Here is a 57,671-nt window from a genome sequence, read left to right on the forward strand (position 1 = left end):
TCACTCGGGCTTTGGCCCGTCACGGCATCATCGGGTCGATGGGACGAGTCGGCGCAGCGGGCGATAACGCGGCTATGGAATCGTTCTTCGCCCTGTTGCAGAAGAACGTTCTCGACCGTCGCCGGTGGGTCACTCGCGACCAGTTGAGAATCGCGATCGTGACCTGGATCGAGCGGACATATCACCGACGTCGCCGACAAGCCCGGTTGGGTCGATTGACGCCAGTAGAGCACGAAGCAATCATAGAGCCAGCTGCCCTCGCAGCATGACACTCACGCTGTCACCGATCCTTGCATCAGTCCCTACCGCTCGTGAACTCACTGGTGGGAACTGCCAAGTTCCCCATTGCAGCAATTGCTTTCTGAGCGCCTCAAGTCAACAGAGGCAGCGTAAGGACAAGCTATTGCTGCGACGGGGCAGGAAGTTACTACCTCGGCATCACGCGCAAACGCCAGGAACGACAAGTTGAGCGTTGAGATTCGCTCGGCGATCGTCGAAGAGCTGGAGCCCGGCTCGACGAACCATAAGGGGGCACGCGACAATCTCTTGACGCACTACCTGTAGCCCAAGAATAGGCCCAGAACACAGCGTCGTTCCTATCCTACGAGGATGAGAGCCAGCTTGGCGCTCAAACGGGCGTTGCGTGCACTGAAGATGAGAAGATAGAGCTGGGCTCGCCCCTCAACTCCGAGTCACGCTTCTTGCGATAGTGCCTGTGAGATAACGTTTGCTACCTGGTCAATGGCGCTATTCGATATATCGCTGTGTAGGACAAGCCTCAGCTCCTGTCCCGAAGGTCCACCGAGCAGAACCCCCTGTTTGGCGGCCCGAGCTCGAACCCGAAAAGCTGGATCAGAACCGTCTAAGAACCGCGCACGTACGATGTTGGTCTTGATCTCGTCATCGACCTCTACTTCTGGAATATTCCGTAACAATTCTGCCAGCCGCATAGCCCGTGCCTGATCGGCTTCGAGCCGATCGCGATAGCCGCGCAATGCTGTCAGCCCAGCTGCTGCGACAACGCCAACCTGCCTTAGTTGCCCGCCGAGAAGCTGACGTATTCTTCGTGCCTCGGCGATCCATTCGGTGGAACCGGCGAGAATAGAGCCCATTGGTGCACCAAGACCCTTGGACAGGCACACCATGACGCTGTCACCAACGGAAGCCAACTGACTCAGCGGCACACGAAGTGCGACTGACGCATTGAAAAGGCGGGCCCCGTCGAGATGGATACTGGGAAGACGCGCTTGCTGCGTACGCAGTGTTTCGACCCTGTCAGCGTGCCAGGCGACGCCTCCAGCTGCATTGTGCGTATTTTCCAGACAGAGAACCTGAGCTCCGTCGAGGCCCCCTGGCGCAACTTCGGGAAATCCGCAAGAATCCGCGATTTGGCGCGCGCGAAGGCCGAATACTTCTGGATCAAAGGCCCCTCGTTCGAAACGAAGGATATGCGAATTGGTGCCCACAGCGACAGTAGCATCTCGCTTGCACCACGTCCGGAGCGCGATCATATTAGCCAGCACACCAGTTGTAACGAATATTGCAGCTGGCTTGTCCAGCTCGAGCGCGACAGCTTCCTCAAGCCGACGAACTGTGAGATCTCCGTATTGGCCATCGGGCAGCATCCGGCCGTCATCGCCGACCTCGGCTGCGGCCATGGCTGCCCGCATCTCACTAGTCGGCTTGGTGACAGTATCACTGCGCAGGTCGATCCACTCAACCATCGCTATTCCCCCTTACTGGCGTGATGCAGTCGTCGGATGATTGGCATGCAGGCTCTTCCGACTTAGCTACGAAGAACCGTTCGTTGAGGAACCCTGTGACTGCCCTATACCATTCTCGAGTACCGTGAATCGTCGAGATGCGGTGTCCTTCCGTTGGCAAGTAAAGGAAACGGTGCGGCGATTGGCCTTGATCGTCTTCAGAGAGATTCGATGAAGAGAGAAGCTCCGACCACTGTAAGAAGGCCTGTTCGCGTGGCACGCAAGTGTCCCGACCGCCCTGGCTGATGAGCATCGGTATGTCTATTTCGTGTACCCACCAACGCGGCGAGTGAGGTCGTCTCATCGCTGCTGGCATTCGCCTTCGGAAGCGGGCAGGGTCATCGGTTGTGGGGTGAAAGAGCTCGAGGTCCCATATTCCGGCGTGACTGATCGCGGCTTGGAATTCCTTGGTGCGAGCAGCCGCCCATGTCGCCAGGTAGCCACCAAAGGACGTTCCAATGACCGCCTTTCTCGTTACGTCAATATCGGAGCGTTGACCAACTTCGCTAGTGACGTCCAGGAGGTCATTTAGCGGAGTACCTCCCCAATCTCCCCAACCCCGATCTATGAAGTCTTGGCCATATCCGGTAGACATCGCAATGTCCGGCATGAGTACGGCCATGCCCTGAGCGACTAGTGGCCATGGAGACCGGGCCCAGCGCCAACCGGCCCACGACACCGCTGGTCCGCCATGGACCCATACAACGAGTGGAACTGGTGTCTCGCTCCCGGCTGTATGGGGCAAAGTGAGCCAACATTTAATCGGGATCCCGTCGCGATTCAATATTGTGATTGCGTGCTGCTTGCCTTCGAACTGAGGCTGATCTTCAGGTATCCCCAGTGTTGTTGCTATGCGATTCCGAACCCGTGTGAGATGACCCGAGTTTCGCATTGTTGCGTGGACTGAATAGATGTCGAATGTTCGCGGGTGGATCAATGAGGTGCCGTAGGCACCTTCGTCATCCGCAAGTTTCTCAACGCAGTCACGATCGACAGAGGCTTTGAAAAGAGAGGTATTCCCGTCGTCGTCGGCTCTAACTAGAATCGATTTCTCCTTGGGATACCAGGCAAGTGGGGTTGGCCATCGGTCCCAGCCTGATACTAGAGAACTGCGGGAAAATGCAACCAAGTCGACTACCGTGAGCGATCGACGTTCGCTCCGCTCGTTGAGATGCATCTCTTGCACCGCCGCATACTTCCCGTCCATTGAGATCGGACCAGCAAGGAGCCGGCTGTCTGCCTCCTCGTGCACCACTTCGACTGTGCCATTGATGAGGTCGGCAAGTACTAAATCGATCCTGATCTCGCCCCTTGAATGGCGAACGCGGTTGGCCAATACTCTGAGCCCGTCCGGGTGCGGGAAGACCTGATGTTCTATAGACAGTTGGGCGAGGTCCTGGTGGTGGCGACGTAGCTTTCGTGTCACAGTATCGAGTGTGAAGATTTCGAGTATCTCGACTGCGCCAGTGTCATTCGTTCTCACGGGGTAATGCTGGCGCAATCGATGCTGCAAATAGTCGGACGTTCGTCGGTCAACTCGATCTGGTGCGATGCATTGAATGAGAACAGTCCCCGTGTGTTCATTCGAGTCCATCGAGAATACGCGCTCTACGCGCGCAATCTCTCGTCCTTCCCCATTCTCTTCGATTTCAACGACGATGTTGCCGGACTGCCCCGCGAGTTGTTCGCTGAGATAGATTTTTTCAGCTCCAGCGGCACACACAGAGGTTACGCGTTGCTGTCTGCTCGCGAGCAAAATCGGCACCTGTTTCTCTTGATCGATCTGATAGAGCGCCGATGAAACTTGACCAGAGACTTCGACGGTGTCGACCACGGCAAGTATTCGGGTTCCATCTTTGTTCATGGCAACATGAGTGAGTCGGGACGAATTGAGGAAGTCGTCGATTGCTTGAGTAGATTTGGTCATAGTGCATTACCTGTTCGATCAGATTGAAAATTGGTGTTTAGGCCCGCCGGCTGTCACCGATTGGTTCGACATCACTCTGCGGTGAACGATCTGCAGCTCCCTCTACTAGTGATGTAATAGCTGAAATTCGGGTCGCAAGCACCCCGAGTACGACTACCGTGACAACCGTCGCAGCAGTGAGAATGTAGTAGAACACAGAATCGTTGACTCCGGCCAGCAGGCGAATGATTACTGCGGCTAGACCTTGAGCGAGCGCGTTGTTAAGTAGCCATACGGCCATGCCCTGGCCTTTGAACGCCCGGGGCATCAGCAGTGTCGTGGCCGCAGCTCCGACTGGTGAGATGAAGACGATGCCAGTCGTCTGGACTACGAACACCAATGCGAGGTACCACCATGGGGCAAGCGACTCGCCACCAGTCCATGTCGCAAAGCCCACGCCCATGAGGAGCGCAGAAATCCCGAGTAGAACCGTGCCAAAAATGAACTTGTGGATCACTCCTGGAAATTTCCCGGCTCGTCGAGTGAACCAATAGGCAAGGATCGGAGCAGCAATCAGACAAACCCACGGATTAATAGATTGGTACCACTCAGGAGGAATGCCGAAGCTCCCTAAGTTTAGTTGAGTGTTCGACAGTGCGAAGGAAGCCATCTTCACTGCTGCTTGTTCTTCGATCATCCACACAACCATTGCCGCCAGCCACAAGGGCAGATACGCGCGTAGATTGCTGCGTTCATCCGCGTTCACCTTTTTGCTACGGAACATTGTGACAAAGTACGCAACGGCTACAACTGCGGCCACCGTTGCTACTGTGCCTACGATCGCATCGGTGATGTTCGGCAGAAGAGCGATGAATCCGAGAAAGAGGGCCGCCACGGCGACCGCTGAGCCTAGGGTGTAAGAGAACAGTCGGCGTTGTCCACTATTGCTTAGCGGTTGAGATGCTGCCATCACCGATTCGGGCATCCTGGACCGGCCAACGATAAAGATGACCAGCGATAGAGCCATGCCGATTGCCGCCGCTGAGAATCCCGCGTGATAGCCACCCGCTGCTCTCATGCCACCGATTACAAACGGTGCAAGGAAGGCTCCGATGTTGACTGAGAAGTACATGAGTTGAAAACCGCCGTGTCGACGTGGATCGCCCTCTGCATAGACCTCTCCGAACATGGCTTGAAGATTGGGTTTGAGCAGACCGGTTCCGAGCGCGATGCAGCAAATTCCCACCCAAGACATCGGCGATGTCGGCAAGGTAAGTGCGAGATGACCGAACATGATCACAACCCCGCCGTATAGTGTCGCCTTCCACAGCCCAACCACACGATCAGCGAGGATTCCGCCGACAATGGCCAACAGATATGCGCTTGCTCCATAGGCGGCAACCAACGCCTGGCCAATTGGCTCAGAAATGCCGAGGCCGCCGTTGATTCCTTCGTCAATAACGAAGTAGAGAAGGATGGCACGCATTCCGTAATAGGAGAAGCGTTCACACATCTCCATTGAAAACAGCCACCCTAGCCCTGAAGGATGACCGAAGAACCCTCGAGGGGACTTCCCGATCTGATAACTCGACATGGCGTCATTGCCTTTCTCTGACGTGGACTCCGGCCACATGCTCAGTGCAGCACGGGTATGTATCTGTGCTTACATCAAGATAGACGATCAACTGAAAAAACATGCGAGAATTCGGGCCTGCCACCGGCTCAAGTTTCTATACAGGTGTTTAATTCTTCTAATACCCACCGGCCAGAACCCTGCTATTTTGGACAGCATGCTGAACATGGATTGGTTACACTGCCTGATTGAACTCGACCGCACGGGGAGCGTTAGTGGTGCCGCCAGAGCTCTCCATGTGACACCGTCAGCCGTGTCTCAGCGGCTCAAAGCGCTGAGTAAGGCACTTGGTATCGAAGTTGTGACATCGTCTACCTCCGGCAGCTCGTGTACAGAAGCTGGTCGCGTTCTTGTCCAACATGGCCTGCAAGCGTTGTCGCATCTCACGGCCGCGGAAGAGGCAGCCCGCGCCCTTGCTTCCACACAGCAACATGAGATCGCGGTAGCCTGCTTTCCGAGCGGCGTTGGATCGCTACTGCCTCGAATCATGAAGCGGATCAGCAATGAAGATGAACAGTTGCGAGTACGTTTTGACGTAATGACGAGCCATGAGATTGTAAAAGCCTTGCAAGACGGGTCCGTCGACATCGGCCTTCTTGCTCGCTATCCCTTTGATGACCCCGCCGGACAAGGGCTTCACGAGGTCCAACTTGGTCGAGATGAGCTTCAGGTCCTGCTCCCGCGAGAACACAGTCTCGCGTTGACAGATACGGTCGATCTGAGTGATCTCGAGGGGGTGCCGGTTATAGTCGAAGGTAAGAATAGCCAGTCGTGCAGGTCTTTCCTTCAGACTTGTGACACTGAGAGCGTCAACCCAAAAGTGGTAGCGTACAGCCCTGACGCTGGCGTTGCCATCGAAATGGTGGCGCAAGGAACTGGCATCGCAATAGTTCCTGGCCTTGCTATAAGCTGGACGTCCCCAAATATGGTCCTGCGCCGCCTCCGTCCTGAGGTTTCACGATCAATAGTTGTGTCGTGCCGAACGGAGGCTGCCGAAAGACCGCAAACTCTGGCGTTCACCGTTGCGGCGCACACGTCCTGGCGCGCGTACGAACTTATTTCTCGAATGAACAGACATAGTCTGCCTTATCGCTGACTGCAAACTACGCATTTCCGTAACGTTGTCGAGGAAATTATGACGATCATCGAGATCTAGGCGTCACACACCAACATTCTATAAATGACTTCGTGCACAAGCGCTCGTCGGCTTCGGGGATTCTCCGATAGGCAGCCAACCGAGCGCACCCGCTGCGATATTCCTTGTCGTTCTGCGCTGATCCGTCGCTAGGCACCATCTATTAAAACCCCTGCGCATTCAAATGCCGCAGCAGTCGTGCCACACTCGCTCTTATGTGTGGCAGATACACGGTAGACGTGTCCTCAGCAGAGCTCGGCCGGATGCTCGAAGCCGATGTGGCCGCTGAGTGGACTCCCTCATGGAAAATCAAGCCCACACAGCGCGTCCCTGCCTTCTTCAAGACCATCACCGACGATGGCGAGATCACGGGAAAAGGCGAGATCGCCCGGTGGTCGCTTCTGCCGCCGTGGGCCGAGTCCCCAAAGTTGAAGTTCCCCACCTTCAACGCCCGCAGTGAAGGGCTGGCGTCGAAGAACACATGGCGGGGACCGATCAAGCATTCCCGCGCAATACTTCCGGCGACTGGTTACTACGAATGGAAGACTGAGGGGAAGACGAAGACCCCGAACTATATTCACTTGCCCGATGGTCCGCTGCTCTTCGCCGGACTCTATTCATGGTGGCGGCCGAAGGGCTCAGATGACGCTTGGACTCTGACGACGACAATCGTCACCCGCCCCTCCACCGGTGACGTCGCCGAGCTCCACGATCGGGCGCCGGTCATCCTTCCACCCGACTTCGTCGACGAATGGGTTGATGCAGGAACAGAAGGCGACCAGACTCTCGTCGACGCCGCAGTCGCGGCCTCCACCCCACAGCTTGAACAGCTGGAATTCCACGAGGTCGCCAAACTCACCGGTGACGGACCCGAGTTGGTGAAGCCCTCAAGTTGAGATCGCGTTAAGTGCAGCGCCTTTCAAGCTTCCTCACCCTTCCATGCCGCGCGGATGTGCTGCCACAGTGAGCGATGCTTTGGCTCCTTGATCTCCTCCTCATCAACGACAACAGTTGGTACGGTGTCGACGAACTCCGGGTAGACCCGCGCATACGCCTCATTGATGCGCTGGCGCTTGGCATTAGGTTCCAGAGCCCATGTATATGGGAGGTCAATTTTCAGCCGCGGTGAGAACATGTGGCTGTACTTCGGCGGCTCTTCGTCGATCCACCCTAGCTTGGCAATCGCCTCCGCATGGCGACGCTCCTCGTCCGAATCAAGATTGATCACGACCTCATCTCCTGCCGCCAATGGTGAGTACTCAAACTCAACTCGAGCCGGAAACCGGCTCAGCCGCAGAGCTTTGACCGTGTGCACTCGATGGCGAGAATTCCCGGTCTCATAGATCGGGCCTTCTGGACCGTGATGGCGAAACAGGCGCAGTCGACCCATATGCGAGAACCAATCATCGAAATCCGGATCACTAGAGTCGACGAGGCCCTGGACGATCTGACGGTATGAGTCGCCGCGGTTATTCACTCCACCCCATTTGACTGCTTCACCCCCATCGACAATCGAGTCCACGTGAATATCTGTGGATTCATTCACCGTGCGCTGGTTGCCGTAGTTGCCTGTCATCAGCACAACGGGCGGGTTGGCGTTCATCTGAGCCCACCGTGAGTCCAACCATTCTTGGGCCGTGCCGAAGGCGACCACTTCACTCTTCACTTGCGCCAGCTCTTCGATCACTTCAGTCATGATTGGTTCGCCTCCTCTGCTTCGACAGCCTGCGATTTGCAAGCTCTCAAAACCAGTCTGGCATCTGGCAGGGGCAACCTTCGTGTCATCGCGGCGCAGCGACTTTTCAAGACGCCAACGACCGACAGTTGCGGCGGTTACGCTCTCGCGCGTACTAAGCGTCTCGATGAGACAGTATGATCTCCCTCGCGAAGGCCCGAACATCGTCAAAACTGGCGTCTGGTCCAAGCGGACGCAGATCAGCCTTGTTGACACCCTGGGCCCGGAGGATCTTGCTCGGCTGCACGTAGCCATCGGCATCGTAGAGTGCAGTTCCGTCTGTCCACGCCATGTATTTGCGATCGGTCTTGCGTGATGGAGTTTTCGAGGTGATCTCGCTGGCAACCTCGACGATGCGGGCGCGCCGGCATCTCAAAGAGACCCCAGCTGGGTAGTCGTCGTCGTGAGAGGTCGCCCCTTCTGGCCGGACTCGGTACACGGCGGCTGTGCCGAGACCTTGAGCCGAGCGGACCGCAGTGTCATGTGCCAGGTCGTAGTCTGTCGTGATGTACGCGAAGTTGGGGTCGTAGTCGTAATGGTCACCGATTTTCGCCCATTCAGCTTCGACGATCTGGCTCATCGGTATGATGTCATCTCCGACGCGCAGTCCGGTGATGCCGCCATGCCAATAGCTCGTGACAGTATCCGCCATTGCCCTGATCTTCCGAGCACGTGCGCCTTTGCCCATGTTCCCACCTATCCTGAGCTGTGCCTTCTGCAATTTACGCGATAAGGAGTCATCCTGGCCTGCCGGACAGCATGGATACCAGTCTATTGGGTCAGCGCCCGTGAGCGCCGGTAGAACGTGGCCCTCGACATCCCGAGATCGCGTGCGACCGCGGCTGCCGGTTCACCGCTTTCGACCAAGCGAACAGCGTTGCGGATCTGGCTGTCAGTAATTCGGCGAGGCCGGCCTCCAAGGTCGAGGCCTGCTTCTCTTCGTTTCTTGACTGAGTCGGTGACGCGTTCACGTTTGATCTCAAGCTCCATCTGCGCCAAGGCTGCCATGATCGTGAACAGCATCGACCCCATGGGCGATGATGTGTCGACGTCTCCCCCGCCGAGGTTGAGGACTCGCAATCCGGCACCACGAGTCCTGAGGTCTTCGGCAAAGGCGAGCATGTTCTGTGTGGACCTGCCGAGGCGATCGAGCGTCGTAATCACGAGAGTATCGCCTTCGATGAGCGCCTCCAGCGCAAGATCGAACTGTGGCCGTGAGGCCCGTGAACCGGAGACGCCGTGATCAACATAGAGGTCGTCATGGCGAACGCCAGCCTTGAGGAGATCCGCCTGTTGTCTGTCAGTGTCTTGGGCTCGTGTCGATACTCGTGCGTATCCGATCAGCTTCGCCATGGGCCGCTCCTGTGTGTCTCGTAACCAACTACGTGCACGCCTTGTGCAGCATCAGGTTACAAGACATAGTTCTAAGAATCTGAGGGTTCGGACGTAGCCCCGGAAATCCGCGATTGCCACCTCAATCGACAACAGCGAATTTTCAGACCGGTGAGACGCCTCAATTCCCACGGGATATGAGGCGCTTGAAAGGTTGGCGCCCCCGACCGGATCCCTCCGTCGGGCGGGTATTGCCATCCTGCCGGTTCGACCGAACAATGGAAGCATGAACTTCGACGACGACAGCGGCCCGATTACTCCTGCCCAAGAGACGTGGCTGAGGGAATTCAACGAAGCGTTCTCCTCGCTTCCGTCGTCGGCAGACCTTGATCTTGCCGAGGGCGGCATCGACGTCGAACCTTTGCCAATTGACCAGCTGCGCCGCGAGTCTGCGTACTCTCATATGCTCGCGGGCATCGATGTCATGGACTACGAGGTACAGAAAGCGAAAGCTATTCGGGACCTCCAGCAGTGCAGCGTCAGGGACCAGAGACGATCCACTTTCGCAGATCTTCGGGCTGTCGTCGCCCTTTCGCCAGTGTTGACGACAGTGCTGACTGAAGACGCTGCCGATGACCTTCTCGACCGACTGGCCCCTCTTGTCCGGCCCGCGTCGAGTCAGCTCGCCCAAGCCCGGATGATGGTCAAGGTCGCCGCCCGCAGAGCCATTTCCACTGACGACGGGATCGGATCATTCGGACATCGAGGGCGCGGGGAACTCGACCACACAGTCATCGGTGACGACTGTGGAAACAACGTCACGCCCTTGCGTCGGAAATAGTGATTCAGGAGCCTCGCGGAGCCAACCACTCGGACTGCGCCCCCTCAAACGCCACAAATCATTCGTGAGAGAGGAAGGGACTACACACCCGACCCTTTTCCAACATCGCCCTCCATTTGTGGGTAATGGTCCGGTCAGCTGACCGGATATCGCTGCTGAGACTCGAAGCGCAAGGACGCCCTCGCAATGGCATACCTCTTAGAAGTTCCACCGTCCTGCCGCCGGGGTTGGGCCGATCCAGCATCGTCAGGCATTCTCACAGCAGTATCACGATTCCAACGTATGAATCAGCTCAAACGCTGGTCAGGGCAGGCCGAAGGTCAAGTAGCGTTCACAAGTTGAACGAAACGGTCGACATAACCCCTGATAAACGTCTCTGTCCTGTCTTGGGCGATGGTGCCAGTCTCATCCAGAAGCGTTGGTGACTGACCGAGAAACACCTCGGGTTGACCGGGAGTGGGCATATCGAAATAGGACAGAGCCAAGCGAAGGTTCTTCTGCGAGCTGTAGCCTCCCATCCGCCCGACGGAGTGACTGATGATCCCTGCGGGCAGATTCTTCCATACGACGTCGCTGTTAGGTTTGGACCCAATGTCGATGGCGTTCTTCAGGCAGGCAGGAATCGTGCGGTTGTTCTCGGCGGTGACGAAGAGGACACCGTCGGAGGCTTTGATGGTCTCGCGAAACTGCGTGTACTCACCCGGAGTCGGTTTGTCTACAACGTCGGGATCGTCGTAGTCGAAGTCATAGAGTGGTAGATCGCGGATTTCGACGATGTTCGCGTTATACCCTTCGGGGAAGTAGTCGATCACGTTGTGAGCTATTTTCCGTGCAAAGGAGGCGCGCCTGAGGCTGCCAATGAGCACTGAGATGTTCTTCGTCATAGAGTGGATTCCTTCGATAGTTGGGTGCGAATGTCTTGACACGGTCGTCTAGAAGTCCCAATCGTCATCACTTGTGTTTTCGCCTTTGCCGATGACGTAGGAAGATCCCGAGCCGGAGAAGAAGTCATGGTTCTCGTCCGAGCCGGGTGCTAAAGCAGCAAGAATCTCTGGATTGACTTCGGTCTCCTCCGCCGAGAATCGGGCGGGATAGCCGAGGTTCATGAGCGCTTTGTTCGCGTTATAGCGCACGAAGACGGCAACGTCGTCCATGAGACCAAGTGGTTGGTACAACTCACCGGAATACGCCAGTTCCAGTTCGTAGAGTTCCTCGAGAAGTTCGAAGGTGAAGTCGCGCATGTGTTCCTGCTCTGACGTCGAACGAGTCTCTAGCCCGCGTTGATACTTGTACCCGGAGTAGTAACCGTGAACGGCTTTGTCTCGCAGAATCAGCCGAATCATGTCAGCCGTATTGGTCAGAGTTGCATGCACGGAGAAATGAAGCGGCAGATAGAACCCGGCGTAGAGCAACAGTGAAGACAGCAAGGTCGAGGACACCTTGCGTTTGAGCGGGTCGGGCCCGTAATAATGTGCCAACACTTTTTTGCACCGTTGCTGGAGAAATTCATTGTCGACTGCCCAGCGATATGCGTCGTCGATCTCGGCAGTGCTCGTCAAGGTGGAGAACACCGACGAATACGAGCGAGCATGAACGGACTGCATGAACGCAATGTTTGTATACACGGCTTCTTCGTGCTCGGTACGAGCGTCTTGGATCTGGCAGATCTCGCCGACAGTGGCCTGCACCGTGTCGAGCATTGTCAGCCCAGTGAATACCCGCATGGTCAGGGTGCGTTCCTCCTCAGTGAGCCTCTGCCAGGCCTGCAGGTCGTTGGACAACGGCACCTTCTCCGGCAGCCAGAAGTTAGCAGTGAGACGGTTCCATACTTCGAGATCCTTGTCATCACCAATACGATTCCAATTGATCGGTCGCAGCGGTGTAGTCGGATCATGGCGGTACGCTGGCGGAGTCGCGGACATCTCCGTGAGCGGAAGGTTGACATCAATCTGGGTCATTACAAATCCTTTGCAGGGAATAGGTGGGAGGTTAGAGGGCGCAGGAGACACAGTTTTCAATCTCGGTGCCTTCAAGCGCGGGCTGGCGCAGGCGGATGTAGTATAGGGTCTTGATCCCGGCTCGCCAGGCATAGATCTGTGCCTTGTTGATATCGCGAGTCGTGGCGGTGTCATGGAAGAACAGCGTCAGAGACAGACCTTGATCAACATGACGAGTGGCCGCTGCATAAGTATCGATGATCTTCTCGTAACCGACTTCGTAGGCGTCTTCAAAAAACTCACGATTGTCATCACTCATGTGCGGAGCTGGGTAATAAACACGGCCGAGTTTGCCTTCTTTGCGGATCTCGACCTTCGCCGCGATTGGGTGAATGGACGCGGTGGCATTGTTAACATAGGAGATAGACCCAGTCGGCGGAACTGCCTGCAAGTATGCGTTGTAAATCCCATACCTTCTGACAGAATCGCGAAGTAGCATCCAATCATCCCTAGTCGGAATGGCTATGCTGGCCTCGGCGAACAAGTCACGAACGCGCTGAGTGGCAGGCTGCCAGTTGCCCTCGGTGTACTTATCGAAGTAGGAGCCATCAGCATACGTCGAGTTCTCGAACCCAGTGAAGGCCTGGCCTCGTTCGATCGCGAGTCTGTTTGAGGTGCGAAGTGCGTGGTAGCTGACGGTGAGGAAATAGATGTCTGTGAAGTCGATCCCTTCTTCGGAGCCATAGTGGATGCGCTGGGAGGCGAGGTAGCCGTGCAGGTTCATCTGGCCTAGTCCGATCGCGTGGGAGGCGTCGTTGCCGGCAACGACTGAGGGAACAGCGACGATCTCGGTTTGGTCTGACACGCTGGTCAACGCTCGTACTGCGGCTTCAACAGTGGCGCCAAAGTCCGGTGATGCCATCGCCTGTGCGATGTTGATCGATCCGAGATTGCACGAGATGTCCCTTCCAACTTCCTGGTATGCAATAGCAGGGTCGTAGGTTGACGGCGTATTGACCTGGAGGATCTCGCTGCACAAGTTGGACATGTTGATCCATCCCTCGTTCGGGTTCGCACGGTTGACCGTGTCTTCGAACAGAACGTAGGGATAGCCTGATTCAAATTGCAGCTCGGCGAGAGTCTTGAAGAATTCTCGAGCGTTGATCGTTCTCTTCTGAATCCTTGGGTTGGCGACGAGATCGTCGTAGAGATCACCGACCGAAAGATCGGACAGCGATTTGCCATATTCTCGGCTGACGTCGTATGGGCTAAATAGGTGCATTTCCCTGTTTTCCTTCGCTAGTTGGAAGGTGATGTCGGGAATGACGACCCCGAGCGAGAGGGTCTTAATGCGAATCTTTTCGTCGGCATTCTCGCGTTTCGTGTCGAGGAATCCCAAAATGTCGGGGTGGTGGGCGTGGAGGTAGACCGCGCCTGCGCCTTGACGGGCACCGAGCTGGTTGGCGTAGGAGAATGAGTCTTCGAGGATCTTCATCACAGGCACGACTCCGGAGGCCTGGTTCTCGATTTGCTTGATCGGTGAGCCAGTCTCCCGCAAGTTAGTCAGCAACAAGGCGACGCCGCCGCCGCGTTTGGATAGTTGCAACGCGGAGTTGACGTTTCGACCTATGGACTCCAGGTTGTCCTCGACGCGAAGCAAGAAGCAGGAGACGAGTTCACCGCGCTGTGCTTTTCCTGCGTTGAGGAATGTTGGTGTGGCTGGTTGGAACCGGCCGGAAAGCATTTCCTCGACCAGCCAGTCGACCAAAGTCTCATCACCGCGTCCGAGGTAAAGAGCAGTTGCGACAACGCGATCGTCAAAACCTTCCAGATACGTCGTACCGTCAAAGGTCTTCAGTGCGTATGAGGTGAAGAATTTGAAGGCTCCGAGGAATGTGGCGAAGCGATGCCCCGTGGCCTTGGCCTTTTCGTACAGGGTGTCTAGGAAATCGGGTCTATAAACGTCAAGAAAGTCCTTTTCGTAGTAGTCATTGGCCACGAGCCAAGACAAACGCTGCTGCACTGAATCAAAAGCCCGCGTATTCGGGGCGACGTGTTGCTGAATGTACGCGACAACAGCTTCCTGATCCTTGTCGAATTGGATCGACCCGTCCGGGGCAAAGAGGTTGAGCTGTGCGTTGAGCGCATGATAGTCCTTCCTCGAGCCGATGCCGGTCTCTGCAGGGACGCCTGCAACGGTTGCTGTCATTCCATTTTCCTCTCATCGTTGACCTGATCCCAGAACCGGGTCAGACCGGTGTTGACGTTGTCGACGTCGTATTGGGTCCCAAGTAGCTCGAACCGGTAGAGCTCGGGCACCTTGCATTTGCGCGAGATCACCGGCCCGGCCAGGCAGTAATGTTCACCGAAGTTCGTGTTGCCCGCTGTGATCACCCCTTGGAGCAAGTCCCGGTTGGTGGGGTCATTGAGGAATGTGATCACTTGTTTGGGCACCGCGCCGGCATGCTCACCTCCGCCATAGGTCGGCACGACCAGCACGAACGGCCGGCATACACGGATCATGCCTTCCTTCCTGGGCCGCAGAGGGATCCTTATCGCAGGCCGGTTAAGCCGCTGGACGAAACGATGCGTATTCTCTGACACGCTCGAGAAGTACACGAGATCCACTGACTGCTCAGGACTGAGCACCGTTAGCCGAGGCGTAGCCTCATCTGAGCCCGGTACATCTAGCATGAGAGCTCCTCCCCTAAGCGATCCGCGGACCTCTGGCCACGGGCTCCATTTGGCCTTGATACGGCAGCACGAATCATTTGTACCACCGACCCCGTACTGTTGTCTACGTGGTAACGTATCTTCAACTACGTACAGACGTACTCTACCGTGGCGATGTTTAGGAGCTTGTTCATGCAAGAGCGCAGCGAGGGCACCTGGCTGGAGGCGATCGCACTATTTGAAACCGTGCGAAAGGGTCATCAAGCAGCCTCAGCTCAACTTTTGTCGACTGCAACGGAGCCAGACATCGTGATGCTCCATCTACTGCGCATGCTTGGGGTCTATTTGCGCGGTGAGGACAAGGACAAGCTTGAGAGATTCGTTGCAGCCGCCCGCCGTGCAGGCCCACCCCCGCTTCCCGGCCCGGGGGCTCGGGGGCCTCTTCCCGATTGATGGCGGGCGATGCATAAAGCATAGCTACGCCGCGCGCGAGCTTTCCACGCTCGGAAGTCTCAGATGATAGTCACTTGTGCTGGAATGCTGAGCCTCTCAGTTGGCGCCCTCAGCCAAATAGAGACTAACAACAGACACGTACAGTGCGTCGGATGCACTTCTACCTAGCACCACGGCCGGACCGGTACCTCCGACTCGGACGTTCAATGCATCGGAGAACGGAGCACCATTGTCGACTTCGAGTCTGACACCGACTCCGATTCCGTTCTCCGCAAAGAACTTCAGCAGTGCAGGATCCGAATCCGAGGTTCGTTCGACCACGACAATTTTGCCCGCACCTACCTCGGTGAGCTTCTTGGCGTCTGGGATCTCAATAGATCCATCAGCAGCAGGAATTGGATCGCCATGGGGATCGCGAGTGGGGAATTCGAGTAGGGCATCGATCCTGTCGATCATGAAGTCGGAGACAGCGTGTTCGAGAATTTCTGCCTCATTGTGAATCTGGTCCCACGAATAGCGGAGAACATCAACCAGGAATGATTCGATCAAACGATGACGGCGCACCATTTCCAGTGCATAGGACCGCCCGATTTCAGTCAGCTCGACAGCTCCATAAGGAGTATGGGCCAACAGTCCTTGCGCGGTCAGTCTCCGCACTGCGTCGGAGGTAGACGACAGCTTCAAACCCGTTCGTTCCGCAATCAGCGAAGCTGTGACGGGGTTGGACGACCACTCGGTCAGCCCCCAGACCGCCTTGAGATAGTTCTGGGCACTTGTTGACAACTCAGAAACAGACACGTTGATAGAATACATGCCAACTCTCAACAACGCCGGGACGCCACTGCGAAATACGCTGCGCCGTACTCCATCCTTGCCGCTACTTCAGATCGCGGTCGATTTGAGCGGTGCATCTGTTCGTCGGGCTACCGGCCCTCGCTAGCCGCGAGGTCGACCCCCAGCAGGAGCCACGCTTTGGATCTGATTCTCTCAACCACGATACGCGAGCATACCCGGAGCAGTCCTCCGCTCTTCCTCTGCTCGGAGCGTCGAGCCACTGTAACAACCCACGTCAGTAATGAGTATGACGGGACTATCACTTGCAGACATCGGCTTGACGCCCTCGGTGGCGGTCAAGGAATCAACGACCGACGACCAGACCGGCCAGCCGAAGAAGACGGCCAAGAAGCCGCTGATCGGGCCAATGCCCATTGAGCCCGGCTCGGTCTTCGCCCACGCCCTCTACAACGTCTGGAAGGGCACCAGGACCACCATCATCAAGTCACCTCCCGGTGCTGGCAAGTCCACCCTTGTCGCCCGACTGGCCTACTACCTCCATTCGGAGCTGCCGACACTGCCAGTGACAGTGGTGACACCCACCAATGGCTCCGGCCAGGCACTCATCACCCGCATTGCCGAGGCATTCGGTTCCGATTCCGTCGTGGCCGCGTCGTCGAAGATCATGCCCGAAGCCTGGGCTGAGCGCGTCGGGTTCGGCAGCGCATTGGGCACCGGTGCTATTGCCGTTCAGACCATCGCCTCTGCTGGCATGAGTCGGAAGAACACTGAGAAGGGCGACGGTGGCCTCTACATCGTCGACGAGGCCTACCAGTCCTCGTTCTCAGACACCATTGCCGCAATCGACAAGGCTGATCAGGTGCTCTTCGTGGGAGATCCCGGCCAGATCGGTCCAGTCGTGACTGTCGACACCACAGTCTTCGACCGTGCTCACACTCCCCCGCACATTCCGGCACCGATCGCGTTTGAGCGTGATCCCGAAGCTGTTGTCCTGTCGCTGGACCACACCTACCGTCTTGGCCAGACCACAACTGACATCATTCAGCACTTCTACGACTTCCCATTCGACTCCAAGCGCTCAGAGAAGTACGTCGAAGGTCATGCCGAGGTCGAGACCTCCGTTGTCGCCACAGCCCCAGTCGCCCACGATCCAGACCTCCTCGATGAGGTCTGTGACAAGGTCGTCGAGCTGTTGGGCAAGAAGTACGTTCAAGTCGACGACGAAGGCAACGCCGAGGACATGTATCTCGCTGCTCGCCACATGGCCGTTGTGGTCGCTCATAATGCCCAGCGGTCCTATATTGAATCGCGGCTGGCAGGATTGCTCGACCCTTATGACAGTGCCATGATCACTGTCGGTACGGCTGACAGTCTCCAAGGTGGCCAATGGCCAGCTGTGGTCGCCCTTGATCCGTTCGCCGGGGTCAAGGCCGTCACCGATCACCATTCGTCGCCGGGTCGCCTGTGCGTGATGCTTTCGCGTCACACCGCGCACCTGTCGTTCATCACATGTGAGGATTGGAAGCTGTCGATCGCATCGGCCGATGTCTCCAGCTCGGAGCGCAAGGCCCATCGGAAAGTGCGACGGATGCTCATCAACGCCTGAGGGCTATTGAGCAATAGAAAAGGCCGACCAGCGATTGCGCCGGTCGGCCTTTTCGTTGTCGCCATCCTGAGCTGGTGCAGTGAGCATCTCCATGCATTCGAATGATTGGGGTCAACTAGTTCGTTATCGGACCGATGAGATCGTTGACGTGCCAATATTTGATTGCCTGGCGCTCACTGCTCACCACACCGTCTCAGGCTGGTTGTCTTTCATTCTTCAACATCAGCGTCCATCGCCCAAATCTCGTCGTCGCCTGCCTTGGGAACGGTCCACACATCGTCATCGACGGCACCGTCTACGGCGTTGACTGGCGCTGCTTTGATCGCCTCGCTCTCTTCAATGTTGGCCGAGGCCGGCGCCTGTCCTTTCGGCACGAGAGTGGCCTTCTTCGACTTGTGGATCGTCTTCTCGCCGCAATCCATACTCATGCGGCATCTGGAGCCGTAGTCGTTGGCCGAATAGCAGTGTTCGCCACACGTCGAGCAGTAGATGAGGTGGACGAGCGGTGCGGCCGTCAGTGGAGCCAGCATCGCCGAGTGCTTTGTCATGGCTTCCATCTGCCAGTCGGTGAGCAGCGTTTTGCGAATCCCCTGAACTGCGTTGTTATCCCCGCGATCAAGCGCCCGATTGAGGTCAGGCAATGACTTTGCCTTTGTTCGTGACAATAGAGTCAGCACGACCCCGGCAATGCGGATGACCTCCGGGCCCTCGTCTGCCGTGGCGATGTACTGAGCCGATTTCAAGAAGTCCATACCTTGTCCTATGCCTTAACTAGCCATCGCAGTCGCGCGTTCGGCCCGCCATTGGGCGAGCTTGCCCTTCTTCTCCCCGATGATCGCCTGGTCAACGACATCGACGATGATGTCCGTCAGCGACATGGCCGCACCTTTAGTCCCAGTGGTGACCATGTTGTCGCCTCCGACGACTACGTCTTCAAGTATTGACCCCTTGGTCTCCAGGGAGGCGTGGAGCCGCTCGTCAAGTGTGTCGACAGCTGCATAGGCGGTGACGATGACGGGCCGGGTCTGACCGATCCTTGCCGCGCGATCTTCGGCCTGCGAGATCTGGGGCGGGCGCCAGTCAGTTTCAGCGAAAATCATGTCTGATGACCGAGTGAGCGTGATGGCGGTGTTGGCAGCGGTGATCGAGGCGATGAGCACCCCAACTCCCCCGGCTTGGAAGGAGTCAATGATGCCGTCGCGTTCTTCAGGTCCAGTCTTTCCACTGATGAGGCGGACGTCTGGAACCTTCTCGGCAGCCAGCTTATCCATCATGGCCTCGGCGACATCTTTGTGATGAACCCAGGTGATGAGGGGCCGGTCGTAAGTGTCATCGTCGGCTTCGGTGGTTGATTCCAGATGTTCGGTAATGGCCTCGGAGACGATGTCGACCTTGGCCATTCCTGCCGCCCGGCGCAACGGCGATGAAAGGCTGATGAGGTCCGGAAGTTCGGCCATCAGGGCTTCGACGCTGGGCCACCGACCCTTGGTTTCATGGAATTCGGCAGCGACCTCGCCGATCTTCATCAGCAACTCACGGTGGGCCTGTCGGTAGTCACGCATGGGGACATCGATCCACTCGACGCGGCGGGTCTTCTTCGGTAGGAACGGCAGCACATCACCTTTGGTACGCCGCACCCACACGTGTGCATCAAGGATCCGGCCAAGTTTCGGCAGTTTCTTCTTCACCGGCATGAACGCATTGAACCGGTTGCGGGAGCAGTACTCGTTGAGGAAGGCGTCTTTTCCGCCGAAGACCGGAGAGAGGTGGCCGGTGATCTCAAGTTGATTGGCCAACTGGTCTGGTGACCCATCGAGCGGGGTGCCGGAGAGGCCAATCGTGAGATTCTGGGTGGCATAGGAGAGTCTGCGCACCGCCGTCGACTTCCCAGCCTCCCACGTTTTCTGCCTGTGGATCTCATCGACGATGAGCACTTCAGGGGACCACTTCTGCAAGTCAGAGAGCACCTGTGGGCGTGAGCGAAGCATGTCGTCGGAGACGATGACGATTCCAGCCTCGGGGAAGTCTTTGACTTTGCGGCTGGAGACAATCTTGTTGATCGGCAAGGCCTCGAACTCACCGTCGTCACCGTGAATCGGGAAGTGGGCTGCGCTAAATCCCCCGTCGTCCTTGGGCTGACCAGACTCCGTCACGGTGACGTCCCTGCCGATAGCACCGGCACAAGCGTGGGCCAGGCCGGAGAAAGTAGTCTCGCGTTCCCAGTTGGTCAGGGATACAGGAGGGCCGACAACAACAACTCGAGACGGCTTGACGATGGCGGCTGCGGCCAAAGCAGAGCGGGTGTTGTGAACCCACATGCCTTCGGCGACGTAGGAGCGTGTGCTTGGAATCGTCAGGTCATAGATGAAGCCGCGGAAGTCTTGAGTCTCGTGCACGGATGTCACGCCAACGCTTGTGGTGTTCGAGCTCTCATCCTGGCCCAAGTGATTCGGCACGCAGATCTCATCCGTCCCGGCGACGATTGCCGAAGCCATCTTCCAGCCGCTTGGAGTGAGGAACTTGTGCCTGGGCGAGCAAGTCAGGCGTGTGCCATTGTCAGCATCGATCGTGAACATGCGGCCCCGATAGGATTGACGGTAGAGATGGCTGGCCGAGGCCCAACGAGATTGACCGGTTGAGGCGTCAATGCTCAGCACCGTGATCTCGTTGTCCGAAAGGTCGATGAGTTCGCCGTTGTCGCCGTCCGGGTCGACATATGACCGACGTTGTCGGGCAGCCCACAATCGTTGAATCTCGTGCCCACCGTTGATGGTTTCGACTCTCGACTGCCCGACAACGCACTTCCCGAGGCCGGGTTCGTCCGCGATATAGCCTTGTCCAGATGCGGCCGCCAGGGCGCCAAGGCGCTGGTAGGCGAAGAGATCAAGTCCGAACCAATCAGGCACGTCACCGACGTGGCCGATGAGCTCGTTCATGTGTTCGCCGGCTTCAGCGGAGTCTTTGGCTGAAGCCAAGACAGTCACCGACTCAGCAACTGCCTCATCGACTCTCACACGGCCTTTGGCGTCACGGGCAGCTTCGATGGTCTCGTCGTCGAAGTCGATACCTTCGATGGGTTGACCTGCGCGAAGGATGTCGGCCACAGGGATCGTGAAACGCTGCCTCTCCCGGTCCCAGGATGCCGAGAGTCCAAGTAGGGCCAGGGTGGGTTCGTACCCGAGCAGTCGTGGTCGGATGAAGACTTCACGCTTGTTCTTGGCTAGTTTGCTCACCGGTTCGACTAGATCATCGAGGTCGATGATGTCTGCGAACTCGTCATCGCCGAGGTCAATGGTGAACCCGGCGCGAGTGAAGCGTTTCTGTGGGTTGATCCCGGTGCCGGTGATGATCCATTCGCCGTCGTCGGGAGACCATCGGCGTGATGGCATCGACTTGATGAAATCGATGAGGGAATGGCCGGGCTTCTGAGCGTGCTCGGCCTCGCGGTCGAATGCAGCGTGAAGCTCGGGCTGTCGCAGAGTGCCCTCGATTCTCAGTCGCGCCTTCATGACCGACCCCGCTGGGAAGACTGTCCGGCCAACCACGACACAGCTTCATCGGTGGATGAGAGTTTCGTGCCGAAGGGCTTGATGATCTGCTTGTAGTAGCGATAGGACGGGTTGCGCTTGTTCGTCAGGTCCGATTTCGGAGAGATTCGCGGATCGAGGAGGGCAACCATGCCAGTGTCGGTGATTGAACGGATGAGCCTGCCAGCTGCTTGTTCGAGGAGGACGGCGGCATCGGAGCCGTAGACGTCGTCTTGTTCGAGAAAGCCGGAGACCCCGTCGGAGGAGATGAGGTCGGCTCTGGCATTGTCGACTGCGTTCATGGGTGCTCTGGGAATACGGTCGATGATGACCAGACTCAGTGCATCACCGGGGACGTCGAGGCCGGTCATCATGCCGCGAGTGGCAACGAGGACTGATGATTCGTTCGAGGTGAAGTTGTGCCTGAGCACGCTGGCCCCGGCTGAGGACCACTGATCGTAGACCGGAACGTCGAGGGCCGATCGCAGCGCGTGCGCATACGCTTTGCCGCCCTGGGCCGACGTCGCCAAGACGAGGGCAGATCCACCATTGGCGCGGATGAGTTCGGTCATCGTCTCGATCGACCAGGCCCGGTGCTTGGCGTAGTCGAGCTTCTTGCGCCTGCCGAATCCGCGGCAGAGCTTATCGGGGTCGACTCCCCCGTCGTCGTTGGAGACTCGTGGAGAGAAGAATGCGGAAGCAGCGTAGGCGTCGTCGAAGACAGATGCGTAGTCGATGACGTCGGTATCGAGGCCGATATCTCTGGGAAAAGTGCCCGGCAACGTGGCCGAAACGCAGGTGACCGACAGCGGGTAGGAATTGCCCTGCCGCCAGAAGGGCACGTCGCGAGCCTCCTGGTCTTCATCGTCTTCAATGTCACCGCGCTGGGCATCTTCTGCCGCTTGCGCCGCCAGTTCTGAGGGGTCGGCGGGCTCATAACCAGTGAAGACTCGTTCGCCGAGGATCTTGGCCACACCGACTGCTGAGGTGTTGAGACTCAGGCCTGAGTCGTCTTTGGCGATCCACCGTGCACGGCCAGGGCGGTGTTCAGTTGCTTGGATGAGCACGCTGCGCAGTTCGGCCAATTGGCGGATTGCAGAGGCCAGGCGATCGGAGCGACGCAGTTGGACGGGGTGAATCGCTCCGGGGATAATAGAGGCAGGGAGATTGGAAGAAGGAGATTCTCTCGTGCCAGTGAAATACACCGACGAACTCAAGGCTCGCGCCGTCGAACTCGTCATCCATGCTCAAGCTGACCCCGAGACAGCGAACGGGGCAATCACCCGCGTCGCGAACGAGCTCGGGCTCAGCAAGGAAACCCTGCGAGTCTGGGTGCGCAAGCACAAGGACTCCGGGAAGGCTACGCCGACGGAGTCTGTCGACCTAGAGGCTGAGAACCGCCGGCTACGTGCCGAGCTGACTGAAGCCAGACGGGCGAACGAGATCCTGAAGAAGGCCTCGGCTTTCTTCGCGGCGGAGCTCGACCGCCCATCAAAGTAATCGTTGCCTTCATCGACGAGAACAAACACGAGTTTGGAGTCGAGCCAATCGTGCGCGCCCTGAAAGGGACTGCTGCACGGATTGCTGTGAGCTCGTATTACGCGTACAAGTTGCGTGAACCCTCAGCCCGGGCCCTGCGGGACCGGGAACTGTTGGTCGTCATCAAAGACGTCTATGAGGCGAACTACTCGTGTTACGGGGTGCGCAAGATGTGGAAGGCGGTCAACCGTGAGTACGGTGACCGGTTCGGCAACATCGCCCGGTGCACCATCGAGCGGTTGATGCGCCAGCTGGGCATTGATGGGATCCGTCGGAGGCGGAAGCGTCCGAAGACGGCCTCGGCCAGGGCCGAGGAATGCCCGGACGATCTCGTTGAACGCGAGTTCGAAGCGGACGGGCCGAACTGTCTCTGGGTCGCTGACATTACATATGTTCCGACGCGGTCTGGGTGGGTGTATACGACGTTCATTCTGGATGTATTCCATCGTGAGATCGTGGGTTGGCAGGTGACGAACCATATGCGCGAGTCCTTGGCCAGGGATGCGTTGACGATGGCTTTGGCTGCGAAGTTCCGTGCTGGCGAAGATGTATCGGGGCTTGTCCACCACTCGGATCGTGGCGTTCAATTCCGATCGATTCGCTATGGCGAGACCCTTGCCGAATCGGAGGTCGTGGCTTCGGTGGGGTCCCATGGGGACTCGTATGACAATGCCATGGCTGAGGCACTGAATTCGGTCTATAAGGCTGAATTGATTGATCGTCGTGAGTGGTCAGGGTTGATTGAGGTCATGGCCGAGACGTCGAAGTGGGTGTCTTGGTACAACCAGGACCGGCTGCATTCAGCCATTGCTTATCGGCCGCCGGTCGAAGTTCATTCTGAATGGAACAACCAGAGTGATACCGAGTCGGTGGCTGCTTAGATAACCAGGAAAATAGCCCTCTATGAAACCCGGGGCTTGACAGTCACCGATCTTGGCGATGTCGGTCAGCCCGATGACACCACTGATCCGATCCCGACCCTCGATGTCGGTGAGACCCACGAAATCGAAGCCGACGGCGAAGTCTTCGACCGCATCGAAGTAGTCAATCCCGGCGATGGGGGCTACCTCGTCACCGGGACAGTGCGGGACAACTTCTTCACCATGGACTTGGGCCCGAAATTCAATGACTCCGATGTCGACGAGAAGGAGGAATACCTCAACCACCGTTCCGAGGTTATCGATAGCTTCTTCGTCGAACGCTTCGGAGACAGTGACGGCTTCGGTGGAATCGATCACGGCATCCACGGACCGTCCTGGGATGCTGCCGAATTCGAGTTCTCCCAACCCATCGCCGAACAAGCGACGGAAGGTCAGGCTGCCGAAGCGTTATGGGAGAACACGTCGGCAGTGGCTATGCACAACGAGATGGATCCAGGCACCTACGGTTCAGAGGATGCCACCTCGGTATTGCGCGAACGCCTTGCCGAGTTCGATCGCACTCGTCTGCCCGCCCGCGAGGTCTCCGATGAAGAGAAATCTCAAGTCATCGACGGCTACATGGACGCTGCACTGGCTGAATCACGGGATGCCTACATCGGTGAGCATCCTGAGTTCACCCCAGATGAGGTTGATCAAGCCTGGGGTCAGTTCACCGTCGAGAATGTGCCAGCATCAATCAAGGATGAGTACGGCCAGACTCTGGGCCCGTGGCTGGAGACCAATTCCGGCGATGTTGACCATTTCACAACCGAGCATCATGAGGAGCCGGGGCTTAACGATGTCGGCCGACGGCTCTACGGCAGCTCGACGCCGGGAAGCCCATATGTTCCCAATGATTCGAGCGCGAAGTTCGACGACTCTGACTCCAATCTCGAAGCCCAAGTGGTCGGTCGCAGGCTGCTCCTCTCGGCTTACGACCCTGAGTCTCGTCGCCTCCAGGGCTTCTTCCGCAAGCGTTTCAAACCCACCTTCTTCGGGGAGATGCGATGGGAATGAGTGCCGCCCACGAGCCAAGCAGAGACACCACATCAGTGAAGAGTATGAGCACACGACACGAACCCCAGAACGACCAGCGCACTGACGGCCTGGTCACCGGTGACCACCAGCCGCAGTCCACCGCTGAAATTCTCGCACGGGCGATTGGCGAGACTTACAGTACTGACGCGGCATTGTCCGAGAAGCTCGACACCGCCGTTCACCAACGCTTCACCCGACTCGACGATCACTACGACGATCCCGATGCTGAAATCTGTTCTATCCTGGGTCTCGAACATCAGTGCCTGATCTCGGAGACTCGTGGAAGCAACAGGCGTCGTGAAATGGAAGTACATGGAGATTTGGAGGACCTTGAACCACTTCAAAGCCTCCCTGGCTTCATCGAAATCGAATCCGATGACTTCTTCGACGAGCGCGGCACCGCAACTCTGGTCCTCGACGACCGTAACCCCCGGCTCCTGGCACTGATGGAAGTCAGAGCGGAATACTGGGCCAATTACTGGACTCGCGAAGAGGCTGACGGCATTGTGTCGGGCAAATACGCCCCTTGGAACCTCACAGCCGATCACGATGCTCTCGTCGCAGCCCACCGAAATCTGCGCAAGAACACGCCACTGCCGCGGATGAAGACCGCCGCCGAAGCCCGTCAGCAGGTTCGCGTAAGCTCACGCATCCTCGCCTGGCTCGACGACGAAAACTCCACAGAGGCTCCCCCAGCCGCAACCCTCGATTCTGAGCACACCAGCCCTGCGCTTCCGACAGACTTCGAGTCGTTGGCACACATGCGATCAGAGCGGTTCGCTACCGAGGCAGTTGCCCGTGATAACCCCGGTGACTTCATCTCAGTCGAAGCACGGGAGAAGGCGGCAGACATCTTCGGTGACTACGTCGAGATGCTCATCAGCAAGCGGAGCAAAGAGTCTGAATACGCTCGCATCGTCGGTGCTGAAGAGTTCGCTCACCATAAGGCGAGACTGGCTTTGTGGCAGACCGGGTGGACGTCGACGACTCCTTGTCCCCCGATGCCCACAAACTACGTGGGACTGCCGCCGCAGTTGAAGTCTGACCTCAAACTGAACTGAGGTCGCCTGCCCTCTCGGCGTATCGGCACTTTGCCGCACGTAGAGAGGGTATGAGCAATCAGAATCGAGTACAGGCAGGCATTCCCGAAGGTGGCCAGTGGTCAGAGACGGCCAAGGCCCGGCCACCAGTTCCCACGTTCGGACGCAATTACGAGCAGTCACGCTACGACATGCTTCGCGCCAACAAGTTCGTTCCCGCCGATCAGGTGAAGCTCTCAGGCGGCACGGCCACAAAGTGGTATCAGGCCGCCGAAGCCACAGGCGAGTTCAACACTGAGGGTGGATTTGAACGGATGAGCCGCTCACCGAAGGCAATCGGGTCTCTGCGCCAGACCTACCGCGGCCAGGATTTCGCGCTGACTATGCCGTCGGTGACCTCGGTGCGACGCATGGCCGCAGAAGTCGACCCACGAGGCACACCCTTCGACATACCAGTCTCCACCCCTGACGGCAAAGGCGGACAGACTATCGGTTGGGTCAGGGTCAGCCAAGACAAGGGCTCCGGCTGGAATGTCCAGACCCTTGGTGAGCGCACGAACACTGACTCTGCCACCGTCGGCGCCGGTGTGAAGTCGATGCTTGAGGCCAGGCGGATCACCGATCACCTCGACGGCAAGACGAAGAAGGACATGATCGCTGACTTCCGTGAGACTCGGCGCCAGTCATTTGCCAAGCGCAGCCACAAACTGAAGTCCCCTTGGGTGGATTCGGTTGGTTTCGACGAACATGAGAAGGAAGTCCTGGTCACGACTACGTCTGGCCGCAGCTACCGCTACCCCTACGGCAAAGACGTATTGGAGGCCATTCGCACCACCCACAAGCCCGGCCAGTACATCAACAAGGTCCTCAAAGGCACTGGCGAAATCGAGGTCTCAGAGTGCCAGCAGTGCCATCGCACCTTCACTTCTGTCGGCACGCACCAGTGTCTTGCTGGCCGTCGCAAGGATGGTCCGCACATGCGAACGAGGCACGCGGCGACGAAGTTGCATGAGCGCGTCACCAAAGCCAATTCCTAAGCAGTAGGAGCACTGAGAAGATGAGCGCACAGAACCGAGTTCAGGCTGGCATTCCCACTGGTGGGCAGTGGGCTGAATCGGCGAAGGCTCGGCCCGATGTCTCCGGCCTCGACGTGAAAGCGTTGCAGGCCGGAGACATGACCGGCGTCGAGTTCGGTCACGGTGGCCCTGACACCGAGGCTCGCATTGGCAAGTACTTCGACGACTTCAACGAGGGGCTGGATGTCGGAGCAGGTCGGCCGCAGTCCTATGTCACGACCGATGACCTGCATATTGTGACCACCGATGTCGGCTTCGACGTGCAGATTGACCGGGGCGAGCTCGACCAGATCGAGTTGCCGGCGAATACTGAGGCCGCTGACATCACTTCGGCAGGCGGGTCTGTTGGCGCCGGTAGCTTCATGGATATGGCTCTCGGCAACTCGCCAAGTACTGCCAATCCTCCCCCAGCTCCGACAACGAAGAAGCAGCCCCGGCCAAGCGATCCCGGCAAGTTACGAGCAGCTCGCGATGGTGGGCTCTTCGCGGCGTCGAAACAGTTCAAAGCTCCGCTCTTCGATCCAGAGCAGGCCGCCAGAGCAGACTTCCTGGCTCGGCACGGCAAACGTCGAAATGAGGCCGAAGCCGCCATCAAATCAGCGCAGGGTGACTTTGAAACGCGCAGCGGTGCCATAGCTACGGCATTGCAGTCCGCCGAAACCAGCGACAAGGATCTCAATACACAGGCTGGACAGCGCTACGAATCGTATGTGAACACCGTCAGCGCGGACTTGGCCAGGTCTCAGGCGGACATCGACGAGATTGACGAGGACACCAAAGAACTGAAGAAGCTGGGCCGCAAAGACGAGCTCCAGGCGCATGAGAAGAGGTTTGTCGAGCACACCGACGAGTTCTGGAACGAGGACGCCGATCGCAGTAGTGGTCCCGCATCTGTGAAGAAGATCCTCGCCGATCTGAAGAAGACGAGGTCCGAGCACCAGGACAACCATGACCGGAAACTCGATGAGGCCGTGATGAAGGAATCGATGTTGGCGAAGGGGCTCTCCCAAGCATGAGCACCCCGAATCGAGTCCAAGCTGGTATCCCCGAAGGCGGTCAATTCTCAGAGATGGCAAGAGCTCGGCCTGACACGTCTGGCTTGGGTAAGCTGCCCGGATCAGTTGTTGATGCCGAGACTAGTGATGCCGGTCAGGCGGCAGCGCTGGCAAAGAGGTTCGCGAGGATTAACCCTGACATTGATCGCGTCCGACTCCGTGGTCCAGAAGACGTCTTCTCTGATGCCCCGTATAGGCTCGATGCTGTCTTCGATGCGCAGGGGCGCCCAGCCGACATATAGTCGAACGACCGAGCGCAGATCGGATACTGTGTTGGCAAGCGATATTGGTCTCAATGCTGAAAAGGCGGGATCGTGGATGGTTGCCGGCCACCTCGATGACTCCGATGACATGGACAACCGTCCCAACGATGCGATCCTCAATCCGCACGCTGTACGCGATGCCGAGGCTGTCAGGCTCGGTCAATCCCACGCAGATGGGCGCAATGGCGAACAGTGGTCGCAGATGCGTGAGTTCATCCGCAATCGAGACTCCGACGACAGCTACCGCCATCGTGAGGAACTCAGGATCCAGATCACCTCGGCGCGAGCTGACGAACTCAATTCCGAACGCCGGCCAGTCGAAGGTCTGGCAAAAGGTGATGAGATCCGTGTCGGATCTGGGTATGAAACTTGGACGGTCACGAACATCTCCGATGACGGCCAGACTGTCATCGCTCAGTCTCACGGAGGCGTGATCCGGCGCGGACCACTTCGCGAGTTTCACCGTCAAGAGCAGGACCTCACTCTCGCGGCCACGAGTGGATTGGCCCAAGCACGGGCCGAGGTAGCCAGGCACGAATCCCAGATCGAAAGAGAGGAGTTTCCCTCGTGAGCAATCAATCCCGAGTCCAAGCAGGCATTCCTGAAGGTGGTCAATGGTCAGAATCCGCCAAGGCCAGACCAACCGTTGCTGGCCTTGGCGGATTCTATGATGCCCTCGACGATCCCAGCGACCCACAGGCTCAGACCTTTACCACGAACGTATATGTCCGCGAAGGCTCGCAGTCACCGTGGGGCAAGGTCCAACACGCCGATCAGATTGCCACAGGCATCGCGTCAGTCTCGACTGCCTCCCACGGAGGAATGAAGCTATCACCAGAGCGCAACCTCAAGATCCCACGCGAGCTCCGCCAAGCCCGCGACCGCTGGTACGAGGAAGACGCACAGTGGGCTGTCGTTGCTAAGACATTCCCAGAGGAGTTCGACGATCGACAAGTCGAAATGGCGGATCGGTCCTTGCGATATTGGTCACCGAACGAATACGAGTCGGCCTACGGTGAACACGTCCCCGACAACGAACGCAGCCCCGAGTTCCGAGCCGATGATGATCCTGACAAGATCCGACTCTATGGAACGCGCGCCGAGCGGGAGGCCAAAGCTGATGAGTCAGCTCTCAAGCGCGACGCCGAAGCTGAGACTCATCGGGCCCGCCCGAAATATGCCGGGTTCACGCCTAAACTCACGACCAAGCAGGCACAGAAGTTGTTGCGCACTGGCGTCAACATTGATGGCACATCGAAGTCGCTGTATGCAGTCATCAGCGAAGGAGTCCCAGGCAAGGTCGCGTATTTCAACGGACGTAAGGTCGAGCACTACATCGAACACCCGACTGAACCTGACCGAGTCATCCCGATCAGCAAGCAGGTCTGGGACAAGTTCGACGCCCCGGATATCCGAACTCCACGCGAGAGGATCGAGCTGGATATCAGTGTGGAGCAGCACAGGGTCGACCAGCTGGAGCGTCAAGCGAAGTCGTTGTCATCAGTGTCCTACGACCGCGGACTCCAGCCTCACGACGAGCTGAGAGAAGCCACCGCCAGGGTCAACGAGCTCCGAGAGCAGAGAGACTCGCTGTCCGACTAGTTCTGAGCCGCGTAGGCCACATAGCCCCTGTTCACGTGAAAAACCGCCTGATTCTGTCTCATGTCAGGCGGTTTTGCTATTGTCTGCACACGTGCGGCGGATTAGACCTGAATCAGACTCGATGGCGGCCTCAGCGCTCTTGCTGGCCGTGCTTGTCGCTGTGGCCTCATTTGCTGTCTCTTTCACTGGACTCAATGCCGCTGCCGGTTGGGCAGGAATCCCGCGCCCGTTGCGCCCGGCCGTACCGATCGTCGTTGATCTCTCAATCCTCGTCTTCACGGTCGCAGCTGTCGTTGCCAGAGCACGAGGCGAAGATGTTCGGCTCGCATGGTCATCAGTAGGATTCTTCACTGTCGTATCGATGGTCACCAACGCCACTCACGCACTCAGCGATGGAAATTCAACGGCGACGACGTTTCCTGCTCTCGTCGTTGGATCGTTCATCGCCAGTCTCATGCCCTTGGCCTGCCTCATATCCACTCACACGGCGGTATCGGTTGCCGTGGCTCCCCCGCAAGGCTCCAAGGCCGCACGGCGCCGTGCAGAACGTGCCCGAGTCGACCAATCAACCCTGCTTGCCCCTGAACCTTCTCCAGCGTCGTCGGTGGCCGCGATGGGTTCGCCGCGGAAGGCGCCAGCCATTAAGGCCGCGGCTGATTCGTCCAGACCCGTTGATGTCGATGTTGTCGTCGAAATGAAACAGGCCGGCAAATCTCACCGGGAAATCGCCGATACCCTGGGCACCTCGAAATCGACCATCCAGAGGCTGCTGTCGAAGTCGGTTGTGGCCTAGTTCCTTGCCACTAAAGCTCGTTTCGGTGATAGCCTCTCAGCAGCGGCGTACCGGGTGGAGCCTCACTGCCTTGCCGATCCCTGCATGGTCATCCTGCACCGGACAGCCAAATTCGTTTCCACGCTTCAGGAGAGCCTCACGCATGACGCCAACTGTTCGCATTGCGGAAGCCGCAGACTTAGCCTCGGCCGCACGAACCCTCAAAAGTGCGTTCAAGGACTATCCGTGGACAAGGTGGGTTATCCCTGAAGAAGGATATGAAGAACGACTCTACGACCTGCAACGGATTTACCTGGAACACGCCCTTAAACATGGCGTCGTCATGACGACGAAAGACTTCGGGGGAGCCATTGCGCTCTTACCAGCCGACGCTCCAGCACCCGATCAAACAATCATGGACCAAATTGTCAATTTACACGGCGATCGCATTGACCGTATATCGCAATCCCCAACAAACCCCGGTACGTGGACCCTTGAGACTATCGGCGTGCGGGCCGATCACCAAGGAAGGGGCCATGGAAGCGCCCTCATTGCCCATGGTGTTCGCGAGGCCATTGCGCAGGGCGCGAAAGCTGTGAACCTCGAGACCTCAGATATCCGGAATGTCCGCCTGTATGAACGGAACGGATTCCGCGTCACTCAACATACCGAGACTATTGATGGCCCGCCGACTTGGCACATGGAGTTCAACATCGGCCCCGCCCACAAAGCTGTCCCACCGGCGCCGACTGCGCCTAACTGCCGTTGAGAATACTGTCGAGGAATGCCGACGCGTCATCCGACTGAGCAGCAGCACCAGGATCCACCGGCTCATTGTTGTCGCCCCAGATGCCGTTGAGAGCTTGCAGCGTCTCGAAATCGGCACCTGGACGAAGGTGAGAGTACCTGTTGAGCGTGATCGTTGTGTCAGTGTGCCCAAGGCGCTGAGCGACCTTAATGGGGTCGACACCGGCCGCCACCAAGACGCTGGCGTGATAGTGGCGGAATGAGTGGCAGCGAATCGTCGAATTGACGTCAACATCTTTTCGCTCGACTGTCGGGATGAGGTACTTCGAAGTGAAGCCGAGGTAGCTCATTTTCCCTCCGCGCTTCATCGTGAACATGTGATCGTCGAGTGAGCGCAGCTTCACGTGGTTGACCAGAGCCTCTGCCAGGTCATCGTCGAGAGCGATGCTGCGATCGGCTGCCGGCGTCTTCGGCGGTCCGGGGTGACGGCCCTTGCCCGTGCCTTTCATTGCTTTCGACACCCGAATGTAGGTCACGCCGTTGCGGTGGTAGAGGTCCGAGCACAGGAGCGCTTCACTCTCCGACCAGCGCAGGCCGGTACCTGCCAGAGTGCGAATGAGAAGCGAGAAGTGAGGGTCGATCGCTTTCATGATGACGTCGATGTCGCGTTGAGCAATGATGGGCGGCTCGGTCTTGATCAGAGTCGGCAGTCTTACGCCGGTGCAGGGGTTGGCCTGAACGCGGCGATCTTGGACAGCCAAGTTAAATGCGGCCGAGACGATGGTGAAGATATTTCGAATGGTCTTCGGCGAGAGTTTCTTCGCCAACAGTGTCTTCACGTACTTGCGCAGGTCTTTGGCTTCGACGCTCGCTGCCGACTTCCAACCGATCTCATTCGTGATGTGGTTGCGTTGAAGCGCCTGATAGTCCTTGAGCGTTCGTGAGTCACCACGTGACTGAAAGGCAATGTATTCGGTGACGAGATCTTCGATAGTTTCGTCTTGAGATTGAGCCGCGTTCCACCGGCGTCCGGCTTCGATGACATCAGAACCAGTCTCATCGAGCATGGTCTTCCACATTCGAGCTTCAGCTTCGGTATCGAATGTCATCGACGCTTTGTCCCGAGAACCAGGCTTACGCCAATCGACGCGCCACTTGTTTGCCTTCGTCGTGGAGTACTTTCGGATGCTTGCCATGCCCCGATCATACGGGTTTCATGCGGCCAACTTCCGAATCCATGCGGCCAAATCACCTTCTCGGTGACGTTTGCCCTGGTGAGAGGGCTAAAACTTGGAGGGGATGACGGGAATCGAACCCGCACCATCAGTTTGGAAGACTGAGGCTCTACCATTGAGCTACATCCCCGTGTTGCGTTAACGACTATAGTCGACATTCGCGCCTGCCGCCAAATCGTTCGAAGATGAGCTGAGTCACACTGCTCGCAACGACCGAACCCTTCGCATGTGACCTGCATCCCATTCGCACCAAACGGCCGAATCGATGTGCATCTGGCCCCCTGCCTGTGGTTAGATTATCTACGTCGCGGGATGTGGCGCAGCTTGGTAGCGCATCTGTTTTGGGAACAGAGGGTCGCAGGTTCAAATCCTGTCATCCCGACGATAGCGAAGCCGTTCGGACTCAATGTCCGGGCGGCTCTCTTCGTATTCACAGCTCGCCCGCACCCCCTTATCTCATCCCAACAGGAGACAATGTGGGGGCAGGCTCGCGGAATTTCGAGGCCGGAAGGTGCGCCGCCAATGCTGATCCGAGGACACAACACCCACAGATCCGCCCTGACAGCAGCACGCCCTTTTCCGCAACACCTATCGCAGCCGACCACTCTTCGCGCCGCGCAGACTCTTCGTCGACGTTCCGCGGCCGTCATCATACTCGCGCTGACGCTGAGCGGCTGCAGTTCCGATGACCCGGATTCATCTTTGCCGAGCCCATCGGCTCCAGACACACAGGCCAGCAGCGGCCCCAGCAGGGAGAGCAGGACCGATGTCGATCCGGGAGTAGACGATCCGGAGGTAGTGGCACAGAACCTGCAGGCCCCATGGTCGGTTGCCTTCTACAAAGACACGGTCCTAGTCAGTGAAAGAGACTCCGGTCGCATCCTCGAACTCGACGATCAGCGACCGGCTCAGGCCAGAGAGGTCGCAACGGTTGCTGGAGTCTCCGCCTCAGGCGAAGGCGGGCTCCTGGGCCTCAGCGTGCACGGCGACAGTCTCTACGCATACTCCACCACCGAGACGGACAATCGGATCCAGAGATTTCCGCTCAAGCATGGATCCGATGGTGTGGAGCTCGGTGCGCCCGAGACGATCGTCGACGGGATCGCCAGGCCGATTTCCACAATGGCGGTCGATTGGCCTTCTGCCCAGACGGAAAGTTCTATGCAACGGTCGGCGACGCCGGCAACCGGAGCGCTGCCCAAGACCGTGAGTCGTTCTCGGGCTCGATCCTGCGGATGAACCCGGATGGCAGCGTGCCAGATGACAACCCGTTCGACGGGTCCCTCGTCTACACCTATGGACACCGCAATCCGCAGGGCCTGGCTTGGGGGCGAGGACGGCACGATGTATGCCAGCGAATTCGGTCAGGACACGTGGGATGAGCTCAACATCATCGAAGCCGGCGGTAACTATGGCTGGCCTGAGGTCGAAGGGATCGCAAAAGGTGCTGCCCCAGACGCTGATTTGATCGACCCGGTGCAGCAGTGGAGTCCCGACCAGGCCAGCCCGAGCGGAATGGCCATCAGCGAGGGCACACTCTTCATCGCCAATCTCCGGGGACAGGTGCTGCGGACAGTTGCCCTATCGGATGTCGCCGAGGCTGATGTGTCCTATGCCGGTCAGTTCGGTCGCCTGCGCGATGTGGTGAGGACACCGAGCGGCGAGGTCTGGGTTCTCACGAACAACACGGACGGGCGCGGTGATCCGGCCGCTGCCGACGACCGGATCCTGCACATTCCCGCTGACGTCGGCGCCGACTAGTGAGCTCACATCCGAGGGGTGATTTCCAGCGCCTGCGGCTGAGCTCAGCGCTGGAAGTCGATGACCTGGCGCACGACGGTTCCGTCGGCCAGCGCATCGAAGGCCGAGTTGAGGTCTTCGAGGCCGATGGTGTCCGACACCAGTTCCCCGACCGGCAGCTTTCCCTGACGCCAGAGGTCGGCGTAGACGGGAATGTCACGGCTGGGCACCGCTGAGCCCAGGTACGAACCGATGACGGTGCGTGCCTCGGCTGTGAGTGTGACTGGAGTGATGTGCGACTGCGCATCGGGTGCGGGAAGTCCCACAGTGACGGTCTTCCCACCGACCGCGGTCGCCGAGAACGCGGTTTCGAAGGCGCGTGGATGTCCGACGCATTCGATGACGATCGGAGCCCTGCGCTCCCCCAGCTGCTCGGGAGTGTAGACCTCGGCCGCGCCCAGTTCCTTTGCCCGGACCAGCTTGTCCGGATTGGCATCCACGCCGATCACGCCAGCCGTCTCGATGGACAGTGCTGTGATCAGAGCGGCCATGCCGACTCCGCCCAGGCCGACGATCATGATCTCGTCTTCGGGCCCTGGAACTCCGGCGTTGAGGACCGCTCCCCCGCCGGTGAGCACCGCACAGCCGAGCACGGCTGCGATCGAGGCAGGGACATCAGAAGCCACTGGGACGACGGAGGCGCGATTGAGCACGGCGTGGGTTGCGAAGATCGACGCACCCAGGTGGTGGAGCACCTCGGCGCCCGAATCATCGTGGAGTCGGACCTTATGCCCGTCGAATGGCAAGGTTCCCGCACCGTTGGTGGCGCTGCCCGGTGTACACGGGAGCTTGCCATCGGTGGCACAGTTCGCACATTCCCCGCAGCGCGGCAGGAAGACGGTGACGACCTGGTCGCCGATCTCCAGGTCGTCGACGCCGTCTCCGAGCTGTTCGACGATTCCTGCACCCTCATGACCGAGCAGCATCGGCAGAGGCCGCGGACGGTTGCCGTCGACGACGGACAGATCCGAATGGCAGACACCCGCAGCGCTGAGTCGGATGAGCACCTCGCCGGGACCGGGCGCATCGAGTTCGAGTTCTTCGATCGACATCGGCGCCGAATCCGCGTAGGGACGCTCAGCACCCATGTCCCGAAGTACCGCTCCCCTGATCTTCACAGCGCCGACTGGCCCTCGGCCTCATAGGCGTCCATGATCCGAATCCTACGCTCGTGCCGCTCTTCACCGGAGAACGATTCCGCTAGAAAAGCATCGACGATGGCGATCGATTCAGCTTCCGTGTGCTGCCTGGCGCCGACCGAGACGATCTGGGCATTATTGTGCTCGCGCGCAAGCTTCGCGGTTTCGGTGTTCCAAGCCAGTGCGGTCCGGGCTCCCTTGACCTTGTTCGCGGCCATCTGCTCGCCGTTGCCCGAGCCTCCGATGACGACGCCGAGTGCTTCAACACCGGCAGCCTGATCATCGACGACTGCCTGAGCCGCAGCGATGCAGAATGCGGGGTAGTCATCGAGAGCGTCGTATTCGAGCGCACCGTGGTCGATGACTTCGTAGCCCGATTCGCCGAGGTGGGTCTTGAGGATCTCTTTGAATTCGAATCCTGCGTGGTCGGTGCCGAGATGAACCTTCATGTGGTGACTCCTTCGAGTTCTCCGGGCCGAGATGCCCGGGAAAGACTGTGTGTGGTGGGGCAGAGCCTCAGTCGAAGACCGGGCCCTGATTGCGTGTGCGTTTGAGTTCGAAGAAGCCTGGGGTCGAAGCCACAGCGAGAACGCCGTCGAAGAGTCGACCCGCGTCTTCGCCCTTGGGTGCCGGGGTGACGACTGGACCGAAGAAGGCGGTTCCTGCGACGCGGCAGATCGGCGTGCCCACATCGTCGCCGACGAGTGCCAGGGCTTCATCATGTGATTCCTGCAGAGCCGCGTCGTAGTCGTCGCGGTCGCCGTACTTCATCAGGTCATTCGGCAGGCCGACCTCAGCCAGCGCCTCGGCGACGGCCTTGTCGAAGTCCTGCTCCCCACCTGGGTGGATACGAGTTCCGATCGCGGTGTAGAGAGGCTCCGCGACCTCATCGCCGTGCTCGGCGATGGCTGCGGTGACGATGCGCATCGGGGCCAGAGCACGATCCATCAGCTCTCGGTAGTCGGCCGGGATGTCCTTATCGCGGTTGAGGATGTTCAGGCTCATGACATGGAACTTCACGTCGATGTCACGCACCTTGGCGACTTCGAGGCCCCAGCGCGACGTCATCCATGCCCACGGGCAGGCCGTGTCGAACCACAGGTCAAGTGTCTCTCTGCTCAATTTCACTCCTCGTTAGGGTGGGCACCGGCACGGGCGAAACGCCCGCAATGTCCGAGGCCAATTTATCAAGCCTTGGCACCGAAGAGGAATGCGTCCATGAAAGAATGGCGAAGTACACCCGGACCCGAAGCGGAGGTCACCTCAAAGTGCCCCAATATAACCTCACTCGCGAGGAAGCTCGCAGACGTTCATCCCTCGTCGACGTCTCGAGCTACGAGAACACCCTGATTCTCTCCGGAGAGGGTGAGAGCTTCCGGGTTCGCTCCCGCATCCGCTTCACCGCAACGCCGGAGTCCACCACCTTCATCGATGCCATCACCGCCAGCGTCGAACGCATCCGGCTCAACGGACTCGATCTCGAGATCGCCGAGGTCGTCTCTGCCTCCCGGATCACCTTGCCCGGCCTCGCCGCTGAGAACGAGCTCATCATCGATGCTCACTTCTACTACATGAATACCGGTGAGGGCCTGCACCGTTTCGTCGATCCCATCGACGGTGAGGTCTACCTTTATTCACAGTTCGAGGTTCCCGACGCCAGACGCGTCTTCCCTGTCTTCGAACAGCCCGATCTCAAGGCCCCGTTCTCCTTCACCGTCGTGGCCCCTGCACGCTGGGCCATGGTGTCGAACTCCCCCACTCCGGCTCCCGGTGATCCCAGCGAAGTCTTCACCGAGCTCGACGAAGCCCCGATCGACGACACCGCGGTATGGCAGTTCGCCCCGACAACTCCGATCTCCTCCTACATAACTGCCATCGTGGCCGGACCCTACCGCAGTGTGCATTCAGAGCTGATCTCCTCCGACGGCTCACCCGTCCCGCTGGGCCTGTACTGCCGCGAGTCGCTCTTCGAACACCTCGATGCGGAGAACCTCTTCGCCATCACACGAGCAGGGTTCGAGTTCTACGAACGCGAGTTCGGTGTGTCCTATCCGTTCGAGAAATACGATCAGCTCTTCGTTCCCGAGTTCAATGCCGGTGCGATGGAAAACGCCGGCGCCGTGACCATTCTGGAGAACTACGTCTTCAGATCACGACCCACAGAGGCCCTTGTGGAGCGACGTGCTGTGACCGTGCTCCATGAGTTGGCGCACATGTGGTTCGGAGATCTGGTCACCATGAAATGGTGGAACGACCTGTGGCTCAACGAGTCCTTCGCCGAGTTCATGTCGACGCTGGCCACAGCCGAAGCCACCGAGTACTCCGACGCATGGACGACGTTCGCCACGATTGAAAGGTCGTGGGCCTACCGACAAGATCAGCTGCCGAGCACACACCCGATCGTCGCCAGCATCGAAGACCTGGCAGATGTCGAGGTCAACTTCGACGGCATCACCTACGCCAAGGGCGCTTCGGTGCTCAAACAGTTGGTGGCGTGGGTCGGTCGCGATGAGTTCTTCTCCGGGCTCAAACGCTATTTCGACAAACATGCGTGGTCGAACACAGAGCTGCCGGACCTCCTCGGTGAGCTCGAGGCGACCAGCGGACGAGACCTCGCCACCTGGTCGAAATTGTGGCTCGAGGAATCCGGAGTCAACCTCATCGAAGCCGAGGTCGACACCGCAACCGATGATGACACCGAGGTGGTGTCCGAGCTGCGCGTGACTCAGAAGCCCTGGATCATCGAAGGGCAGCCGGTTCCGTCGCTGCGTCCCCACCGTCTGGCCATCGGGTTCTACTCCGACAACGGACTGGGCCGACTGGTTCGGACCCACAGCTTCCCACTCGACATCGATTCGGAGTCGACCATCGTCGAGGAAGCTCGCGGTCTGCCGAAACCCGACGCCATCATCGTCAATGACGAGGACCTGACCTATGCGAAGGTCCGTTTCGATACCGAGAGCATGGACCTCGCATCCAAGCGTCTCGGTGACTTCGATGACTCCCTGACTCAGCTGCTCATCCTCGGCACTCTCTGGGACACTGTCCGCGACGGTCAGCGCCCGGTCCAGGACTACATCACCACGGTCTTGGACAACTGTGCGTCCGTGACACATTCCTCGGGACTGCTCACCCAGATGCGTCAACTCGACGCCGCTGTCGGAACCTATCTGGTCCCCGCGGCACGAGCAGAGGCTCATGCTGCTGTCGCCGACCGGTTCACACAGCTTCTCGACGCGGTTCCTGGCGGTACTGACCAGGCGTTCCAGTTCCTCCGCGGGTTCATCAAGCATGCGTCGACTCAAACGCAGATCTCAGTGCTGCAATCCTGGTTGGATGCGGCCGGTGACACGGTCTACGGAATCACCATCGACACCGATCTCACCTGGGAGATCATCATCGCACTCGCGGCACACGATGCGATCGACGACTCAGCAATCGAGGCCATGGCCAAAACGGACCCTTCGGCAACCGGAGCACGTCAGGCGGCGACGGCGCGCAGCGCACGCCCCACCTCGGCGGCGAAGTCGAAGGCATTCACTCGCATTCTCGACGAAGCCGACCTTCCGAACTCTGAACTCAGTGCTCTGGCTCTGGGCTTCGCCTCCGGTCTGCAGACGGACACCGGTGCGATCCTCGCCTCAGAAGCCCCCTTGCGAGACTTCTCCACCGAATACTTCCAGCGGGTCTCAGGATGGTGGGAGACCCGGACCCTGGAGATGGCACAGACCATGACGTTGCGACTGTTCCCCCCGGTCAGCGAGCACACCGTCAAGGCCACCCAGACATGGCTGAGCGATCATCCAGCGGCCCCCAAAGGACTGGTGCGCCTGATGCGGGAGAATCTTGCCGACGCCCAGCGGGCGCTGACCGCTCAGGAAGTGTCCAGCAATTCCAAGGGCACATTGACCTTCGGCAGTTAGGCTCGTGGCATCATGACTTTCGATGCTTTGCAGAACGACCTCTTGTCCGCACCCAAGATCGATTGGGACTTTCTCCTCGACGCTCCGCTGCGGATCGTCATCATCATCATCATCGCGATCGGGCTGAACATAGTGATGCGCTTGTTCATCCGACGATTCTCCACCGCGGTGGCCAAGGGCACCGTCGGCAGCGAGAAGGCGGAAGGGCACGGCAGCGGCAAGTTCTCGAGCTCTGTCATCGAGTCGCAGCGCACCGGCATCGAACCGGTCATCATCCGTGAACGTCGTGCTCAGCGTGCGAAGACCGTGGGGCGAATGCTGTCGTCGGTGACGACGATCATCATCAGCGTCATCGCCGTGCTCATGGTCCTTGACCAATTGAACTTCAACATCGCACCTATTCTGGCCTCAGCGGGCATCGTCGGTGTGGCACTGGCCTTCGGTGCCCAGGAACTCGTCAAGGACTACCTGTCCGGGTTCTTCATGGTCATCGAGGACCAGTACGGCATCGGAGACACCGTGGACCTGGGCGAAGCCGTCGGCGAGGTCGAGGACTTCGGTCTGCGCAAGACAGCGGTACGTGACCTCACGGGAACTCTCTGGCATGTGCGCAACGGCGAGATCATGCGCGTCGGCAACCTGTCGCAGGGATGGGCGCGTGCCGTCCTCGAGATCCCGGTCAACTACTCCACCGCAATGGACACCTACCGAGAGATCACCGAATCGGTGACGAACTCCATGCTGAAGGACAAAGAACTGGCATCCGCCATTCTCGAACGTCCCGAGATCGCAGGAGTCCAGTCCCTGTCAGCCGAGTACAGGGTCATCCGAACAATGATCAAAACCAAGCCCAACCTGCAGTGGATGGTCGAACGTGCCTTCCGTGCGGAACTCACGCACGAGTTCGACACGCGCGGCATCACTATCCCGATCATTCAGGAGACCATGCTCCGGACCCTGCCGGACACCTCCGATGCTCCCGGACCCGCCACGACGGGTGCGGCCCGCGATTCCGCTCGCCCCTCGGCTGCGGACCGGAGGAACAGCGACGAGTCGCCGTCACCGTTGCCCAGCGACGATGAGATCCGGGCGACGACCGATGAAGCCGGATCCGACACCACAGACGGAGAGAATTGACCATGACGCAGACATCGAACGAGACGATCTTCGACGCCGTCGGTGGCCATCCCACCTTCACCCGGCTCATCGATGTCTTCTACGATCATGTGGATCGGGATGAAGTGCTCATTGCCATGTACCCGGAAGGGCACGACCTGACAGGAGCCAAGCACCGCCTGCAGATGTTCCTGGAACAGTACTTCGGTGGTCCCACGACCTACCAACAGGAACGGGGGCACCCCCGGCTGCGGATGCGCCACTTTCCCTTCCCCGTCGACTTCGACGCACGTGACCGGTGGCTGGCCTCGATGCGGGCAGCTCTCGATGATGTGGCGCTCCCACCGCTCTATGACGAGATCTTCTGGGACTATTTCCAGCGGGCGGCCACGGCTATGGTCAACACGAACAGCAACCCGGTCTGAGAGACCGGCACTGACCGGTCAGGTGCGGGCAGTCAGCTCTGACCGGTCAGGTGTGCTCGGTCAGCTGTGATCGGTCAGTTGTGGGCCAGCACAGCTGTGGGCTCGCACCGCTGAGGGGTTCATCGTGCCCGGGTGAGCAGATGCCCGCCCGGCGTCGAAATTCGCAGCCATCCAGAGCTCGCGAAGACATCGTATTCCTCGTTCTCCGCAGCCGAGGCAGTCTCCGCTTCAGGTACGAACCGAAGTGCACTCGCCGCGAACCCGAGCCCACCGGGCAGCTCGGTGCCCCCTGTCGCGGTCATCGGCTTCGACCACACCCGCGATCGCAGTGCCTTCACCGCATGCGAGCCGGCACCCTCAGGGGCGCCGTCGCTGATCTCTGCAACCCCCGCCTCGGCGGCGGAGCGCAGGACATCACCGGCGATTCTGTCGTGGGCAGTCCATTGTCCCTTTGGGGGCGCTATCCCGGTCCAGGACACCAGCACCGAGTTCGGCGGCACCGGCAGGCGTGTGGCATTCTCTGCTCTGGCGAACCGGTCCTTGAGGTTGGCCAAGGGAACGACCTCGTCGAGTCCATCCATTTCAGGGCCGTTGAGACGCAGCATGCGCATCGCTAACACCAGTGGTGTGGAGTCACCGATCCCATGCGGATACAAGGGGGCAATGGTGACGACAAGTACGGTCGATGACACGTGCAGGCGCATGGCTCCATCGGGATCCAATTTGTGAGCCAAAGAGGTGAACGCGGCCAGGTCCTTCATCGCCAGCGGATCGGCGATCTCAAGTTCGGTCATCGGCGACGCCCCCGCATCGGTACGGCAGGCCGAATGACGTCTTCCATTGCTGCTGTCTCCTCCTGGCTCATGCGCCGTGGTCGGGAACTGGTTCGGTCTACGAAGACGATGACCGTCTCTGCCAGCGTATAGGCGACCGCGCCGTCGGGTTCGGCGATGACGTAACCGATGGTCACAGACGCCGGTTTGACCTCGCTGATGACCAAGTCGATGGCGATGGGTCCCGCGCGGTAGAGAATCGGCCGACGATATTCGATCGCATGCGAGGCCACGAGCAACTCAGTGGTCTCCGAGGCTGCGCCGAAGATCGGGGGGATCCTAATTCCCGATATGGTGTCCGTTATTCCGAACTGCCCAGGCGTTGTGGGTGCGTCCACACTGTGTGTCGGTGACCCCAGTGCTCGGACACGCGCCTCTTCGAGCAGGCGCAGCTGGGTGACATTGTTGACGTGACCGTAGGCATCCATGTCACCCCATCTCAGCTCCAGCAGTACTCGCGTGAATTCGTCCAGCAGGGGGTTTGTGGTGCCATTGTGCATATGACCCATCATGCCACTTTCACTGCGGCAGTGACGGCCACGATAGAATCATGAACACACGCACGAGATTCATTGTCGCAGGCTGGAGGCCCATATGAGCGATGTAGAACCCACGACTGCAGAGGCGAACATCGACACCTTGCGCAGAGTGCTCGAACTCGAGAGCCTGAGCTTCACCTCGGATTCCCGAGAGAGCGACTATTTCGTCGGACAGAACCAATACAAACCCGACGGACGTGTCTTCGGCGGTCAGGTGGTGGCGCAGTCCGTTGTGGCTGCAGCAGCGACCCTGCCCGATGAACGCCTCATCCATTCACTTCACGGGTACTTCCTGCGCGCCGGGGATGTCAGCGAACCGATTGAGTTCGGTGTCGAACGACTCCGTGACGGACGCTCGTTCTCTGCCCGTCGTGTCCACGCCTATCAGAAGGGTGCGCCGATCCTGTCCCTGATCGCCTCGTTCCAGGTCGAACAGGAGGGCCTTGAACACGCTGAGGCCATGCCGTCCGGCCTGCCTGGACCGCTGGAGTGCCCGGAACTGCGCGAGATCCTGGCAGGACAGAACACACCTCAGGTCACCGAATGGCTGAATAAACGCCCTTTCGAGATTCGCCCAGTGGAGGAATCCCTGTACAGCTTGACCACCGATGATCGACAGCGCGAACAGCAGCACGTATGGTTCCGTGCCAGTTCGACCTTCGGCGATGATCCTGTACTCAATGCGGCGGCTCTGGCCTATGCCAGCGATTTCAACCTGTTGGAACCGGTGCTGCGCCGTCAGGGGCTGAGCTGGACGAGCCCGGGGCTACGGGTCGCGAGCCTGGATCATGCCATGTGGTGGCATCGTCGGGTCAGAGTCGATGAGTGGATGCTCTACGTTCAGGAATCGCCTGCAGCCCAGGGCGGCCGCGGTCTCGGGTACGGGCGCATCTTCGCCCAGACCGGCGAGTTGCTGGCCACAGTGGCGCAGGAGGGCATGGTCCGAATCAAGGCAACTCAGTGAACCAAGACACCGCGATGATCGAGATCCTCGGGAAGATCATCTCTCGACTGGTCAACGTCGCTCTCTTCATCATCATCACCATCCTTGCCCTGGTCTTCATTCGTGAAGGCGCAGACATGAACCTGGCCCTGATTGCGCTGATATCGATCATGATCGGGATCGTCGGCACCATCGTGTTGAGATATCTGTTGAAGCTTGTGCTGCGCATCGGCAATCTGTTCTCACCAGATCAGCATCAGCCGCCTGAAAGCTGATGCCCCCGCCAATAGCTGATGCCCCGGTCGACGACCGGGGCATCAGCTATTGGTATTCGGCTCTGTGCGCTGCGCTGACTGCACGCAGAGCACAGAACTCAATCAGTCACGGGTAAGGCGACGGTGGGTCACACGGTGAGGGCGAGCTGCGTCTTCACCGAGGCGGTCGACCTTGTTCTCCTCGTAGGACTCGAAGTTGCCTTCGAACCAATACCAGTTCGCAGGATTGTCTTCTGTGCCCTCCCACGCAAGGATGTGGGTCGCCACCCGGTCGAGGAACCAACGGTCGTGCGAGACGACCACGGCACAGCCGGGGAACTCGAGGAGGGCGTTTTCCAATGAACCCAAGGTTTCGACGTCGAGGTCGTTAGTCGGCTCATCGAGCAGCAGCAGGTTTCCGCCCTGTTTGAGTGTCAACGCCAGGTTGAGGCGGTTGCGCTCACCACCGGAGAGCACGCCGGCCTTCTTCTGCTGATCGGGACCCTTGAAACCGAAGGCGGAGACATATGCTCGTGAAGGCATCTCAACATTGCCCACCTGGATGAAGTCGAGTCCATCGGAGACGACCTCCCACAGATTCTTGTTCGAGTCGATACCGCCACGCGACTGGTCGACATATGAAGTCTTAACGCTGTCGCCGATCTTGAGATCTCCGCCGTCGAGCTCTTCCTGCCCGACGATGGTCTTGAACAGAGTCGACTTGCCGACACCGTTGGGGCCGATGACACCGACGATGCCGTTGCGCGGCAGGGAGAAGCTGAGACCGTCGATGAGGAGACGACCGTCGAAGCCCTTCTGCAGTTTGGAAGCCTCGATGACAATGTCGCCGAGGCGAGGACCGGCAGGAATCTGAATCTCTTCGAAATCCAGCTTCTTGGTCTTCTCGGCTTCTGCGGCCATCTCTTCATACCGAGCCAGACGAGCCTTCGACTTCGTCTGTTTGGCCTTCGGGTTCGACCGGACCCACTCGAGTTCGTCTTTGAGGCGCTTCGACAGCTTCGCGTCCTTCTTGCCCGCGACCTGCAGACGTTCCTGCTTCTTCTCCAGGTAGGTCGAGTAGTTGCCCTCGTAGGGGTAGAGGTGTCCGCGATCGATCTCGGCGATCCATTCGGCAACGTGGTCGAGGAAGTACCTATCGTGAGTGATCGCGATGACGGCGCCGGGGTAGGACCGCAGGTGCTGCTCCAACCACAGCACGGACTCGGCGTCCAGGTGGTTTGTGGGCTCATCGAGCAGGAGCAGATCGGGCTTTTCGAGGAGCAGCTTGCACAGCGCCACGCGGCGGCGCTCACCACCGGAGAGCACACTGACTTCGGCTTCTGGCGGTGGGCAGCGCAGAGCGTCCATCGCCTGCTCCAGCTGAGAGTCCAGATCCCAGGCATCGGCAGCATCGATGGCTTCCTGTAGCTTGCCCATCTCTTCCATCAGGGAATCGAAGTCCGCGTCAGGGTTGGCCATCTCCTCTGAGATGGCGTTGAAACGGTCAAGCTTGGCTTTGATCTCACCGACGCCCTCTTCGACGTTGCCGAGGACAGTCTTGTCCTCGTTCAGGGGCGGCTCCTGCAACAGGATGCCCACGGTATAACCGGGGCTGAGCCGAGCCTCACCGTTGGAAGGCTGTTCGAGCCCGGCCATGATCTTAAGGATCGTCGACTTACCGGCACCGTTCGGACCGACCATGCCGATCTTCGCTCCGGGATAGAAGGACATCGACACGTCATCGAGAATGACTTTGTCGCCGTGCGCTTTACGCGCCTTGTGAAGGGTGTAAATGAATTCGGCCATAATAACCTCAGGTTATCGGTTCGGCACGCTCAAGTGCCAATTTGACCACTCCCTGTGGCGCTGCGTTCAGCCGCCGCCCAGGGACGGTGCTTCACCGGATGATGAGCCCTCGGAGGAGCCGCCTGCTGACGAGGAACCTTCGGTTGAGGATCCCTCTGACGTAGAGCCATCTGATGATGTCCCCTGCGAGGAGGTGTCTTCCGATCCCCCGTCAGGCGATGGGCTTTCAGACGGACCGTCCTTGCCGTTGATGTCCTCGCCAGGCATGTGCCCGGCCCCGTTGGAGTCGCCGTCCTTCTCACGTTTGTCTCCTTCAGGTGCTTTGACACCCTTCGGACGTTCGACTTCGCCGAACAGACATGACCCCGTCGACTCGGTCGGCGGCATCAGATCCGCGTTTGCCTTACCCTTCCGAATCTCGCCGATGACGCACCCTTTGGCGGTCTTCACACCGAACATCTTCGAGGGAACATCATTGCCCAACGGCGAGTCATCGATGGTGGCTTCGAGCTGCTTCGGCTCATAGCCGGCATCGATCATGGTTTTGAAGAACTTCTTCGTTGAAGGAACCTTGTCCTCGTCGCCGGTCAGCGGCTTGAGAGCTGCTACGACTTTGTCGACCTCCGCGACTGGCTTGGCCGGGGTGCGGTCCGGCGTTGGCTGAGCATCTTCACCGCCTATTCCCAGCAGTGAGCAGCCCGACAGAGAAATGGTCAGAACTCCGAGACTCAGGAGCGGAACGAGACGCATCAACAACCTCAGCAGGTGGGAACGATGAACAGTCTCACTTTAGCCGATCGTCGGCCCAATAGAGTTCAGATCTGACGTGTGCGAGTCCCAGTCTCAACTGTGATCTGTGCAATGACACAGCACCGGCCCAAGGACCCGGCTCAGAAAGGCGCCGCTGCGCTCACCGTGTCTCGCGCGATTGCGTCATCGAGGCTTCCGGAGTCTCCCCCACCTGGTTCGGACTCATCGGCGTCGGCGACCGCAGTGTCTGCGGTGTATTGTCCGGTGTCTTCTGCGTCGTCGTTGTTCGCAGATCTCAGACCGAATCTCGACCCGTCCGAGACATCGGACCCACCATTTTCAGGGCCATCCGCAAACGAGCCCCATCCCGCTTCGCTGCCTGCCGACGTCTGCTGCTGACCATCCTGTTGCTGGCCATCCTGTTGTCTGCTCACACCGCTGGCCTTCTGATAATTGGCGGTGCCATATCTCAGATCTGGGCCGATGTGCTCGGCTATGACGGTCGGAGCAATGCCTTTCTTCTCCTCCGTCGACCATTCGCGAATCTTCAGGGTTCCCTGCACGACGACGGACATTCCCTGATGGATGCTCATCGACGCATTGCTGGCCAAGGGCCCATAGCAGTCGATGCTGAACCACGAAGTCGTATCGGCGGCGTATTCTCCCGTCCCCTTGTCGAGACGCCAATGATTCACGGCCAGACGGAACGAGGCACAGGCCCTGCCCGAGGGCAGCGTCCGGCTCTGCGGATCGGCGGCAACAGTACCGCTGAGGGTGATCGGAATGATGGACATCGTGTTACCTCACTTCTGCTGAGCGTTACGTGATCGGACTTGCCGGATCACCCATCGGGGACGAATCAGCCTGAAACCGTTCGATCACGTCAACCATCATTGAGCACATCTGGCGCCGCCGTCTGCCAGGCATGAGAAATGCCCTGTGGACGGTGATTGACCGTCCACAGGGCATTCGCACATGAGTCGCCGCTCATGTGCACAGAAGTGTCAGCGCAGTGTTTCGTAGGCGCGTCGGTGTTCGTCGATCACGGCGTTGACTGGCTCAAGATAGGAACTCTGAGCCGCACTGCCCACGGCCTCGCGGAGTGTGCGATCGACGTCTCTGGCTGCCTCATCGGCTCCCTTCGCGCGTGCAGATTTAGCGATCACCGACGTCACAACAGATCCGATGATGCCTACCGCCAGGAGCCCGATGCTCACGATCCAGCTCCATCCCGGAAGTGTTCCCGGCATAACGATGGCAAGGATCGCGGTGGCGATGACACCCAACAGGCCCAGGATCGTGGCGATGAAGAAGATGATCTGCAGAATCTTGGCCACGGACCACCAGCCGGGAGTCTGCGGTTTGATATCCACAGCTGTGACGGCCGAGTCGAGGGCTTCGGAGAGCTCGGTGGTGCTCTCCTTCTCGGCTTCCGCGACTGCACTCTGCCATGGTCGCGGCATGGACGACACGGATTCTGCGATCAGTTCGTGAGCCATCAGACGCACCTGAGAGCTTTGAGCTTTGCTCGTCGCCGGCACAGACGCGCGAATCAGTTCGTCTCGGCCCTGGCCGTGTTTGGCGCCCAACGGGTCGGGAGCGTTCCGCTGCATCCATGCCAGCACCGGATATCCGGTCTTGCGATAGGCACGGCGAATGTAGTCATCGTGGACTGTCTGTGCGACGGCTTCTACACCTGCGGCGTCAGACATGGTCTCCACCAGCTTTGAGGCTCCCGGACGCTCATCAGGTGGAACCACGGGCTCGCCGAGTTCGTTCTGCATCCGTTTAGCCATGGCCTGCATATCGGCCAACAGCCTCTCAGAGGCTGCCTGCTTGGAGTCGACCGTGTCGGCCAAGATCGACCTGACCTGGGGAATCCCTTCACGGGTGAGGGCGGAGGTCATGTGCACCTTCGTGTCGGTGAGCCCGTCCTCAACGAGAAGCTGCTGCAGGTGGTCGGCGGCAGCTTTCTGCTCTTCGTCACTGAGTTTGTCGACCTGGTTGAGAACGACGACCATGTTCGAGCTGTTCTCTGCCAGTTTCGCCAGGTATTCGGAGTGAAGTGAAAAGTCAGCGTACTTCTGTGGATCAACGACCCAGAACACAACGTCGACGAGCCCCACCAGTCGATCGGATTCGACACGGTGCTTGACTGCGGTCGAATCGTGGTCAGGCAGATCGAGCAGGATCAGCCCATGGAGCTTGCGCTGATCGTCACCGTCGAGCGCCGATTCGCGCCAGGTCCGGCTGCGTTCGGGCACATGCAGCCAGTTGAGGATGTCGTTGCCGCCTTCGCCCCAGACGCATGCGGTGGGGCGCGACGTAGTCGGGCGACGAACGCCGACCCGAGCGATGTCCAGTCCGGCGACGGCGTTGAACAATGAAGATTTTCCAGACCCCGTGGAACCAGCAAAGGCCACGACGGTGAACTCCTCCCCCAAGCCGAGGCGATCCTCGGCGCGGTTGAGCAGGTTCTGTGCATCAGCGCGAACTTCGGAACTCAGTTTCTCGGGTCCCAGAGACAGGGTCTGCCGGATGCCTTCGGCCCGACGTCTGATCTCGGACTGTGCAGGATCGTTCACAATGCCACCTCAAGTCGATCACCGGAGGCGCGAAGTGCGCCCGCTTGCCGCGCCGGTACCGCGGATAGTCGTAGTACGTTGTCAAAGGGCGCACGGCAACCGCCGACGATTCCCGCCGCTGTGGTCAGGAAGCGATCCCTGATCGAGCCGATGAGATTCACGGCCTCCTGCTCACCGAAGATCGTGCCGGCGAGGCTGAGGGCGACATTCGCGTCATTGCGCGAAACGTGATTGTTCTCAGAAGAGTATTTCGGATCCCAGAATGCCGCGTATTCGACAACGGCACAGACTCCGCCGACTCCGAACGAAAGAATTCGAGCCTTGGACTTCTTGCCCTGCCCGATGTCACGCACCAGCGCATTCACTTCGCTGGACCATCCGCTGACGGCGGACTTGACCGAGTCTTCGAGGTCCCTTGCGCTCTGGCGGAGTTCAGGATGGGCATCCAGCAGCGCAGAACCGGCCGGGTCACGCAGCCACTGAGCACCGACCTCGTCAACGACGCCGATTGCCTGCTCCCGCAGTGAGATCGCGGCGCTGCGCAGGATCGCAATGTGCAGAGGCGAGGCAGCATCGTGTTTGCCGGTGACTGCGGCAGAGATTCTGTCGCGCATGCGCGCCATTGTGGGCTCCAGACCGCGGAAGAGCTGCCCCGTACCAACGAAGTCCTGCCACCTGGCATTCACCTCACCGTGCAGAACCCGGCCGTCGGAGAACACCTCGGCAAGGCCTGTGTCTGCAGCCTGGAAAGTCTGATCAAGGCTGAGCTGCAGGCGGTCAAACGTGGACTCCTGCGACTCGGCGTAATCGGCCAAAGACTTCACCTGAGCAGGTAGTGCACCGATCGAACCGGTGAGGGTCCGCTGACGAATCCGCTCCTGTGAAAGGCCCTCCGAACTCACCTGGCTGGTCCAGGACCGGATCGGATAGATCGCGGAGTGAGGAAGCAGACCCTCTTCCAGTTCGAGTTCGGCCACTGCGAAGATCGGGGAGTTCTCCAGTCCCGCTTCCGAAAGCAGGCTGGAGAGGTGGTGCCTGACCTCACGGTTGGCTTCCGGCGGTACCCGGTCGAGCACGATGGCTACCGAGGTGTTGCGCACGGCGGCATCCTTGAGCAGTACCCAGGGTGCTGCATCGGCATAGCGGTTTGCTGTGGTCACAAACATCCATAGGTCGGCACTCATCAGAATCCGACGGGCCAGATCACGGTTCGATTCGGCGATGGAGTCGATATCTGGGCAGTCGAGCACAGCAGTGCCCGGTTCGATGCCCTCATCTTGGATCAGCACAACAGAGGGAGTCGAAGTCGTGGGGTCCGTGCTGCGTGGCAGATCGGACAGAAATACCTGTGATTCGAAGAACTTGGCGTCGGCCGGGTTGTGAACCACGATCGGGTTGCCTGTCGTGGGTCGACGTATACCGGCAGGACTCACCGTTCTCCCCACCAGAGAATTCACCAAGGTGGATTTGCCTGCACCGGTTGACCCGCCGACTGCGATCATGAAGGGCGTCTGTGTCCGATTGATCCGGGGCAGCAGGTAATCCGTCAGCTCTGAGGAGAGCTGTCGGTGCAGGTTGCGACCATCAGAGCAATCATCGGTCTGCAGGGTGAAGCGGGTTTCTGAGACTCGCTTCGCGATATCGCTCAGCGCCCCTCCCACTGGTGGCGTCACGGCACTCTTACTGTCTGTCATCACGCATCCACTCTCTACGTTTTCCCAGCTGTGCACCAATTGCCACGCCGTAAGAGGAGGTAATTGCTGAGTGCAGGGAAAAACCGGAGAGTCATCGGAGCCGTCAATAGATGAGAAGTACCCCCGGCGGGGCTCGAACCCGCGACCTACCGCTTAGAAGGCGGTTGCTCTATCCAACTGAGCTACGGAGGCTCAAATATCCTAACCGATGCCCGCGGCAGAACAGAAAGTGGTCCTCGTTGTCGTCCCGGAGATCGAACTCCGGGACGACAACGAGGACCACTGTGTTCGGGCGGTCACTCTCACCTCGATTCACGAGGCGTTTGACATGTGGGTCAGTACTGACGAGCGACACGCTCCAGTGACTTCCGCACCGTCACGAACGAGACCATCACCAGCCCGATCAGGGCGAGGATGACGGCCACAGCTTCGATGGCGAAGGCGAAGTCGACGATGATCGGAAAGAACCCGGCAGCCATGAAACCAAGCAGGGCGACCATCGTCAGTGCTGTGGCTGTAGTGAAATACGTGGAACCATTCATTATTCATCTCCTTCTTCCTTACAGAAAGAGTAGACCCGAATGAGACGTACGTCACTAGGAATTTCCCGAAAGTTTCCTCTGCACCGCACTTACCCTTCGGTATCGATCAGATGTGGGACCGCAGGCTGGTCACGCGTCACCGCGTGCGTCGATGGCTTCCTCTAAGCGTTCGAGTTTGCCGTCGATCTCTCCGGTGTAGCCCGGACGAATATCGGCCTTCAGGACCAGGGCCACTCGCGACCCGAACTCGCCGACGACGTCGGTGGCCTCTTTGACCACAGCGAATACCTCATCCCACTCACCTTCGATCGTGGTGAACATCGAATCGGTGCGGTGCGGCAGGCCGGAACGCCGAACGACTTCCACGGCTGCGGCGACCGCGTCGTGGACCGACGCGTCCGCGTTGTCACCCCCGCTGGGAGCGACGGAGAATGCAACGAGCATGATGCTCTCCTCTCGGATCTATCTCGGATCAGATCTATGTCAGTTCTGTGCAGGTACGGTCACGATGAGTGAGTCACCCTGGCCGCCGCCACCGCAGAGAGCGGCGACACCGGTGCCACCACCTCGGCGCTGGAGCTCGAGTGCAAGGGTCAGCACGATACGGGCACCGGAGGCCCCGATGGGGTGGCCGAGTGCGACCGCGCCGCCATTGACGTTGACCTTGTCCGGGTCGACTCCAAGGTCCTTCGAACTTGCCAGCCCGACTGCGGCGAAGGCCTCGTTGATCTCGTAGAGGTCGAAGGAATCGGCAGCGATGCCTTCCTTCTTCGCAGCAGCCTGGATCGCCTGCGAGGGCTGATGCTGGAGCGTGGAGTCGGGACCTGCCGTCCAACCATGGGATCGGATCTCAGCGAGAATCGGGGCACCGAGCTCTTCGGCCTTCTCCCGAGACATGACGACGACTGCACACGCACCGTCTGAGATCTGGGAGGCGCTTCCTGCTGTGATCGTGCCGTCCTTGCGGAAGGCAGGGCGCAGCTTGGCCATCGACTCAGGTGTGGTTTCGGCACGCACGCCCTCATCGGTGGATACAGTCACGTCGCCCTTGCGACCGGAGATGGTGACTGCTTCAACTTCGTCGCCGAATTTGCCCGATTCCCAGGCCTGGGCCGCACGCTGATGCGAACGGGCCGCGAAGGCATCCTGCTCTTCACGGGAGAATTCGAAGTCACCCGCGTTGGCCTCTTCGGTCAGGCCGCCCATGGCCTGATCAGTGAAGGCGTCCCACAGTCCGTCGTAGTCCATATGGTCCTTGACGACGACGTCACCGTATTTGTACCCCGTACGCGACTTCTCCAGCAGGTGGGGAGCCAGACTCATCGACTCCTGTCCACCGGCGACGACGACATCATATTCGCCAGCCCGTACCAGCTGGGCCGCTTGTGTGATCGCATTGATGCCCGACAGGCACAGCTTGTTCACGGTGACACCTGGTACGTTCATGGGGATGCCGGCTTCGACTGCGGCCTGACGCGCGGGTCCCTGACCGAGCCCGGCCTGCAGGACCTGGCCCATGATGACGTACTCGACGTCCTCACCCTTGATGCCCGCACGATCCAATGCACCTGCGATGGCCTTGCCGCCCAGCTGCACAGCAGTCAACGATGACAGGCCTCCCTGCAGACGTCCGAAAGGCGTGCGGGCACCCGCGACGATCACTGCTTCAGTCATATTCTCTCCTCAGATATTTGCACCCCGCCAACGAGCAGGGAAGTCAATGGAATGCTGCCTGTTCCAAGGGTAGTCCAGCTGTCTGTGGCCTCAGTCACGGGGGCTGTGTCACATCGTGCCAGGACACGTCCACACTTGGGAATTCGCACCCAACACTCATAGTGAGTCCGTTAGAGTAGGGGGTGGACGATTTGACCACATCCCTTGACACGACAGGAGTCCGCTTCAGTGACGCCCACCGAAGAATTCCGCACAGCGATGCGCGGCTACGAAAAAAGTGAAGTAGATTCTCGCCTGCAGCAGCTGCGAACCGAGGTCGAGTCCGTTCGTAAGGCCCTCTCCGATGCCCGCAGTCAGGTCATCAACGCTGATCGCGCGAAACTTCAGATCGCCGGGGAGCTCTCCGAAGCGAAGGCTCAGCTGAAGAAGGCGGCCAATGACAGCGCCGAGGCTGCCGGTCCTCCCGGAAGCCGCATCGACCATCTGCTCAAGATCGCGGAGTCGCAGGCACGCGAGACGCTGTCTCAGGCGAACTCCGATGCAGAGACCATCCGCAACAAGGCACGCGCCGAAGCTGCGTCTGCCCGTGCCCGGATGCACACAGAGAGCAACGACACGCTGTCCAATGCCCGCTCGGAAGCCGACGCGATCATCAGTTCGGCCGAGCTGCGCGCCGACGAGACGGTGAAGGCCGCCGAGAAGCGTGCTGCTGAAATCAAAGCGACCGCGGAACGTGAGTACAACCAGGCCAAGGAAGCCAATGAGGCGGCCACGAAGGAAGCCCGCGAGAGCCTCGAGCACGAGCTCGCTGAACTCAAGGCCACCTCGGAGAAGCAGGCTGCTGACCTGCGCGCCGAAGCCAAGCTTCAGGCCGATGAGTCGATCAGCACCGCGCAGGCCCAGGCCGATGAACTTCTCGCCGCAGCCAAGGCTCGTGATGAGGCATCGACGAAGGCTGCCGACGAACTCGATGTCGAGCTAGCTGGCAAACGCCAGGCCGCCGAGACCGATCGCAAGAAGCGCTACGACTCCGCCCAGATTGAGAACAAGAAGCTCATCGACGAAGCCCAGGCGCGTGCTGCCAAGGCAGATGCCGAGGCTAAAGAAGCTGCAGAGCGGGCGGAGACGACCCGCTCGGATGCGGTGAAGAAGGCCGACGACATCATTGCCGACGGCAAGACTCGTGCGCAGACTCTCATCAGCGAAGCCCGAGCAACGGCCGAGGCCACAATCGAGGAGTCCGCAGCCGAAGCCAAGCGCAACGTGGCATCGGCACAGTCTCAGGTCGATCTGCTGACCAAACAGCGCAAGACGATCACAGCCCAGCTCGATCAGCTCCGCTCGCTGTTCGCGATGCCCGGTGTCATGGGCGGCGATTCCGTCGATCCGGCCAAGGCAGAATCCGCATCCCACGCCACTGAACAGATCGCCGATGAGGAGGAGCTCGCCGACCTTCTGGCCGAGGATCCCGAGGAAGCAGACGAGGCGGATGACATCGCTGCCGACGACGCAGATGCCGGTGCACAGGGCACGGACGGTTCCACCGACGCAGCTGCCTCGGCGATTTCCACGAGCACCGAGGAAGCCCCAGGCAAGGACGCCGCAGCAGCATCTGAATCTCAGGCAGCCGAGTCTGAGACTGATGCAGCCGACTCAGCTGAAGAGGACGAGGACGCAGAGGACTCCGAGCTGCCTAACGGAGCCACCGACGCTGACACGATTGCAATCGACGCTCAGGTCTCAGGAGCGAAGAACAAGAACACCAAGGCGTCGCGGTCGAAGAACTCGCTGCGCTGAGGTCTAAGCTCTCAGAGCACCCGTTCTATTGAAAAAGGGGCCAGTTCACAATGAACTGGCCCCTTTTCAGATCCCAATTTCGGCCTTAGAAATCCCGCCCGCAGGCCTTGAGATCACTCCGCCTACAAGTGAGCCCAGTACTCCGTCATCGGAATTTCTGAAAGCATCTCGAGTGCCAGTGTCGACGCGAGTCCACGCCCACCTCGGTGCCATATCTTGCGGTCTGTCGCCAGGCGACGATATGCGGAGTCGAAGATGCCACGTCCTGTCCGCACCCAGGACAGACATAGATCTTGTCCTGCGAATTGCCGGCGACGTTCTGCACCGACCATGTGCCATCAGGCAGATCTCGGCTTGTGCGCAGCCCATTGACGGAATCGGAGAGCTCTCGTGGGGTCTGCTGCCATTTGTTTTTGCGACGCGAGGAGGTAGATCGTGGCATCTGCCCATTCTCTCACGTAGGGTAAAGCGCGTGCGTCTCGTCATTGCTAAGTGTTCCGTAGATTATGCTGGTCGTCTGACCGCCCATCTGCCCATGGCCACCCGTCTCATCATGATCAAGGCCGACGGCTCGATCCTCATCCATTCGGATGGCGGATCGTATAAGCCTCTGAATTGGATGACTCCCCCGTGCTCGATCAAAATCACTGATCCGAGCCAAGAGCAGGCAGATGCGGGTCTGGTCGAGCTATGGACAGTCTCGCAGGCTAAGACCGGTGACAAGCTCGTCATCTCCATCGCCGAGGTGATCGCCGATGACCAGCATGAGTTCGGCATTGACCCCGGACTGGTCAAAGACGGAGTCGAAGCCCATCTGCAAGAGCTGCTGGCAGAGCACATCGAGACTCTCGGGGACGGCTACAGCTTGGTCCGGCGTGAGTACATGACGGCCATCGGTCCCGTCGACATTCTGGCCCGGGATCACGGTCACAAGTCGGTGGCAGTGGAGATCAAACGCCGCGGTGACATTGACGGCGTGGAGCAGCTGACCAGGTATCTGGAGCTGATGAATCGCGACCCGCTGCTCACCCCTGTACAGGGAGTGTTCGCCGCTCAGGAGATCAAGCCCCAGGCCAGGACCTTGGCCGAGGACCGTGGCATCCGCTGTGTCGTTCTCGACTACGATGCGCTGCGCGGCATGGACGACCCAGACTCGCGACTGTTCTGAGTTCTGCTCGAAGCCGAACTCTATTCGAAGCTGAGGATGTCGGCTTTTTCGACGCGTTCGATGTTGGCGCCAAGAGTGCGTAGATTCGACACGAAGTTCTCGTAACCTCGTTCGATGTGGTCGATGCCGGAGACCTCAGTGATTCCCACGGCCCGCAGACCCGCCATCACCAGACCGGCACCGGCGCGGATGTCTGAGGCTTCCACCTCGGCGCCGGACAGACTCTCAGCACCGGTGATCAGAGCATGGTTTCCGTCAATTCGCACCTTCGCACCCAATCGGGCAATTTCCTGGACGAACCTCCAACGAGCTTCGAACAGGTTCTCCGAGAGCAGACCGACCCCGTCGGCCACGGAGTTCAGTGCGATGACGAATGGTTGGAGATCTGTGGGGAACCCGGGGAACGGCATCGTCGCGACGCGAATCGCGTGTGGCCGTTCGGCACCGACGACGCGGAATCCTTTGCCACGGGTGCCATCTCCCAATTCGATCTCGCCGAGGTCGTCGACCGTGGCACCCGAATCGCAAAGCTTGATGGCGATGTTGGGCATCAGATCGAGTCCAACGCCTTTGACGGTCACATCTCCGCCGGACAGGGCAGCACCGAAGGCATAGGTCCCGGCGACGATCCGATCCCCCACCGTTCGGTGGTCGACTGGCCGGAGTTCGTCGACACCGGTGATGGTGATGTCGGCGGTTCCGATCCCATTGATCTGGGCGCCCATGTCTACGAGCATTGAGCAGATGTCGACGATCTCTGGCTCTTTGGCCGCGTTCGAGATCGTCGTCACGCCGTGAGCCAGCGTCGCTGCCATCACCAGGTTCTCTGTGGCCCCGACGGAGGGGAATTCGAGCACGATGTCAGTCCCACGAAGACCATTCGGGGCTTCCGCGACGAAGTAACCGTGGTCCAGGTGCACCGTTGCACCGAGGGCTTCGAGGCCGGCCTGATGCATGTCCAGACCGCGGGAACCGATCGCATCGCCACCGGGCAGCGCCACATGTGCCGAACGCATCCGTGCGGTCAGGGGTCCAAGCACGGAGATGGATGCACGCATGGCCCGTACAAGTTCGTAGTCGGCCTGGATTCCGACCTCGGCGGGAACGTCGATGCTGACGACTCCCCGATCGGCGTCGTAGTCAACGTCGCAGCCCAGCCGGATGAGCAGCTGGACCATGATGCGCACATCGAGGATCGCCGGCACATTGGTGATCGTCGTCTTGCCGACGGCAAGGAGACTGGCCGCCATCAGTTTGAGAACGCTGTTCTTAGCTCCCCTGATATCGACTTCGCCTAGCAGTCGACTCGGACCGGTCAAGCGAAAGACATCCATCAGGTGAACCTTCCCATCGTCGGGTTGAAGCCGGGGGGCGATGATTCCAGCCAGGAGGCCATCGTGGACAGCGATTCGGTGTCCATGGCCAAAGATACGGAACGGGGTCGACCGTCGGCCTTCCCATAGGAGCAGTCCACCACAACGGCATCGGGCAACACGGAGTACTGTTCACCGGACGTGGGTTTGCGGCGGACGAGGATATCAAGATCGGCGCGCGGGAGACGGACTGCGGCACGACGAGTCAGTGCGAATACGGGGTACCAGTCCAGTGAGGCCACTGAGAACACTGCTACACCCAGACGCCAACGTGGGCGAGAAGAGGATTCCTCGCCCACGTTGATGGAACAATCAAAAGCACCGGACAGCTTCGAAATCGACCGACGTCGAATCGTCACAACAACGATCAGCGCGAGGGCGAGTCCTACTAACGAGAGCAGAACGATCAGCAGGACGGAAGGGTTCACAGTTGCCAGTTTAATTGACGGATCAGAGAAGTTCGGCCTGATCAGCGGCAATGATGACGCGATTATTCTCAACAGACAGGAAACCACCATCGGCCTTAACCCGAATGGTCTCCTCATCTGTCGTGAGAATACGCGCCTCACCATCGGCTACGACACCCAATACAGGCTCGTGGCCTGGAAGGATACCGATATCGCCGTCCGAGGTACGGGCGATGACGCGCTTGGCCTCACCAACCCATACCTCTTGGTCGGCTGCTAC

Annotated in this window: 54 protein-coding genes, 3 tRNA genes, 1 pseudogene and 1 other annotated feature (1 of these 59 running past the window's edge); of the genes and pseudogenes, 25 read left to right on the forward strand and 33 right to left on the reverse strand. The window is 59.2% G+C overall.

Translation table 11 applies throughout. The features are described 5' to 3' along the window. Positions 1 to 269 (forward strand): integrase core domain-containing protein (locus INT29_RS02125; protein WP_193070605.1); only part of this gene is annotated, 269 nt, incomplete at its 5' end. Positions 270 to 692: 423 nt separating this feature from the next. Here the strand turns inward: INT29_RS02125 and INT29_RS02130 are convergent. Genes INT29_RS02130 through INT29_RS02140 form a run of 3 tightly spaced genes read right to left on the reverse strand, consistent with a single transcriptional unit; the run spans position 693 to position 5,263 of the window. After that, positions 693 to 1,724 (reverse strand): threonine aldolase family protein, encoded by a 1,032-nt coding sequence (locus INT29_RS02130; RefSeq protein WP_193070606.1) that lies wholly within the window; start codon positions 1,722 to 1,724, stop codon positions 693 to 695. After that, the gene (locus INT29_RS02135; RefSeq protein ID WP_193070607.1) at positions 1,717 to 3,690 is read right to left on the reverse strand and encodes an alpha/beta hydrolase family protein; all 1,974 of its coding nucleotides are present in this window, start codon (positions 3,688 to 3,690) and stop codon (positions 1,717 to 1,719) included. Before INT29_RS02135 ends, INT29_RS02130 begins: the two co-directional genes overlap by 8 nt. A gap of 37 nt (positions 3,691 to 3,727) precedes the next feature. Continuing rightward, positions 3,728 to 5,263: a peptide MFS transporter gene (locus INT29_RS02140; protein WP_193070608.1), complete on the reverse strand. Its 1,536-nt coding sequence runs from the start codon at positions 5,261 to 5,263 to the stop codon at positions 3,728 to 3,730. A gap of 37 nt (positions 5,264 to 5,300) precedes the next feature. Here INT29_RS02140 and INT29_RS02145 point away from each other — a divergent pair, with 37 nt between their 5' ends. After that, entirely contained in the window at positions 5,301 to 6,398 is a 1,098-nt protein-coding gene (locus tag INT29_RS02145; RefSeq protein WP_193070609.1) for a LysR substrate-binding domain-containing protein, read from the forward strand. Positions 6,399 to 6,652: 254 nt separating this feature from the next. Beyond that, entirely contained in the window at positions 6,653 to 7,333 is a 681-nt protein-coding gene (locus INT29_RS02150; protein WP_226831721.1) for an SOS response-associated peptidase, read from the forward strand. A gap of 23 nt (positions 7,334 to 7,356) precedes the next feature. Here the strand turns inward: INT29_RS02150 and INT29_RS02155 are convergent, their stop codons facing one another. The 3 genes from INT29_RS02155 to INT29_RS02165 all read right to left on the reverse strand — a co-directional run bounded on the left by INT29_RS02155 (position 7,357) and on the right by INT29_RS02165 (position 9,525). After that, entirely contained in the window at positions 7,357 to 8,133 is a 777-nt protein-coding gene (locus tag INT29_RS02155; RefSeq protein ID WP_193070611.1) for a hypothetical protein, read from the reverse strand. 154 nt (positions 8,134 to 8,287) lie between these two features. After that, positions 8,288 to 8,824 carry a hypothetical protein gene (locus tag INT29_RS02160; protein ID WP_193070612.1) on the reverse strand — a complete coding sequence of 179 codons (537 nt, stop codon included), beginning with the start codon at positions 8,822 to 8,824 and terminating at the stop codon, positions 8,288 to 8,290. 119 nt (positions 8,825 to 8,943) lie between these two features. Then, positions 8,944 to 9,525, reverse strand: a complete 582-nt coding sequence (locus INT29_RS02165; RefSeq protein WP_193070613.1) for a recombinase family protein — start codon at positions 9,523 to 9,525, stop codon at positions 8,944 to 8,946. 265 nt (positions 9,526 to 9,790) lie between these two features. Here INT29_RS02165 and INT29_RS02170 point away from each other — a divergent pair, with 265 nt between their 5' ends. Then, the gene (locus INT29_RS02170) at positions 9,791 to 10,345 is read left to right on the forward strand and encodes a hypothetical protein (protein WP_193070614.1); all 555 of its coding nucleotides are present in this window, start codon (positions 9,791 to 9,793) and stop codon (positions 10,343 to 10,345) included. A 320-nt stretch (positions 10,346 to 10,665) separates the two neighbouring features. Here INT29_RS02170 and INT29_RS02175 read toward each other — a convergent pair whose 3' ends face one another. The 5 genes from INT29_RS02175 to INT29_RS02195 all read right to left on the reverse strand — a co-directional run bounded on the left by INT29_RS02175 (position 10,666) and on the right by INT29_RS02195 (position 16,206). After that, complete coding sequence (locus tag INT29_RS02175; protein WP_193070615.1) at positions 10,666 to 11,229, reverse strand: NADPH-dependent FMN reductase; 564 nt, start codon at positions 11,227 to 11,229, stop codon at positions 10,666 to 10,668. A 48-nt stretch (positions 11,230 to 11,277) separates the two neighbouring features. Further along, positions 11,278 to 12,267 (reverse strand): class 1b ribonucleoside-diphosphate reductase subunit beta, encoded by a 990-nt coding sequence (gene nrdF, locus INT29_RS02180; protein WP_226831707.1) that lies wholly within the window; start codon positions 12,265 to 12,267, stop codon positions 11,278 to 11,280. 67 nt (positions 12,268 to 12,334) lie between these two features. Beyond that, a complete protein-coding gene (gene nrdE / locus INT29_RS02185; RefSeq protein ID WP_193070617.1) occupies positions 12,335 to 14,491 on the reverse strand; it encodes a class 1b ribonucleoside-diphosphate reductase subunit alpha in 2,157 nt (718 codons plus the stop codon). Continuing rightward, the gene (gene nrdI / locus INT29_RS02190) at positions 14,488 to 14,976 is read right to left on the reverse strand and encodes a class Ib ribonucleoside-diphosphate reductase assembly flavoprotein NrdI (RefSeq protein ID WP_193070618.1); all 489 of its coding nucleotides are present in this window, start codon (positions 14,974 to 14,976) and stop codon (positions 14,488 to 14,490) included. Before nrdI ends, nrdE begins: the two co-directional genes overlap by 4 nt. 528 nt (positions 14,977 to 15,504) lie before the next feature. After that, the gene (locus tag INT29_RS02195; protein ID WP_193070619.1) at positions 15,505 to 16,206 is read right to left on the reverse strand and encodes a metal-dependent transcriptional regulator; all 702 of its coding nucleotides are present in this window, start codon (positions 16,204 to 16,206) and stop codon (positions 15,505 to 15,507) included. Between the two features lie 283 nt (positions 16,207 to 16,489). Here INT29_RS02195 and INT29_RS02200 point away from each other — a divergent pair, with 283 nt between their 5' ends. Further along, positions 16,490 to 17,809 carry an AAA family ATPase gene (locus INT29_RS02200; RefSeq protein ID WP_193070620.1) on the forward strand — a complete coding sequence of 440 codons (1,320 nt, stop codon included), beginning with the start codon at positions 16,490 to 16,492 and terminating at the stop codon, positions 17,807 to 17,809. A 209-nt stretch (positions 17,810 to 18,018) separates the two neighbouring features. Here INT29_RS02200 and INT29_RS02205 read toward each other — a convergent pair whose 3' ends face one another. Genes INT29_RS02205 through INT29_RS02215 form a run of 3 tightly spaced genes read right to left on the reverse strand, consistent with a single transcriptional unit; the run spans position 18,019 to position 22,421 of the window. Next, a complete protein-coding gene (locus tag INT29_RS02205; protein WP_193070621.1) occupies positions 18,019 to 18,561 on the reverse strand; it encodes a hypothetical protein in 543 nt (180 codons plus the stop codon). A gap of 15 nt (positions 18,562 to 18,576) precedes the next feature. Continuing rightward, complete coding sequence (locus INT29_RS02210) at positions 18,577 to 21,318, reverse strand: helicase-related protein (protein ID WP_193070622.1); 2,742 nt, start codon at positions 21,316 to 21,318, stop codon at positions 18,577 to 18,579. Beyond that, complete coding sequence (locus INT29_RS02215) at positions 21,315 to 22,421, reverse strand: helicase C-terminal domain-containing protein (RefSeq protein ID WP_193070623.1); 1,107 nt, start codon at positions 22,419 to 22,421, stop codon at positions 21,315 to 21,317. Before INT29_RS02215 ends, INT29_RS02210 begins: the two co-directional genes overlap by 4 nt. A gap of 103 nt (positions 22,422 to 22,524) precedes the next feature. On the opposite strand from INT29_RS02215, the gene INT29_RS02220 reads away from it, so the two are divergent. The 10 genes from INT29_RS02220 (at position 22,525) to INT29_RS02265 (ending at position 31,410) form a co-directional block, all read left to right on the forward strand. Then, positions 22,525 to 22,836, forward strand: a complete 312-nt coding sequence (locus INT29_RS02220; protein ID WP_125240281.1) for a transposase — start codon at positions 22,525 to 22,527, stop codon at positions 22,834 to 22,836. Then, positions 22,797 to 22,913: a sequence feature (AL1L pseudoknot), on the forward strand. (Overlaps the previous gene by 40 nt.) Further along, positions 22,848 to 23,756: an IS3 family transposase gene (locus tag INT29_RS02225; protein WP_319020831.1), complete on the forward strand. Its 909-nt coding sequence runs from the start codon at positions 22,848 to 22,850 to the stop codon at positions 23,754 to 23,756. (Overlaps the previous feature by 66 nt.) A gap of 36 nt (positions 23,757 to 23,792) precedes the next feature. Next, positions 23,793 to 24,812, forward strand: a complete 1,020-nt coding sequence (locus tag INT29_RS02230; protein WP_193070624.1) for a hypothetical protein — start codon at positions 23,793 to 23,795, stop codon at positions 24,810 to 24,812. Between the two features lie 44 nt (positions 24,813 to 24,856). Next, the gene (locus INT29_RS02235; RefSeq protein WP_193070625.1) at positions 24,857 to 25,894 is read left to right on the forward strand and encodes a hypothetical protein; all 1,038 of its coding nucleotides are present in this window, start codon (positions 24,857 to 24,859) and stop codon (positions 25,892 to 25,894) included. Between the two features lie 50 nt (positions 25,895 to 25,944). Continuing rightward, on the forward strand, positions 25,945 to 26,910 hold the full coding sequence (locus INT29_RS02240) for a hypothetical protein (protein ID WP_193070626.1): 966 nt from the start codon (positions 25,945 to 25,947) through the stop codon (positions 26,908 to 26,910). Positions 26,911 to 26,930: 20 nt separating this feature from the next. After that, a complete protein-coding gene (locus INT29_RS02245) occupies positions 26,931 to 27,965 on the forward strand; it encodes a hypothetical protein (protein WP_193070627.1) in 1,035 nt (344 codons plus the stop codon). Between the two features lie 312 nt (positions 27,966 to 28,277). Beyond that, complete coding sequence (locus INT29_RS02250; protein ID WP_193070628.1) at positions 28,278 to 28,838, forward strand: hypothetical protein; 561 nt, start codon at positions 28,278 to 28,280, stop codon at positions 28,836 to 28,838. After that, positions 28,835 to 29,869, forward strand: coding sequence for a DUF7007 domain-containing protein (locus INT29_RS02255; RefSeq protein ID WP_193070629.1), 1,035 nt, complete (start codon positions 28,835 to 28,837; stop codon positions 29,867 to 29,869). Before INT29_RS02250 ends, INT29_RS02255 begins: the two co-directional genes overlap by 4 nt. A gap of 121 nt (positions 29,870 to 29,990) precedes the next feature. Further along, complete coding sequence (locus tag INT29_RS02260) at positions 29,991 to 30,662, forward strand: DUF2637 domain-containing protein (RefSeq protein WP_193070630.1); 672 nt, start codon at positions 29,991 to 29,993, stop codon at positions 30,660 to 30,662. A 142-nt stretch (positions 30,663 to 30,804) separates the two neighbouring features. Further along, positions 30,805 to 31,410, forward strand: coding sequence for a GNAT family N-acetyltransferase (locus INT29_RS02265; RefSeq protein ID WP_096161355.1), 606 nt, complete (start codon positions 30,805 to 30,807; stop codon positions 31,408 to 31,410). Here the strand turns inward: INT29_RS02265 and INT29_RS02270 are convergent. Further along, positions 31,397 to 32,584: a tyrosine-type recombinase/integrase gene (locus INT29_RS02270; protein ID WP_096161356.1), complete on the reverse strand. Its 1,188-nt coding sequence runs from the start codon at positions 32,582 to 32,584 to the stop codon at positions 31,397 to 31,399. The two genes, INT29_RS02265 and INT29_RS02270, sit on opposite strands and share 14 nt — an antisense overlap. A 95-nt stretch (positions 32,585 to 32,679) precedes the next feature. Continuing rightward, positions 32,680 to 32,753, reverse strand: a tRNA-Gly gene (locus INT29_RS02275). 178 nt (positions 32,754 to 32,931) lie between these two features. On the opposite strand from INT29_RS02275, the gene INT29_RS02280 reads away from it, so the two are divergent. The 3 genes and pseudogenes from INT29_RS02280 (at position 32,932) to INT29_RS20525 (ending at position 34,384) form a co-directional block, all read left to right on the forward strand. Further along, positions 32,932 to 33,005, forward strand: a tRNA-Pro gene (locus INT29_RS02280). 416 nt (positions 33,006 to 33,421) lie between these two features. Further along, entirely contained in the window at positions 33,422 to 33,862 is a 441-nt protein-coding gene (locus tag INT29_RS20520) for a PQQ-dependent sugar dehydrogenase (RefSeq protein ID WP_319020819.1), read from the forward strand. Continuing rightward, positions 33,757 to 34,384 (forward strand): annotated as a pseudogene (locus INT29_RS20525) (PQQ-dependent sugar dehydrogenase). The gene INT29_RS20520 and the pseudogene INT29_RS20525 overlap by 106 nt, the downstream one beginning before the upstream one ends. A 44-nt stretch (positions 34,385 to 34,428) precedes the next feature. On the opposite strand, the gene INT29_RS02290 reads toward INT29_RS20525, so the two are convergent. From INT29_RS02290 to INT29_RS02300, 3 genes are all read right to left on the reverse strand, one after another. Then, positions 34,429 to 35,541, reverse strand: coding sequence for an alcohol dehydrogenase catalytic domain-containing protein (locus INT29_RS02290; protein ID WP_193070631.1), 1,113 nt, complete (start codon positions 35,539 to 35,541; stop codon positions 34,429 to 34,431). Continuing rightward, positions 35,538 to 36,011: a ribose-5-phosphate isomerase gene (locus tag INT29_RS02295; protein WP_193070632.1), complete on the reverse strand. Its 474-nt coding sequence runs from the start codon at positions 36,009 to 36,011 to the stop codon at positions 35,538 to 35,540. Before INT29_RS02295 ends, INT29_RS02290 begins: the two co-directional genes overlap by 4 nt. A gap of 67 nt (positions 36,012 to 36,078) precedes the next feature. Beyond that, entirely contained in the window at positions 36,079 to 36,684 is a 606-nt protein-coding gene (locus tag INT29_RS02300; protein WP_096160646.1) for a DsbA family protein, read from the reverse strand. Positions 36,685 to 36,788: 104 nt separating this feature from the next. Here INT29_RS02300 and pepN point away from each other — a divergent pair, with 104 nt between their 5' ends. The 3 genes from pepN to INT29_RS02315 are packed head-to-tail and all read left to right on the forward strand — an operon-like array spanning position 36,789 to position 41,026. Continuing rightward, positions 36,789 to 39,485 (forward strand): aminopeptidase N, encoded by a 2,697-nt coding sequence (gene pepN / locus INT29_RS02305; protein WP_193070633.1) that lies wholly within the window; start codon positions 36,789 to 36,791, stop codon positions 39,483 to 39,485. A gap of 12 nt (positions 39,486 to 39,497) precedes the next feature. Next, positions 39,498 to 40,622 (forward strand): mechanosensitive ion channel family protein, encoded by a 1,125-nt coding sequence (locus INT29_RS02310; protein ID WP_226831083.1) that lies wholly within the window; start codon positions 39,498 to 39,500, stop codon positions 40,620 to 40,622. A gap of 2 nt (positions 40,623 to 40,624) precedes the next feature. Then, positions 40,625 to 41,026 (forward strand): globin, encoded by a 402-nt coding sequence (locus INT29_RS02315; RefSeq protein WP_101572376.1) that lies wholly within the window; start codon positions 40,625 to 40,627, stop codon positions 41,024 to 41,026. 119 nt (positions 41,027 to 41,145) lie between these two features. Here the strand turns inward: INT29_RS02315 and INT29_RS02320 are convergent, their stop codons facing one another. Both INT29_RS02320 and INT29_RS02325 read right to left on the reverse strand, forming a co-directional pair. Then, entirely contained in the window at positions 41,146 to 41,820 is a 675-nt protein-coding gene (locus tag INT29_RS02320) for a hypothetical protein (RefSeq protein ID WP_101572378.1), read from the reverse strand. Continuing rightward, positions 41,817 to 42,359, reverse strand: a complete 543-nt coding sequence (locus INT29_RS02325) for an acyl-CoA thioesterase (RefSeq protein WP_193070634.1) — start codon at positions 42,357 to 42,359, stop codon at positions 41,817 to 41,819. Before INT29_RS02325 ends, INT29_RS02320 begins: the two co-directional genes overlap by 4 nt. A gap of 94 nt (positions 42,360 to 42,453) precedes the next feature. Between INT29_RS02325 and INT29_RS02330 the strand changes: the two genes are divergently transcribed. Together INT29_RS02330 and INT29_RS02335 are read left to right on the forward strand one after the other, a co-directional pair. Continuing rightward, a complete protein-coding gene (locus tag INT29_RS02330; RefSeq protein WP_193070635.1) occupies positions 42,454 to 43,362 on the forward strand; it encodes an acyl-CoA thioesterase in 909 nt (302 codons plus the stop codon). After that, a complete protein-coding gene (locus INT29_RS02335; RefSeq protein ID WP_319020821.1) occupies positions 43,359 to 43,616 on the forward strand; it encodes a hypothetical protein in 258 nt (85 codons plus the stop codon). Before INT29_RS02330 ends, INT29_RS02335 begins: the two co-directional genes overlap by 4 nt. 102 nt (positions 43,617 to 43,718) lie before the next feature. On the opposite strand, the gene ettA is transcribed toward INT29_RS02335, so the two are convergent. The 9 genes from ettA to INT29_RS02380 form a co-directional block, all read right to left on the reverse strand. Beyond that, complete coding sequence (gene ettA / locus INT29_RS02340; protein ID WP_101572384.1) at positions 43,719 to 45,401, reverse strand: energy-dependent translational throttle protein EttA; 1,683 nt, start codon at positions 45,399 to 45,401, stop codon at positions 43,719 to 43,721. 66 nt (positions 45,402 to 45,467) lie between these two features. After that, complete coding sequence (locus tag INT29_RS02345; RefSeq protein ID WP_193070636.1) at positions 45,468 to 46,151, reverse strand: DUF6993 domain-containing protein; 684 nt, start codon at positions 46,149 to 46,151, stop codon at positions 45,468 to 45,470. Positions 46,152 to 46,291: 140 nt separating this feature from the next. Next, positions 46,292 to 46,945 carry a single-stranded DNA-binding protein gene (locus tag INT29_RS02350; protein WP_193070637.1) on the reverse strand — a complete coding sequence of 218 codons (654 nt, stop codon included), beginning with the start codon at positions 46,943 to 46,945 and terminating at the stop codon, positions 46,292 to 46,294. A gap of 210 nt (positions 46,946 to 47,155) precedes the next feature. Then, positions 47,156 to 48,736: a GTPase gene (locus tag INT29_RS02355; RefSeq protein WP_193070638.1), complete on the reverse strand. Its 1,581-nt coding sequence runs from the start codon at positions 48,734 to 48,736 to the stop codon at positions 47,156 to 47,158. Beyond that, complete coding sequence (locus INT29_RS02360; protein ID WP_226831139.1) at positions 48,733 to 50,430, reverse strand: dynamin family protein; 1,698 nt, start codon at positions 50,428 to 50,430, stop codon at positions 48,733 to 48,735. The genes INT29_RS02355 and INT29_RS02360 overlap by 4 nt, the downstream gene beginning before the upstream one ends. 118 nt (positions 50,431 to 50,548) lie before the next feature. Next, positions 50,549 to 50,622, reverse strand: a tRNA-Arg gene (locus tag INT29_RS02365). Positions 50,623 to 50,765: 143 nt separating this feature from the next. After that, positions 50,766 to 50,972, reverse strand: coding sequence for a hypothetical protein (locus INT29_RS02370; RefSeq protein WP_101572392.1), 207 nt, complete (start codon positions 50,970 to 50,972; stop codon positions 50,766 to 50,768). Positions 50,973 to 51,101: 129 nt separating this feature from the next. After that, positions 51,102 to 51,416, reverse strand: coding sequence for an MTH1187 family thiamine-binding protein (locus tag INT29_RS02375; RefSeq protein WP_101572394.1), 315 nt, complete (start codon positions 51,414 to 51,416; stop codon positions 51,102 to 51,104). Positions 51,417 to 51,455: 39 nt separating this feature from the next. Beyond that, complete coding sequence (locus INT29_RS02380; RefSeq protein WP_193070639.1) at positions 51,456 to 52,646, reverse strand: acetyl-CoA C-acetyltransferase; 1,191 nt, start codon at positions 52,644 to 52,646, stop codon at positions 51,456 to 51,458. A gap of 228 nt (positions 52,647 to 52,874) precedes the next feature. Between INT29_RS02380 and INT29_RS02385 the strand changes: the two genes are divergently transcribed. Together INT29_RS02385 and nucS are read left to right on the forward strand one after the other, a co-directional pair. Beyond that, positions 52,875 to 54,443, forward strand: coding sequence for a cell division protein (locus INT29_RS02385; protein ID WP_193070640.1), 1,569 nt, complete (start codon positions 52,875 to 52,877; stop codon positions 54,441 to 54,443). Positions 54,444 to 54,915: 472 nt separating this feature from the next. Continuing rightward, positions 54,916 to 55,611 carry an endonuclease NucS gene (gene nucS, locus INT29_RS02390; RefSeq protein WP_101572399.1) on the forward strand — a complete coding sequence of 232 codons (696 nt, stop codon included), beginning with the start codon at positions 54,916 to 54,918 and terminating at the stop codon, positions 55,609 to 55,611. Between the two features lie 20 nt (positions 55,612 to 55,631). On the opposite strand, the gene murA is transcribed toward nucS, so the two are convergent. The 3 genes in view from murA to INT29_RS02405 are tightly spaced (at most 22 nt apart) and all read right to left on the reverse strand, a layout consistent with a single transcriptional unit that may run on beyond the window. Beyond that, a complete protein-coding gene (gene murA / locus INT29_RS02395) occupies positions 55,632 to 56,945 on the reverse strand; it encodes a UDP-N-acetylglucosamine 1-carboxyvinyltransferase (protein WP_193070641.1) in 1,314 nt (437 codons plus the stop codon). Next, positions 56,945 to 57,412, reverse strand: a complete 468-nt coding sequence (locus INT29_RS02400; RefSeq protein ID WP_009884056.1) for a DUF2550 domain-containing protein — start codon at positions 57,410 to 57,412, stop codon at positions 56,945 to 56,947. Before INT29_RS02400 ends, murA begins: the two co-directional genes overlap by 1 nt. Before the next feature lie 22 nt (positions 57,413 to 57,434). Continuing rightward, positions 57,435 to 57,671 carry the 3' portion of a F0F1 ATP synthase subunit epsilon gene (locus INT29_RS02405; protein ID WP_101572403.1) on the reverse strand. 24 nt of this gene lie beyond the right edge of the window, so the window shows 237 of its 261 coding nt (coding positions 25-261); its start codon lies off the right edge, out of view; its stop codon occupies positions 57,435 to 57,437.

Source organism: Brevibacterium sp. FME37, from assembly GCF_014897485.1.
Lineage (GTDB): Bacteria > Actinomycetota > Actinomycetes > Actinomycetales > Brevibacteriaceae > Brevibacterium.

Coding starts and splice junctions, on each gene's coding strand:
- INT29_RS02130 (WP_193070606.1), bottom strand. CDS start 1,724: ATGGTTGAGTGGATCGACCTGCGCAGTGATACTGTCACCAAGCCGACT.
- INT29_RS02135 (WP_193070607.1), bottom strand. CDS start 3,690: ATGACCAAATCTACTCAAGCAATCGACGACTTCCTCAATTCGTCCCGA.
- INT29_RS02140 (WP_193070608.1), bottom strand. CDS start 5,263: ATGTCGAGTTATCAGATCGGGAAGTCCCCTCGAGGGTTCTTCGGTCAT.
- INT29_RS02145 (WP_193070609.1), top strand. CDS start 5,301: ATGCTCAGTGCAGCACGGGTATGTATCTGTGCTTACATCAAGATAGAC.
- INT29_RS02150 (WP_226831721.1), top strand. CDS start 6,653: ATGTGTGGCAGATACACGGTAGACGTGTCCTCAGCAGAGCTCGGCCGG.
- INT29_RS02155 (WP_193070611.1), bottom strand. CDS start 8,133: ATGACTGAAGTGATCGAAGAGCTGGCGCAAGTGAAGAGTGAAGTGGTC.
- INT29_RS02160 (WP_193070612.1), bottom strand. CDS start 8,824: ATGGCGGATACTGTCACGAGCTATTGGCATGGCGGCATCACCGGACTG.
- INT29_RS02165 (WP_193070613.1), bottom strand. CDS start 9,525: ATGGCGAAGCTGATCGGATACGCACGAGTATCGACACGAGCCCAAGAC.
- INT29_RS02170 (WP_193070614.1), top strand. CDS start 9,791: ATGAACTTCGACGACGACAGCGGCCCGATTACTCCTGCCCAAGAGACG.
- INT29_RS02175 (WP_193070615.1), bottom strand. CDS start 11,229: ATGACGAAGAACATCTCAGTGCTCATTGGCAGCCTCAGGCGCGCCTCC.
- nrdF (WP_226831707.1), bottom strand. CDS start 12,267: ATGTCCGCGACTCCGCCAGCGTACCGCCATGATCCGACTACACCGCTG.
- nrdE (WP_193070617.1), bottom strand. CDS start 14,491: ATGACAGCAACCGTTGCAGGCGTCCCTGCAGAGACCGGCATCGGCTCG.
- nrdI (WP_193070618.1), bottom strand. CDS start 14,976: ATGCTAGATGTACCGGGCTCAGATGAGGCTACGCCTCGGCTAACGGTG.
- INT29_RS02200 (WP_193070620.1), top strand. CDS start 16,490: ATGACGGGACTATCACTTGCAGACATCGGCTTGACGCCCTCGGTGGCG.
- INT29_RS02205 (WP_193070621.1), bottom strand. CDS start 18,561: ATGGACTTCTTGAAATCGGCTCAGTACATCGCCACGGCAGACGAGGGC.
- INT29_RS02210 (WP_193070622.1), bottom strand. CDS start 21,318: ATGAAGGCGCGACTGAGAATCGAGGGCACTCTGCGACAGCCCGAGCTT.
- INT29_RS02235 (WP_193070625.1), top strand. CDS start 24,857: ATGAGCACACGACACGAACCCCAGAACGACCAGCGCACTGACGGCCTG.
- INT29_RS02240 (WP_193070626.1), top strand. CDS start 25,945: ATGAGCAATCAGAATCGAGTACAGGCAGGCATTCCCGAAGGTGGCCAG.
- INT29_RS02245 (WP_193070627.1), top strand. CDS start 26,931: ATGAGCGCACAGAACCGAGTTCAGGCTGGCATTCCCACTGGTGGGCAG.
- INT29_RS02260 (WP_193070630.1), top strand. CDS start 29,991: ATGGCGGCCTCAGCGCTCTTGCTGGCCGTGCTTGTCGCTGTGGCCTCA.
- INT29_RS02265 (WP_096161355.1), top strand. CDS start 30,805: ATGACGCCAACTGTTCGCATTGCGGAAGCCGCAGACTTAGCCTCGGCC.
- INT29_RS02270 (WP_096161356.1), bottom strand. CDS start 32,584: ATGGCAAGCATCCGAAAGTACTCCACGACGAAGGCAAACAAGTGGCGC.
- INT29_RS02295 (WP_193070632.1), bottom strand. CDS start 36,011: ATGAAGGTTCATCTCGGCACCGACCACGCAGGATTCGAATTCAAAGAG.
- pepN (WP_193070633.1), top strand. CDS start 36,789: ATGGCGAAGTACACCCGGACCCGAAGCGGAGGTCACCTCAAAGTGCCC.
- INT29_RS02310 (WP_226831083.1), top strand. CDS start 39,498: ATGACTTTCGATGCTTTGCAGAACGACCTCTTGTCCGCACCCAAGATC.
- INT29_RS02315 (WP_101572376.1), top strand. CDS start 40,625: ATGACGCAGACATCGAACGAGACGATCTTCGACGCCGTCGGTGGCCAT.
- INT29_RS02320 (WP_101572378.1), bottom strand. CDS start 41,820: ATGACCGAACTTGAGATCGCCGATCCGCTGGCGATGAAGGACCTGGCC.
- INT29_RS02325 (WP_193070634.1), bottom strand. CDS start 42,359: ATGCACAATGGCACCACAAACCCCCTGCTGGACGAATTCACGCGAGTA.
- INT29_RS02330 (WP_193070635.1), top strand. CDS start 42,454: ATGAGCGATGTAGAACCCACGACTGCAGAGGCGAACATCGACACCTTG.
- ettA (WP_101572384.1), bottom strand. CDS start 45,401: ATGGCCGAATTCATTTACACCCTTCACAAGGCGCGTAAAGCGCACGGC.
- INT29_RS02345 (WP_193070636.1), bottom strand. CDS start 46,151: ATGCGTCTCGTTCCGCTCCTGAGTCTCGGAGTTCTGACCATTTCTCTG.
- INT29_RS02350 (WP_193070637.1), bottom strand. CDS start 46,945: ATGTCCATCATTCCGATCACCCTCAGCGGTACTGTTGCCGCCGATCCG.
- INT29_RS02360 (WP_226831139.1), bottom strand. CDS start 50,430: ATGACAGACAGTAAGAGTGCCGTGACGCCACCAGTGGGAGGGGCGCTG.
- INT29_RS02370 (WP_101572392.1), bottom strand. CDS start 50,972: ATGAATGGTTCCACGTATTTCACTACAGCCACAGCACTGACGATGGTC.
- INT29_RS02375 (WP_101572394.1), bottom strand. CDS start 51,416: ATGCTCGTTGCATTCTCCGTCGCTCCCAGCGGGGGTGACAACGCGGAC.
- INT29_RS02380 (WP_193070639.1), bottom strand. CDS start 52,646: ATGACTGAAGCAGTGATCGTCGCGGGTGCCCGCACGCCTTTCGGACGT.
- murA (WP_193070641.1), bottom strand. CDS start 56,945: ATGGATGTCTTTCGCTTGACCGGTCCGAGTCGACTGCTAGGCGAAGTC.